This is a genomic window from Bradyrhizobium elkanii USDA 76, assembly GCF_023278185.1.
Lineage (GTDB): Bacteria > Pseudomonadota > Alphaproteobacteria > Rhizobiales > Xanthobacteraceae > Bradyrhizobium > Bradyrhizobium elkanii.
In genome coordinates this window covers 3896958-3953190 of sequence record NZ_CP066356.1, presented here as the reverse complement: position 1 = coordinate 3953190, position 56233 = coordinate 3896958, and the positions used below count along the sequence as shown (strand labels likewise).

The following is a 56233-nucleotide window of genomic DNA, read 5'->3' as shown; positions in this document are numbered from 1 at the left end:
ACCTTGCCCCACATGCCCTGGTGGCCGATGCCGCAGAATTCCTGGCACGGCATCACGTGATCGCCCGGCGCCTTGAAGCGCACCGGCAGGTCGGTGACGTAGCCCGGCACCAGCATCGTGTTGATGTTGGTGCCCTCGATCAGGAAACCGTGGACGACATCGGCGCTGGTGGCGCGGAAGGTGATCGGAGTCTCCGCGGGCACCACGATGCATTGCGGTGTGAAGGAATATTGCTGGCCAATCGCGCGCACGGTGACCGATCCGTCGGCCAGCATTTCGCTGCCGAGATTGCTCTCGACGAATTCGCCCGACAGATGCAGCGTCTTTGGATCGGCGGTTTCGACCCGGCCCTGCGGCATCGTCGCCTGATGGATGCCGATATAGGCCGCCATGCCGACCAGGACGCCGACAATGACGATCGACAGCGTCGCCCAGCGCCGCTCGATCCGTGCGGCAACGGCCTCGCCGAGGCTGTGATCGGTCTCGCTCGCCATCAGGGAACGCTCCGCGGCAGGAAGACCAGCAGGTAGAATGCAAACCACAATCCGACCACGACGGCCGTCGCAACGCCCGCGACCGCGATCGCGCCACCCGGACCGGCGCGGACGATGGTCTCGACATCATCGTCTTCCGAGCCCGATGCCGGCGGTTGCGGCGAAGACGAGTTGATCATGATCGCGCTCCCCCTAACGCGCGACGAGACGAGATTGACTAGTCATCGCGCTTTAGCTCCTTTGTTTGAGCATGATCCGGAAAACCGCTTCGCACTTTTCCGGATCATGCTTTAGTTCAGCGTTGCTGCCCGCAGTTCGTTGGCCTGCCGCGCCGACACCGGCTCGCCGCGATTGCCCCAGGCCGTTCGAATGTAGGTCACGACAGCCGCGACCTCGTCATCCGACAGCTTCTGCGCGAAGGGCGGCATGCCGTGGGGCATCGGATTGCCTGACGTGCCCGGCGGATAACCGCCATTGAGCACCATCCGGATCGGGTTTACCGCGGAGACCATCTGGATCGACTGATTGCCGGCAAGCGGCGGATAATCCGGCGGCATGCCCTGCCCGACCGCGCCATGACAGCTTGCGCAGTCGCGGTCATAGATCGACTTGCCAAAGGACAGCAGCAGACTGCTCTCGGCCGACGGCAGCGAAGTCGACGCCTTTTCCGGAGGACCGCCCTGCGCAAGGCCCTTCAGATAGACCGCCATCGCGCGCGCATCATCATCATTGAGATATTGCAGGCTGTTGTACACGACCTCGGCCATCGGCCCGTACACCGCGCCCTTGGCGGACACGCCCTTGCGCAGATAGTCGACGATCTCCTCGATGGTCCAGTCGCCGAGCCCCGTCTCCTTGTTGGAGGTCAGCGACGGCGCGTACCAGTTCTGCATCGGGATCAGGCCGCCCTCGAAGGCCTGCGACTGCTTGCTGCCGCCGAGCGCATTGATCGGGGTGTGACACATCCCGCAATGACCCAGTCCCTCGACCAGATAGTTACCTCTATTCCACTCCGCCGACTTCGTCGGATCCGGCTTGAACTCGCCTTCCCTGAAGAACAGCGTGCGCCATCCGAGGATCAGCGAGCGGTTGTTGAACGGGAATGTCAGGTCATGCGGCTTGTTGAGCTGCCTCACCGGCGGCACCGTGCGCAAATAGGCGTAGATCGCGTCGCTGTCCTCGCGCGTCACCTTGGTATAGGAGGCGAACGGCATCGCCGGATAGACCAGGCCGCCATCGGGAAAGCGGCCATTGTGCATCATCTGGTAGAACTGATCGGAGGTCCACGTGCCGATCCCGGTCTGCGGATCGGGCGTGATGTTCGACGTGTAGAGCGTGCCGAATGGCGTCTTCATCGGCAGGCCGCCGGCGAAGGTCTTGCCTTCGCGCGCGGTGTGGCAGGCGATGCAATCGCCGGCGCGTGCGAGATACTCGCCCTTGGCGAGGACGGCCGGATCGGCCGCCTTCTGCTGCGCCGATGCCCCAATCGGCGACAGTGCCAGCATCAGTCCGACAAGCAGTCCTGTTAAGGTTCGCGACATCGGCACGATCCCCTCAATGCGGTTCGCTGCCGCATTTGAGCGGCATCGGAAGGCTGCCCCGCGGCGCGAAGGATGGATCGGCTGGCGCCGGACGCGATGACAGGTAGGCTGCCACCGCCTTCACGTCGTCCTCCGTCAGCAGGCTCGCGACGATCTGCATGCAATCGGGAGCGAACGCAGTCCGCGTGCCGTAGCGCCAGCCGCCGAGCTGGCCGCTGATATAGGCCGCGCGCAGGCCAAGCAGGCCGGGAATGCCGGGCTCCATGCCGCCCAATGTGGAACCATGGCAGGCCGAACAGGGCGGAATGCCGTGCTGCGGATCGCCGTTCTTCACGATCTCCTCGCCGCGCGCCAGAATCTCCTTGCTGTCGACCGGCGGGACCGGCGGCGGAAATGCCGGCCTGAGCGAGGCGAAATATTCGGCAATCTTCTTCAGGTAATCGTCGGTCTGAAACTCCAGCAGATAGTTCATCGGCGGATATTTCCGCCGTCCATCCCGGAATGCGATGAGCTGGTTGTAGAGATAGCCCTCCGGCTTGCCGGCCAGCCGCGGGAAATAGGCGTCGCTGGTGCCCTCGCCTTCGGCGCCGTGACAAGGTGCACAGGCAAGGACGCGCGCGGCCATCGTGTCGGGTGCGCGCTCGGTTGTTTGCGATTGCGCTGCACCGATCGGCAATACAACCCAGGCAAGAAACCCAACAAGCGGTATCAGACGATGCGCCACAACTCACCCCCAGCGCGACGATGATGGGGAATTATAGGCACATCGCGAAAGGGGGGGCAACGAAGCGCGACGCTTCGACGCGTCGCATTTGATTCAGATGAAAACGCTATTTGCGATAGACCTGCGCCGGATCGAACAGCTGCTCGGCGTCGACAAAGGACAGGCTGACATGGCCATCCTCGTCCTTCACCGCCCGATAGAAGCAGGAGCGCCGTCCGGTGTGGCAGGCGGCGCCGATCTGCTCGACCTTGATCCACACCGCGTCCTGATCGCAATCCATCCGGATCTCGACCACGCGCTGGGTCTGGCCCGAGCTCTCGCCCTTGCGCCACAGCGCATTGCGCGAGCGGCTGAAGTACCAGCCTTCGCCGGTCGCGATCGTCTTGCGCAGGGCTTCGTCGTTCATGTGCGCGACCATCAGCACATCGCCGGTCGCGGCATCGGTCGCGACGCAGGTCACAAGACCTGCCGCGTCGAATTTGGGCTGGAAGGCCAGCCCCTCCTCGCGGTCGTGATCGTGGGTCGCTGCGGACACGGAAAACCTCGCTCAGGAAAATGCGAGGTTACCGGTTCGGTCCTCGCACCAGGGACAGGAAACGCTGCTGCTCCGCCGGATTGTCGCGGAACATCCCGGTGAAGCGGCTCGTGAAGGTCGATGCACCATGCTTGGCAACGCCGCGCACCGACATGCAGGTATGCTCCGCCTCGATCAGCACGGCAACGCCGCGGGGCTTCAGCACCTCGTCGATCGCAGCCGCGACCTGCGCGGTGAGATGCTCCTGGGTCTGCAGACGGCGGGCGAAGATGTCGGTCAGCCGCGCCAGCTTGGAGAGGCCGACGACGCGCTCCACCGGCGTATAGGCAATATGCGCCTTGCCGTAGAACGGCATCATGTGATGCTCGCACTGCGAGGTGAACTCGATGTCGCGGACGAGGACGAAATCGTCGTAGCCGGCGGTCTCGCCGAAGGTGCGGTTCAGCACCTCGGCCGGGCACTGGTGGTAGCCCTGATAAAGTTCGTCATAGGCCTCGACGACCCGGCGCGGCGTGTCGAGCAGGCCCTCGCGGCCCGTGTTCTCGCCGATATAGGCGAGCAGCGTCTTGACGGCGTCCTCCGCCTCCGCCCGCGACGGGCGCGGCTGATCGGCACGAACGGCCGCCGTCATGAATTCTGAGGGGTCGAGCTCGCCGGGCTTCGCGTCGGCCGGCTTGTTGGGGCGAATCGATTTGATCAAGGCGTCCATGTCTTCTCCGTTCGACCGGCCCTCGGATTTGACCTTGGTCCGGATGTGTCACCGGGCAGACGGGGCGGATGGTTCGACCGCCGGGCGCCTGAGTCCCATTATTGTAGCACCGCCGCGGCGGAGGTGGGCCGCGCTGGCTGCATGGCCGGGCTATGTTTCCGGCGTTGCCGCCCATATATAGGGCGGTGCAACCCAGCCGCCAAGAGCGCCCGGCACGGCCGGAACCAGGCATCTGTCCTCATGCTGAACGACATTTACAACAAGCGGATCATCGAGTTGGCCGGCAATATTCCGCGCCTCGGACGGCTTGCCGACCCGGACGCCAGCGCCACCGCCCACTCCAAATTGTGCGGTTCGACCGTCAAGGTCGACCTCAAGATGGACGGTCCCGTGGTGACGGACTTCGCCCATGATGTGAAGGCCTGTGCGCTCGGCCAGGCCTCCTCCTCGATCATGGCAAGCCAGGTGGTGGGCTCGACCGCGGACGAGTTGCGCGAATTGCGCGAGACGGTCCGCAAGATGCTGAAGGAAAACGGCCGGCCCCCGCAGGGCGGCAAATGGGCCGATATCGCGCTGCTTGAGCCGGTGCGCGACTACAAGGCCCGCCATGCCTCGACCTTGCTGACCTTCGATGCCGTGGTCGATGCGATCGGCCAGATCGAGGCCAAGGCGAAGCAGCCGGCGTAAGCCTTACTTCCGCCGGCTCACGTCCTACTGCGCGGGCTGGACCGGCGCCGGCGCCGGCGCTGCGTTGCCGCCGGTCGGCACCACGGCCTCGGCGGTCTTGGTCGCTCTCGCCGCCTGTGGCGCCTCGCCCTCCATCGTGCTGCTCACGAAGCGATCGTTGTTCTTCGGCTTCGCCTCGGCGACGGGAATTGCGTTGTCCTTGCTGTTGTCCTGCCGCGGCAGCACGTCGGCAACCGCATCGGTGGTGATGAGGTTGGTCAGCCGCAACTCGGCCGCCGACAATTCGTGCAGGTCTTCCCACGGCGGCACGCTGAGCGAGAGCGCCAGCAGATCACCCGCGCCGCCCATATCGAAGGTGTACTTGGCAAGACGGCCGATATCGCGCTCGACGATCATCAGGTCCTGCGCGGTGTAGCTCGCGGCCTTGGCGTCGTCGGCGCGATCGCCCATCCAGATCTGATGCACGCGGACATGGGCGGCCGGCGGAACGTAGCGCGTCTTGCCGGACAGCAGCAGGAACACGCACATCGACTCGCAATAGGCATCCGGCAGAACGCTCGCGCGGCCGCTCTGCGCGGCCTGATTGACGACGCTGGTGCCGACCGTGGTCAGCACGCCGAGACCGCGGAAGCGGCGGCCGAGCGCGATCGCGTCGTTGACCGAGCCGCCGCTGGAGTCGAGCACGATGGTGGCGCCGTTGAGCTGGCGGCCGCGCGCGAACTCGTCGAATTCCCTCGGACTATCGGCCGTGATGATGCCGACCGCGGACACCCAGCCGCGGCAATTCGGCTGGCAGGCGATCCAGCTGAACTTCATCGGCAGCTTGCGCTCTTCGAGGGTCGAATTGGCCTGCGCGGAACCGCCCGCCATGGCGGCGGTGCCGGAAGCTGCGAAGCAAAGAGCAACGGCGCCGGTAAGCGCCCAACTGCGCAACGAGAGCGACTTGACGAGCCTCAATTTGGTTCCTTCCCCCAAGCCCTTGGTGATGCGAGCGGTGGCAATGGCCCCATGGCAATGCGCCACGATTCTGTCAGCGGCGCGTTATGGGAACGGTAGCGTTGCTGACCCGGACCGTCCATAGAGCCCTTGCTGCAGCGCCATCGGTGCTGTGCAATAATAACGAACTGTGGCGTAAATATCTGCAACAAAACAGTTCCTTGGCTTGGAACCCCCGCAAGACTACGTACATACTTGCGTATGCCGCCGACAGACCATTCAACGACACACCATTCACGATGCATGGACTGTGCCAGCACCATGCGCCGCTTGCCGCGCAACTTCGGCCGCGCCCTGATCTGGATCTACCGGCACACGCTGTCGCCGCTGGTCGGCTACAACTGCCGGCATCTGCCGACCTGTTCGGTCTACGGCGACGAGGCGATCGAACGTTTCGGCCTGTGGGGCGGCGGCTGGATGACGCTGGCGCGGCTGCTGCGCTGCCAGCCCTGGGGAACATCCGGGATCGATAATGTCCCACTGACGAAGCCGCCCGGGGCACGCTGGTACTTGCCCTGGCGCTATGGCCGCTGGCGCGGCGTCAACGAGGGTTGACGCGGCGTCAACGACAATTGATCGGTTGCTGCGGCAGGTCCAAGCGCGGCGCGCAGTGCTGCCCGGCGGAACTGTGGCGATAGTTGGCGCATTGTTTCGTTGCCCCTTTGGGGAGGAAACAACAATGCGCTGGAAAATCAGCCACAACGGTCATGATCCCCGGCAGATCGACTTGCTGGCCGTGCTTGCCTTGCTCGTCGTGATCGTCGCCGCCTACGGCTACTTCACCCACAATCCGAACAAGCCGAGCACGACGGCGTTCATCGTGCCCAGCCAGAGCGTGAGGTGGTGACGCGCAGTCGAGCTCCAGGATGGTCCTCACGCGGATCGTTGATTGGGATGCTCTCGCGAACACAAGCGTGAAAGCCAGCCGTTCACTCGGCTGCGGCGGTGGCGGCCGTCCGTCGCGGCCGCGTGATGATTACGACCGCGAGCGCCGCCGCGACGAAGACCGTGGCCACGTAGCCTGCGCTGTGCAGCCATTCGCGGGCGAACAGCAAGCCACCGATCGCGGAGCCGATGGCCTGGCCGATATACAGCACCGAGGTATTGAGCGAGACCGACGCCGAAGCGAGCGCCGGCGCCGCACCGACCAGGCGTACCTGCTGCATCGAATTGGTCGATGCAAAGCCGAGGCCCCACACCGCGACGGAGGCGGCCATCAGGGCGTAGGCCCCGGCGCTCAGTGCCCAGCCGGCTACGCCTGCGAGCAGCAGCACGGTGAACAGGACCGAGGTTTTCCAGGCGCCCCACGAGTCCACCACGCGCGTTGCGATCACGATGCCGACGAACCCGAAGATGCCGTAGAGCGCGAACACGATCCCGACGGCGTCCGCATTGGCGCCGGTCAGTTTGGCGAGCAGCGGCCCCATGAAGGTGAACACCACGAACTGGCCGGACATCTGCAGCGTCGTGATCGACAGCAGCAGAATGACCATCGGATTGCGACCGAGATCGACCCAGGTTCTGAGGTCAACCGGCGCGCCGTGCAGTCCGCCTGGTAACCGCCACCACAGCAGCAGGGAACTCACAAGCCCTGTCAGCGCGATCGCGCCATAGGTCACGCGAAAGCCGTAGCGGCTTGCGATGAAGGTGATCAGCGGCAGCCCGATCGCGGCGGCAAGCGACCAGCCGAGGAAGATGTAGGCTATCGTGCTGCCGCGCTTCTCCACCGGCACGATCAGTGCCGCGGTGCCCGCCGCCTGCGGCGTGTAGAGCACGCCGACCGCGAGCATCACCAGCCGAATGATCAGGAGGCTGTCGTAGTTCGGCGCGAAGGCGGAGGCCGCATTGGTCAGCGTCAGCACCAGCAGCGTCGCCGTCAGCAGCGCCCGCCGCTCGATCCGGCTGGTCAGCCACGCCGTCACCGGCGAGCCCACGCACAGCACGATCGCGCCGAAGGTGATCAGGAGACCCGCGGTATGGATCGTGACGCCGAGTCCGTCGGACAACTCCGCCAGCATGCCGGCCGGCGCCAGCACCGAGCAGCCGGTGACGATATTGCCGAGCATCAATGCGGTGGGAGCGAAGCGTTTCACGCCGCGTTGTTAGCAGACTCCAAGATCAATGCAACTGCATCTAAATGCATGACACCTGATCGAACGGCGCCTCTTGCGCTCATGGCGACGGCGACGACGCCGGCACCGCACTGACGCTCGGCGACGCGGCAGCCGGCAACGGGCTCGCAGGCTTCGGACCGGCGGTCGCCGCCGGGCACGATGCCAGAAGCTGCGTCCACCCCTGCTCCAGCCCGGTGGTGTCGATATCGAATGTTGCCAAGCCGGATTTGCCGTCAGGCTTGGTATCGGACTTGCCGTCGGTTGCCGGCGCGCTTTCGCCGATCTGCAGATGCGGGGCCGCGAGCATCGCCTTGACGGTGTCGGAGGTCACCGCCTCGCTCCAGACCTCGTATTTGCCGAACCGCGCCGACCGGCCGAATGCGACGGTCCTGGTCGCGCCGGCCATCATCGCCACCGTGCTCTTGCCGGCTGCCCCCTCCTCGAACTCGCGCACGAACATCAGCCGCCCGCGATCCTTGCTCTCGCAGAACAGCCGCCACTCCATCATGCGGAACGAGCTGCCGTCGGCTCTTTTCTGCTGCACGATCTTGCGAACATAGGGCCGTGTCTCCTTCTCCACCGCCCACAGGGTTTCCGGCAGCGGCCGCGTATCGATGCCGAATCGATAGAGCTCCGGCCGCGTCAACACGTGCAGGTCCTCGAACTTCACGGACTTGATGAGGTCGCTGAGCTCATGGCTGATGCCCATCGCCGCGAGGAAGACATTGCGGTCGCGGTCGGCGCTCACCATCTCGCGTCGTCTGAAGTCGGCGACGACCTGCGCCGGCGGATGCCCGTGGACGACGAACATCAGCTTGGAGTTATGCACCGCGAGCACTGAGTCAGGCGCCACTTCGCGGCTGGTCGCGCCCAGGAACAGATAGGCGCAGGCCGACACGCACATCGCGTTGCGCGTGGTGAGCTCGGCCTCGACCTCGCCTTTGGCAGCCTTGATCTTCAGGCAGGCGGCGTCGACCTGCGTGCCTGTGGAACAGGCCGGCACGATGGTACGGCCGACCCGGGCGATGGCCTTGTGCGCGCGCAGGAACCGCGCGATCCCATAGGACTGCTCGACGTTTCCGCCCGGCGAATGAAGGTAGATCGGAAGCTGCCGGTCCTTGATCGGAAAGAGGAAGGTGCGAATCCGCTGCGCGGCTTCCCGATCGATCTCGCCTTCGATCGCGATCCAGCGATCGCAGCCGGCGCCGCAGGCATTCGCCGGTCCCTTGGCGAGATAGATGGTCAGCTTTTTCGCGAATCCGGCCTTCTGGACCGGTGTTTCTTCCGCCCGCAACACGCCCGGGATCAGAAGCAACGCCACGAAAAACAGGAGACGGGAAAACATGAACCTTGCGGATTGCGCGATGGCGGAAAAATGGACGCCGGACGTTAGACGATGATCGGCAGCGTCGCAACGCGTCAGCTGCAGGCAAGCGTCCCTCGATTCGGTGCGGCCGGCGGCCCATTTTCTTGATATTGCCGGATTGCAGGCGTCAAATCCCCTGCTATACCGCTGCTTTCCGCTTACCTGCGCTCGTTCGCAGGAGTGAGCTACAGGAGACACCATGGCCGATACGCCACCCAAATCCGAATCCGGATTCCAGTACAGCCTCTCTAACCTCAAACCCGCAGAACCCGTGAACAAGATCGCCCTCACCTTCCCTGATGGAGCGAGGCGCGATTTCCCGAGAGGGACCACCGGTCTCGACATCGCCAAAGGCATTTCGCCCTCGCTCGCCAAGCGCACCGTCGCGATGGCGCTCGACGGCACGCTTGCCGACCTCAACGATCCGATCGAGGCCGACGCCAAGATCGAGCTGATCGGCCGCGAAGACCCGCGCGCGCTGGAACTGATCCGGCACGATGCCGCGCATGTGCTGGCGGAGGCTGTGCAGTCGCTGTGGCCGGGCACCCAGGTCACGATCGGCCCGGTGATCGAGAACGGCTTCTACTACGACTTCTTCCGCAACGAGCCGTTCACTCCGGAAGATTTTGCCGCGATCGAGAAACGAATGCGCGAGATCGTCGCGCGCGACAAGCCGTTCACCAAGGAAGTCTGGGATCGCGAGAAGACCAAGCAGGTGTTCCGCGACAAAGGCGAGGCCTTCAAGGTCGAGCTGGTCGACGCGATTCCCGGCAACGAGCCGATCAAGATCTACTTCCAGGGCGACTGGTTCGATCTGTGCCGCGGCCCGCACATGACCTCGACCGGCAAGATCGGCAACGCCTTCAAGCTGATGAAGGTGGCGGGCGCGTATTGGCGCGGCGACTCCAACAATCCGATGCTGACCCGCATCTACGGCACGGCATTCGCCAAGCAGGAAGACCTCGACGCCTATCTCAAGCAGATCGAGGAAGCCGAGAAGCGCGACCACCGCAAGCTCGGCCGCGAGCTCGACCTGTTCCACTTCCAGGAGGAAGGCCCGGGCGTGGTGTTCTGGCACCCCAAGGGCTGGACCGTCTTCCAGCAGCTGATCGCCTATATGCGGCGCCGGCTGCTCGGCGACTACAACGAGGTCAACGCCCCGCAGATCCTCGACAAGGCGCTGTGGGAGACCTCGGGCCATTGGGACTGGTATCGCGAGAACATGTTCGCGGCGCAGTCCGCCGGCGACGAGGCCGAGGACAAGCGCTGGTTCGCGCTGAAGCCGATGAACTGCCCGGGCCATGTGCAGATCTTCAAGCACGGGCTGAAGAGCTACCGCGACCTGCCGTTGCGGCTCGCCGAATTCGGCGTCGTGCATCGCTACGAGCCGTCGGGCGCGATGCACGGCCTGATGCGGGTGCGCGGCTTCACCCAGGACGACGCCCATGTGTTCTGCACCGAGCAGCAGCTCGCCGATGAGTGCCTCAAGATCAACGATCTGATCCTGTCGACCTATGCCGATTTCGGCTTCGACGGCGAGCTCACGGTCAAGCTCTCGACGCGGCCGGAGAAGCGGGTCGGCACCGACGAGATGTGGGATCACGCCGAGCGCGTGATGGCGACGGTGCTGTCGGAGATCAAGGCCAAGGGCAGCAACCGCATCCGGACCGAGATCAATCCGGGCGAAGGCGCGTTCTACGGACCGAAGTTCGAGTATGTGCTGCGCGACGCCATCGGCCGCGACTGGCAGTGCGGCACGACCCAGGTCGACTTCAACCTGCCGGAGCGGTTCGGCGCGTTCTACATCGATCACGACGGCTCGAAGAAGGCACCCGTCATGGTGCACCGCGCGATCTGCGGTTCGATGGAGCGCTTCATCGGCATCCTGATCGAGCACTATGCCGGCAACTTCCCGCTCTGGCTGGCGCCGACCCAGCTCGTGGTCACGACCATCACTTCCGAAGGCGACGAATACGCCAAGGTGGTGGCGGCCGCTGCGCGCCGCGCCGGGCTGCGGGTCGAGATCGACCTGCGCAACGAGAAGATCAACTACAAGGTCCGCGAGCACTCGCTGGCCAAGATCCCGGCCCTGCTCGTCGTCGGCAAGAAGGAAGCCGAGACCCACTCGGTCTCGGTCCGCCGCCTCGGCAGCGAGCGGCAGACCGTGATGCCGACCGATGAGGCGATCGCCGCGCTGGTGGATGAGGCGACGCCGCCCGACGTGAAGCGGGCGCGATCCGTCGCCTGATCTTCACAATCGGTCTAAACTGGCTTTCATTGGTTTGGTCGTGCCCCCATCTTGGGGGCACGACTCCCCTTGAAGGACATTTCCGTGCCCGATGCCATTGAACTCCTGAAGACGCGCCGCTCGATGAAACCGCGCGAGATGACCGGCCCGGGCCCGTCCGCGGCCGAGCTCGAGACCATTTTGACGATCGGCGCGCGCGTGCCCGACCACGGCAAGCTCGCGCCCTGGCGCTTCATCGTGTTCGAGGGCGATGCCCGCGCGCGGGCCGGCGACGTGATCGCAAAGGTCTTCGCCCGGAAGAATCCCGGGGCGCCGGCCTCCGACATCGAGGTCGAGAAGAAACGCCTGACCGACGCGCCGCTGGTGATCGGCGTGGTCTCCTTCACCAAGCCGCACCCGAAGGTACCGCCGTGGGAGCAGGAATTGTCGGCGGGCGCCAGCGCGATGAACATCGTCACCGCGGCGACCGCGCTCGGCTACGGCGCCTGCTGGCTGACCGGCTGGTTCGCCTTCGACCGCGACGTGCTCGACGGCCTCGGCCTCAAGCCGGACGAGAAGCTCGCCGGGTTCATTCACATCGGCACCCCGACCAAGCCGAGCGAGGACCGCCCGCGCCCGGCCCTGTCGGATATCGTGACGCGGTTCTAGACGGGGCGCCCCCCTGTGGCGACCTTGTAGCCCGCATGAGCGCAGCGATATGCGGGACTTTGGCCCCGGGTGTCGCTCCGCTCACCCGGGCTACGAGGGCAGCCATTGCCGGACTTGGCGCGTGGACGCGAGACTCACGCCGCCTTCGACGCACGCTCCGCAAAACCGTTCAGCAGCGCCGCGATCTCGCCTGCCGGCCTCGCCGCGCTGAACAGAAATCCCTGCACCTCGTTGCAGCCTTCGGCGCGCAGCCAGTCGAGTTGGTCTGTCGTCTCGACCCCTTCCGCCGTCGTGGTGATCTTGAGGCTGCGGCCGAGCCCCGAGATCGCGCGCACGATCGCGAGGCAATCGGAGCGCCGCGCCAGATCCTTCACGAAGGAGCGGTCGATCTTAATCTTGTCGAACGGGAAGCTGCGCAGATAGCTCAGCGAGGAATACCCGGTGCCGAAATCGTCCATCGAGATGCTGACGCCGAGCTCACGCAGCTGATGCAGGATCGCGAGGTTGGCCTCGGTCTCCGCCAGAAACACCGACTCGGTGATCTCGAGCTCCAGCCGCCGCGCCGGCAGGCCGGAATGCGCCAGCGCCGAGATCACCGCCTGGACCAGATTGCGGCTGCGGAACTGCACCGGCGACAGATTGACGGCCACCTTGACGTCGGCGGGCCACTTGATCGCCTCGGAGCAGGCTTCGCGCAGCACCCATTCGCCGAGCGCGACGATCAGGCCGATGTCTTCGGCAACCGGGATGAACTCCGCAGGCGAGACCATGCCCTTCTGCGGGTGCCGCCAGCGCAGCAGCGACTCGAAGCCAGAGATGCGGTCGGCCGCGATATCGACCAGCGGCTGGTAGTACAGCTCGAACTCGCCGTTGCTGAAGGCCGCGCGCAGATCGCGCTCCATGTCGCGGCGCTTCTGCGCCTGCTGATCCATCTCCGGTTCGAAGAAGTGATGCACGCCGCCGCCCTCCGACTTGGCGCGGTACAGCGCCATGTCGGCATTGCGCATCAGCTCTTCCGACGTCGTACCGTCGCCCGGTGACAGCGCGATGCCGACGCTTGCGCCGACCACGACCTCGAGCCCGTCGATGTTGTAGGGCGCGCTCAGCGCATCGATCAGCCGTTCGGCGAAAGCGCTGGCCTCGTTCGGCGAAACGTCGGCCGCAAGCACGATCGCGAACTCGTCGCCGCCGAGGCGGGCCGCCACGTTGTCGTCGCGGACCACCTCGCGCAGCCGCTCCGCCACCAGCTTGAGCAGCCGGTCGCCCATCGGATGCCCGAAGGAGTCGTTGACGTTCTTGAACAGGTCGAGGTCGATGCACATCACCGCGACACGCTTGTTGCCGCTCCGGCCACGCTCCAGCGCCTCGCGCAGGCGCTCCTGGTAGTAGTCGCGGTTCGGCAAATTGGTGAGACCGTCATGGTGCGCCATATGCGCGATCCGCGCTTCGGCGGCGCGGCGCTCGGTGATGTCGACCACCGCGACCAGATAGCCGTCGCGGCCCTCGAACGCCACCTTGCGTCCGAAGGTCAGCACATGGATCTCGCTGCCGTCGGCCCTGATGTGCCGCCAGTCGCGGCTCGATTGATAGACGTCGCCGATCTCGCGCAAGGCGGCGCTGTGCACGCTCCATTCGTCCACCGGCCAGATCTGGCGCAGCGTCATGCCGAGAAACTTTTCCCGGCTGTATCCATAATGCTGAACGGCGGCGTCGTTGACGCTGAGGAATTCCATCGTGCCGGCGTCGAACACCCACATCGGCATCGGGTTGTTCTCGAACAGCAGGCGGAACGACAGCTCGCGCTGCTTCAGCGCGGTGACGTCGGAGACGGTCAGCGACAGCATGTCGCCGAACGCCGTGACGCCGAGCCTGAGGCAGCGATCGCCGCTGTCGATCTCGAACTGCCCTCCCGGGCCGCCGCCGACAAATCCACGCAGACGGTTCATCACCGCCGGCGCCGCAAGCGGATTGCCGCCGGCGCTGAGCCGGCGCCACAGCAATTCGGTCGCAGGCTGCATCAGCAGCCTTGCGGCGCCCTGGTTGAGATGCACGATCTGGAAGTCGGCCGGCTCGCCGCGCGCATCGCGGATCGCTGCGAGCGACAGCACGCCCTCGTCGGCGGCTGAGAAAATCGTATCGAGCAGATTGTACTGCGCATTGCGCTCGTTGACGTAAACGCCGACCAGGATACCGCCCCAGCGCGACCGCGTCGGCAGCGCCAGCACGTCGAAGGTCCGCACCAACCCGTCGCGGACGCAATGCGCTGACGCCAGATAGGGCCGGCAGTTCTCACGCGCGTTTGCGGCAGCTTCGGTCAACGCGGTGGCGCAGTCCGGCGGCAGCGCGCTGAGCGGAATGTCCCGGCGCTCGTCGTTCAGCCATGTCTGGACATAGCGGCCGGCGTGCGAGACGCTGAGCATGCCATCGACGCTCCGCAGCAGCACGATGTGATCCGCGAGCCGGCCGAGACTGCCGAGCATCACATCTTCATAGTGCGGCAGCCTTTCGCCGGGACGGACCGCGGCCTGCCACTTGCGTTGCAGAACCGGTACGTCGGCGAACATCTCGGAATTGAATTTGGCCGATGTCTTTGCTGATTTCTTGTTGGCCATGACCATGGCACGCCCCACGCAAACACTAGTCCCCACGGCATCCAAGTCATGCCGCGGCTTAACGTCGTGCAAAAATAGGCAGGCCCGGTATCGCCGCGAGCGATTATGACGGCTCAAATTCGCGCGATGGTTAGTTCACATTAGAGACTATGACAGCTGCATGAAATGCAGGCCGGTCGGACGTCAGCGCGCCACGACCTCGACTTCGCCATCGACGCCGTTGACGACGTTGAAGGGACGCTCGAACACCTTGCCTTCGTTCTTGGCGATCGCGCGATACTCGCCTTCGGAGAGCACGACGCGCGGGAACGCGCCGATCGATTCCTTGATCACGTCGCCGCCCGGCGTGATCACCGACCAGGCGGTGTTGGCCAGCGCCTCGCCGCCCCGCTCGCTGACCAGCTTGAGGGTGATGACGGCGGCGCGATGGGTAACGGTGACGTCGGTCAGCTTGCCCGCCGCGACGCGAATGTCGGAGCGCACCACCGAGTTGGCGTCGCCATAGTTGGAGACGATGTAGTAGGTGCCCTCGGGCAGCAGCACGACGTCGCCGGCGGCAACGTTCGGCACCATTGGTCCGCGGTCCGAGCCGTCGAACTGGCTGCCCTTGTAGATCGCAAACGAGATCTGGTTGGCGGGGATCTTGCTGCTGCCGACCCGGCCCTCGATCCGCAGGCCCCCGGCAGGCAGCACGAAGGACTCGCGGTCGGTCTCCGACTTCAGGCTGACGGCGCGCACCGCGCTGACGAGGCCGAGCGCGACATGGACGACATAGTTGCCGGGCGGCAGCACCACGTTGGGCGTCGCCCCGCGCTCTTCGCGGATCAGCTTGTAGGTACCGTTGTCGTCAGGCTTGTCGGCGAACACCCGCCACACCAGCCCGGCATTGATGACCGGCAGGTCCTTGCCGTACCGCGCCGTCAGCGACAGCACCGCCTGCCCCGCGGCCGGCGACCCGGCCGGCGGCGCTGCCACCACCGGCGGCACCGTTGCAATCGAGGGCTGGACGATGGTCTGCTGGTTCAGCGGACCGGGCAGAACGGGCCCAGAACCGCCGCCCGATGGCGGCGCCAGGTTGAGCGCCGGACCGGACGGCACCTCCGGGACCGAGGCGGGCGGAATTGGCGGCGGCCGGTCGCTGAAGAACTGCGCGGATACGGAACCGGGGATCAGGGCCAGCAAAAATGCCGCAAGCGTCAACAGCGGAAGGAGCCGCACGCCCCGCCCGCATCCGCCGATGCCGTTGCCCCTCGAAGTCATCACCATGCTTTTCAACGAAAACGCGGCAAATTCAAGCCTTCGTCCAAGGGGATCCAGGCGGCGTCCAAGGCTTTGTCACAGTCCGGGCGGGCGGCGTCCGCCATTTGGAACCGCGCGATCAAGCCGATGTTAGCCCTGTCGTCGCGGTCCAGTCACATTCCCTGCCTACCGCGGACCACCCGGGCATGAATCATGCCTGTGGGAATAACCATGAAGACGGACGACGCTGGCGCAGCCATGCTGCGCGGCCTAGTCTCGCGCTGGCAGGAGATTTGTCGTGTTGGATAGCTGGATGGGCCGAGGCCACAAGAGCTCCGACGGTCCCGACAAGGTAGGACTGGGTACGGTTCGCCGGCCGGTCATCGGGCTTGCGCTCGGCGGCGGCGCCGCGCGCGGCTTCGCCCATATCGGCATCATCAAGACCCTGCTGGCCCACGGCATCGTCCCCAATGTCGTGGTCGGCACCTCGATCGGCTCCGTGGTCGGCGGCGCCTACGCGGCCGGCCATATCGAGACGCTGGAGCAGTGGGCGCGCGGCCTGCAGCCGCGCAGCGTGCTCGGCTACCTCGACATCCGCCTCAACGGCTCAGGTCTGATCCGCGGCGCCAAGCTGGCCGCCGAGATCGAGGCGGCGCTGGGTCAGGTCATGATCGAGGACCTCACGGTCAAGTTCGCCAGTGTCGCCACCGAAGTGCGCACCGGGCACGAGATCTGGCTGACCCAGGGCCGCGTGGTCGACGCCATGCGCGCCTCCTACGCCCTGCCCGGCATCTTCGCGCCGGTCCTGATCGGCGACCGCTGGCTGGTCGACGGCGCGCTGGTCAATCCGGTGCCGGTCTCGGCCGCGCGCGCGCTCGGCGCCGAGATCGTCATTGCGGCGAACCTCTCCAGCGACGTGTTCGCGCACTCGACCACGATCTACAATCACGGCCCGTCGGCCGCGCCCGAGGTGACGGTTGCGGTGACGGCCGACGCCGAGCTCGAGCCGGAGCCGCCGAAGCGCCGGTTCGGCCGCTTCTTCTCCGCCGAACGCACCGTGAAGCGGGAGTTTTTCGGCAGCGCGAGCCGGCCCGGCATCTCGAGCGTCATGGTCGACGCCTTCAACATCATGCAGGACCGCATCACCCGCGCACGCCTTGCCGGCGATCCGCCGGACATGCTGATCTCGCCGCGGGTCGGTCAGATCGGCTGGTTCGACTTCCACCGCGCCGACGACCTGATCGCGCACGGCATCCGCGCCGCCGAACGCTCCATCAGCGCGATCGAGGAAGCGATCGACATCCTGGTGCCGCCGTCGAGCGGCGCGGGCGGCACCGGGAAGTAGCAGTCAGGCGGTCTTGATGTAGTCGCGCAGCGCCTCCTGCTCGCGCTCATATTCCTCCACGCGCCGCTTGACGATGTCGCCGATCGAGATCAGCCCGACCACCTTGCCGTCCTCGACGACAGGAAGATGGCGGAATTTTCCCGTGGTCATCATCTCCATGATGCCGCTGACGGTATCGGACTCGCGGCAGCTCACGACTTTCCTGGTCATGACAGCGCTAACCGGTTCGTCCAGCGCGCCCGCGCCGCGCTCGCTGAGCACGCGCACGATGTCGCGCTCCGACAGCACGCCCTCCATGCGGCCCTGCTCCATCACCAGCACCGCGCCGATCTTGCGCTCGCCGAGCAGCTTGACCGCGGCCGAGAGCTTCGCGCCGGGCGCGACGCTCATGACCTGATGGCCTTTTGCATCGAGAATGGAACGTACCGTCATTGTCGGCCTCCCTGAATCCGCTCGTGCCCCGCCTTGGGCGGGGTCGAGCCTGTTCGCCAGAGTCTTCAATCAACAGTTCCGCGCCGATTTCGGTTCCGGGGCGCGGTGAGTAGCAGGGCTCGATTTGTCGGCCCGCTTTGTTTCTGCTTCGCAAAGATGATGGAGGAATTCGATCCACGCCGCAAGCGGCGATCAGACGCGCCCCGACTGATCCACCGACGACGCATCTGCAGCATCGTCCCGCGTGCGCGGCACCGGATCGAACAACGAGAACAGCAGCAGTCCGGCGAGGAAGCCGCCGATATGCGCCTGCCAGGCGACGCTCGCGCCCTCGCCGCCGAGCGACAGCGAGGTGGCGCCGAACAGGATGTTGACGCCGAACCAGATCGCCAGGAAGGCGAGCACCCGTCCGTTGCGCAGTGCCCGCCACAGCGACAGCGCAGGCACCCTGGCCGCCGCCTCGGCATCGCCACGGCTGAACGACAGGAAGCTGCCCTTCACGAAGGCAAAGCGGATCGCCGCCGCCATCGTCCCCGACACCGAAGCCGACGCTCCGATCATCGGTGCAATCGCGTGCTCATGGGTCAACAGATGCGCGAGCGCGCCGGCGGCCGCCGTCACCGCCATGAAGACGAAGAAACGCAGCGCACCGAAGCGCCGCGCCAGCGCGCTGCCGAACGGCAGCAGCCACAGCACGTTGAAGCCGATATGGGTGAGGTTGGCGTGCAGCAGCGAATAGGTGACGAAGGTCCAGACCTTGGCGCCCTCGCCGCCCGGAAAGGTGATGTCGAGCAGCGTCGAATCGTAGCGCTTCGGGATGAAGCCGAAGACGTCGATGGTCCAGTTCTCCAGCTCCGGCGGCAGCAGCACCCGCAGATGGATCGCCGCGATCAGGAGGATGTAGGCGGTGAGCGCCGGCGGCAAGGTCAGGATCGGCTCGCGCGGCGCCTCCGGCGGCGGCGCAAGCGGGGATTCGGGATGGGAGTCCAAGGGGTCGGCGACCTCGATGCGGCGGTGGATCAGAGATAGGCGGCTTTCGCACCCCTGTGCAAGTGCACAATCCCGAAATCGGACACCGGGTGTCGCGCAGCGCGGAATCGGGACAAAAGAAAAGGGAGGGCGCTGAGAACGCCCTCCCTGATCGGCTGGTCTTCTCGTGCCCCGGAGGGATCGGGAGAACATCCCCACCCCTCCCCGCACGGTGACCAAACTGTTTGACGCCACCTGTGTACCAACGGCGCCGGCGCTTGGGGCAGTCGGCGCGAACGGGAACGCACGGACCCTACCCACAGGTTCCGCGGGCGCCAAGGACATAGTTAAATTTACGTTAACGACACAAACCTGCCGATAAGCCGCCCAAAGCGCGGCCACGGCATGGACGCTGCACAGCCTTCCCTGCACAACAGAGAAGGGAAGGCGCCTGAGCAAAACCGGGACAGATGTGTCCCGCTGAGACAGGCGCCGGGCAAGGTTTAGATGAAACACAGCTCGAGCCGCGCGTTCTTCGCCTATTGGAATGCGAAGCGCGGCAACGCACGTGCACCTGAGAGGAGTGAGTTCGAGCCGTCCGCGGTCCGCGACCTCCTGTCCGACATCTTCGTGCTGTCCTATGACGGCGAGACCCGCTTTCCGTTCCGCGTCGCCGGCACCCGTACCTCCGCCCTGCTCGGCTGCGATCTCAAGAACCGGAGCTTTTCCGCCCTGTTCGCCGGCGAGAGCCGCGGCGAGATCGAAGACATCATCACCTGCGTCGTCGAAGAGACCCTGCCGGCCATCGCCGGCATCACCGCCACCACCGAGGCCGGCGCCAAGGCGCATCTCGAATTGCTGCTGCTGCCCTTCACCGCCCGCGTCCATATGCCGGCGAGCCTCACCGGCCTGCTCGCCCCGTTCGAGGACGACGTCAGCCGGCTGCACGACCTGGTGCTGACCTCATGGCGTTACCTGCATCCCCAGGAGCGGTTCGTGCCGCGGACCCTGCGCAAGCTCGCCATCGCGCGCGGCCTGATGGTCTACGAAGGCCTGCGCTAGCCGCCGGCGCCGCCTTGGGACGGGATGGCAGGCGCCGGTCGCTTGCACCGCGCCCCGCGGAACTCTATTAGCTGTCTGGCCGCCACGGCGGGGTGGACCCGCTCATTGCAGCTGCGGCCGGGCTGGGCATGTTTCGAAATTCGATCAGGCAGAAGATCGTCGGCATTGCCGCGGGACTCATCATCCTCGCGGTGATCACCTCGCTGCTGTCGATGGTGATGGCGGGCCAGGTCGGCCATCTCCTCGACGAGCTCACCAACCGCTACATCCCTGCCTATGGCCATCTCGCCCGCGTCAACATCCGCGCGCTGGAGCGGTCGCTCGCCATGCGCCGGATGATGATGGCGAAGATGCAGGCACCGGGCGAGGATTCCGGGTACGAAAGCGCGCGCAAGGCCTTCGAGGAGATCGAGCCCCTGATCAAGCGCGAGGCCGACGCCGCGCGCACGTTGATCGATGCGATCATCGCCGATCCCTCGACGCCATCCGACAACGCCGCGCTCGGACGCCTCGACGACCGCATCGACAATGCCGTCAACGACCTCCTGATGCGGCTGAACGCGGAGAACAAGACGCTGCTCGAGCAGATCGACGCCAAGGACTTTGCGGCGGCGAAAGCGACCACGCTCCGCGCCGACGGCCTGCGCGACGACTTCAACACCAGGATCGAGGGCATCCGTTCCGACATGCTGGCGCAGGTCGCTTCGGCCGCAGCGAAGGTGATGAGTGCCCAGCAGCGGGCGATCATCATCTCCGGCGTCGTGACCGCGATTGCCGCGATCCTCGGCTTCGTGTTCGCGATGCTGGTCGGCAGCGGCATCACGCGTCCGGTGATGCGCCTGCTCGAAAGCACCCGCGAGGTCGAGGCCGGCCGCCTCGACGGCGCCATCACCATCACGACCCAGGACGAGATCGGCCAGCTGTCGGCCGCCTTCAACCGCATGATCGAGACGCTGCGCCACAACCAGCGCATTCGCGAGACGTTCGGCCGCTACATCAATCCGCGGATCGCCGAGGGCCTGCTCGAACAGCCGGCGATCGCCGCGACCGAAGGACAGCGCCGCGTCATGACGGTGATGTTCTGCGACATGAAGGGCTTCACCAGCCTGAGCGAGGGCGTGACGCCGAGCGGCCTCGTCAAGATCATGAACCTCTATCTGTCGACGATGTCGGCGCCGGTCCATGCGCATCGCGGCATCATCGACAAATATATCGGCGACGCCATCATGGCCTATTGGGGCGCGCCCTTCGTCGAGGAAGCCGAGCAGACCCATCTGGCCGCGCTTGCCGCCATCGACATGATCGGCCAGGTCAACCAGCTGCGCAAGGATCTGCCGGAACTGCTCGGCGTGCGCGTGATCCCGGCCGATTGCGACATCCGGATCGGGATCGCCACCGGCGAGGCCCTGGTCGGCAGCATCGGCTCCGAGTTCATGATGAGCTACACGGTGCTCGGCGACACCGTGAACCTCGCCTCGCGGCTGGAAGGCGCCAACAAGTTTTACGGCAGCCGCAGCCTGATCTCGGAAGCCACTGCGGCCGCTTGCGCGGCGACGATCGAGCTGCGCGAGATCGATCGTCTCGTCGTGATGGGGCAGACCCAGCCGGTCGCGGTGTTCGAGATCCTCGGCAAGAAGGACGAACTGACGCCGGCGCAGACCGAATTGCGGCAGCGTTACGCGGACGGTCTCGCCGCCTATCGCGACCGCCGCTGGGATGACGCCGAGCAAGCCTTCGCCGCGGCGCTGGCGGCGGCGCCCGGCGACGGCCCGTCGATCGCCATGAAGGCGCGCGTCGCAGCCTTCAGGCAAGATCCGCCGGCGGCCGATTGGGACGGCGCCTGGCATCTGGAGCGGAAGTAGCGGCGTCACGCTGATCCAGGCGCCGCCGCTACAGCTGGGCCTCGATCGCAGCCTTGTCGATCACCGACCAGACCTGCACGATCTTCCCGTCGCGGAATTCGTAGAACACGTTCTCGGCGAACGAGACGCGTCTGCCGTCGATAGCGAGGCCCAGAAATCGTCCCTTCGGCGAACAATCGAACGCCAGCCGGCTCGCGACATGGGACGCATCCGACACCAGCAGTTCGATGTTGAAGCGAAGGTCCGGGATGTCGCGAAAGTCCCCTTCCAGCATCTCGCGATAGCCGGATAATCCGAGCCGTCGGCCGTTGTGGCACACATCCTCGTCAACGAACCGACCGAGTTGCGGCCAGTCCTGGCGATTCAAACAGGCGATGTAGCTTCGGTAGATCTCGGAGAGCTCCGTCTTCATCATCGATCGTCCTTCTTGCCGGGGGTGCAAATGGACATTGAGCATTTGAGTGCGATTCTAACACCGATGTTAGTTTCGACTCCGATGTCCGGTGGCGCGAACAAAACACTCAGCCAGCGTGCGCGAGAGAGCGCAACGTCCCGAAGAGACAGTGCGATTGCCGCTTCGGCAAACAATTTCTCGGAACGCGCGGAATGTCTCTCGCGATCGGGAGTTAGTGCTTCAGGCCAATGACTGTCCTTGTCAAATCGGGAGGTGTCCATGATCAAGTCACCGATGATGCTTGCGGCATTTCTGACAGCGCCGATCATTCTGTTCCCACTGCAGACCGCCATCGCGGCTGGCGGAGGTGGCGGCGGAGGCGGCGGTGGCGACCCATACGGATCGAGCTACAGCACTCCCGCGCCGTCCTATCCCCAGCAGAAGGACAGAAAGACCACGCACAAGATCAAGAAACCCGTCAAGCAGTCCGGCTTCGAAGACCCGGCACTCCGCGACGGCTATCGCGCGGCCTATGCGACAATCTACGAACGCAACGACTACGACGCCGCGATCGATCAGTTGCACGCGCTCGGCCGCGACGATCATCCTGATGTCGCGAACCTGATCGGCTATTCCTATCGCAAGCTCGGCGACTACAAGCAATCGCAAGTCTGGTACGAACGTGCGCTCAAGGCCGATCCGAACCACGTCCTGACGTGGAACTACTACGGCCTGTGGCAGATCGAACAGGGAAACCGCGACCAGGCGCAGTATCATCTGCAGCGGATCGCCGAGATCTGTGGCACCGACTGCGATGAGTATCGGACGCTGGCGGCGGCACTGGAAAAGCCGACGGGTACGAACCTCGTCTACTGAGCGCGTCGCATAGCAGCCCGCGTGAGCGGAGCGGCATGCGGGGAAGGACCGGCCCCGGATGTCGCTGTCGCCCGTCCGGGCTACGCGTTTGAGCCGCGTTGTTGGCGTGTCCGTTTTTGCGGGAATTTCGCCGTTTTGGTCGACGTGACCGGCGAGTAGCTTGCGTGCCGGGCGACGCACGCGGATACGTTGAGATCGATCATCATGACCTGGCGGCTTCTCGCGTGGTGCGGCATCGCCGTCGCCGCGCTGGTTCCAATCATCGGCGGCATCTGGCTCTTCACCCTGCCCGCCGCATCGGCGTTCCGCGTTCCGCCGCCGATCGCGACGCAAGAGCACGACGCGATGCTCGCGGCGCTGAAGCCGCCGAAGCGGGCGCGACCGCTGATCGCGATCCTCGGCATCAACGACATGACCGAGACCACCGACTATCTGATGCCCTACGGCATCCTCAAGCGCGCCGATGTTGCCGATGTCGTCACGCTGGCGACGGGACCCGGTCCGGTCGCGCTGTTCCCGGTGCTGAAGGTCGAGCCTGATGCGACCATCGCCGCATTCGATGCCGCACATCCCGACGGCGCCGACTACGTCATCGTGCCGGCGATGAGCCGCGACGACGATCCCACAGTCATGCAATGGATCCGGCAGCAGGCGGAGAAAGGCGCTGTGATCGTCGCCGTCTGCGCCGGCGCCAAGGTGCTCGCCTCGACCGGCCTGCTCGACGGCAGGCGCGCCACCACGCACTGGTTCTACCTGAAGAACTGGCGCAGCAAACATCCCGCCATCCAATACGTTGCCGACCGCCGCATCGTGGTCGATCGCGGCCTCGCGACGACGACTGGGATTTCGGCGTCGATGCCGATGTCGCTGACGCTGATCGAGGCGATCGCCGGCCGCGCCAAGGCCGAGGCCGTCGCGCGCGAGATCGGCCTGCCCGGCTGGGACGCGCGGCATGACAGCAACGCCTTCAAGTTCACACGTCCTTTCGCGCTGACCGCGATCCAGAACACGCTGGCGTTCTGGAACCGGGAACAGCTAGGGCTCGCGCTTGCTCCCGGCGTCGACGAGGTCTCGCTTGCGCTGGTCGCCGACAGCTGGTCGCGCACCTATCGCTCGCATGCCGTGACCTTCGCTGCGACCGGCGACGTCGTGACGACCCGCAACGGCCTGCGCATCTATCCGCAGGTCGTGGCGTCGGCCTGGTCCGCAGATGGTCTGCTGCCCGCGGTCGGCACCGCGCCGCCCGCGCAGGCACTCGACCGGGCGCTTGCCAGGATCGAGACACGCTATGGCCGCGGCACGGCGGACTTCGTCGCCATGCAGCTCGAATATCCACGGGCTGACGCCGTGCAGTGAGGGATTGCGTCCCCACAATCTATTCGATCCTCGATCCACCCCCTTGTCATCTGCCTGTCATGAATTGTGCCGACACGTCAGCGCCGGACCAGTTCGGGGACACGCATGGACTATTTCAAACGCTTCAACTTCCTGTTCGCAGCACCGGTGTTCGAGGCCGACGACCTCGAGGGCATCCGCTTCAACCAGATCATCGCCGAGATCGAGCGCTCCGGCTTCGAGGTGGTTCGCGCCCGCAAGCTGGAGGATGCCGAGATCGCGGTGCAGACCGATGCCGCGATCGGCTGCATGGTGGTCGATTGGGGCAAGAAGGGGCTTGAGGGCAAGACCGCGGCACTGATCAACCTGATGCGCCGGCGCGGCCTCGACTTCCCAATCATCCTCCTGATCCGCCGCAAGCGGTTCGAGGACCTGCCGGTCGAGGTGCTCGACTTCATCGACGGCTACGTGTTCCTGTCCGAGGAAACTCCGCCCTTCATCGCCAAGAACCTGATCTCCAGGCTGAAGCAATATGCCGAGAATTTGAAGACGCCGTTCTTCGGCGCGCTGGTCGACTATGCCGAGGAAGGCAACCAGCTCTGGACATGCCCGGGCCATAACGGCGGCGTGTTCTACAGCCGCAGCCCGATCGGACGGGTGTTCGTCGAACATCTCGGCGAAGCGGTGTTTCGCGACGACCTCGACAATTCCGTGCTCGACCTCGGCGACCTCCTCACCCATGAGGGCCCGGCGCTGCGGGCGCAGAAGGAGGCGGCGAGGATCTTCGGCGCCGAGAAGACCTATTTCGTGCTCAACGGCACCTCGACCTCCAACAAGGTCGCGCTCGGCTCGCTGGTTACCGACGGCGACCTCGTGCTGTTCGACCGCAACAACCACAAGGCCGCGCATCACGGCGCGCTGCTGATCGGCGGCGGCATCCCGGTCTATGTGCCGACGGTGCGCAACGCCTGGGGCCTGATCGGCCCGATGCGCTGGGACCTGCTCGACGAGGGCACGCTGCGCGATCACATCCGCAAGCATCCGCTGGTGAGGGACGAGAACGCCTGGAAGAAGGAGCGTCCGTTCCGCGTCGCGGTGGTCGAGCAGTGCACCTATGACGGCACCATCCACTCGGCCGAGATGATCCTCAAGCGGATCGGCCATCTCTGCGACTATATCCTGTTCGACGAGGCCTGGGCCGGCTTCATGAAATTCCACCCGATCTATGCCGGCCGCTTCGCCATGGGACTGTCCGATCTCGGCCCCGAGGCGCCCGGCATCATCGCGACCCAATCGACCCACAAGCAGCTCGCGAGCTTCTCGCAGGCCTCGCAGATCCACATCCGCGACCGCCACATCAAGGGCCAGAAGCGCCGGGTCGAGCACCGCCGCTTCAACGAAAGCTTCATGCAGCACGCCTCGACCTCGCCGTTCTATCCGATCTTCGCCTCGCTCGATGTCGGCGCTCAGATGATGAAGGGCCGTTCCGGCGAAGTCTTGTGGGACGACACGATCCGGCTCGGCATCGAATTGCGCAAGAAGATCCGCGCCGTGAAGCGCGAGTTCGAGGAGAAGGAGACGCGGGCCGAGCGGCGCTGGTTCTTCGAGCCGTTCGTGCCGGATCGCGTCATGATCCCCGACGTCGCGCGCGAGAACGGCGTGCACAATGTCGCCTGGGAGACGATCTCGACCGACCAGCTCGCGACCAATCCGTCCTACTGGCAGCTCAGTCCCGGCGAAACCTGGCACGGCTTCCCCGAGCTGACCGCGGGCTTCGCCATGACCGACCCGAACAAGCTCACATTGCTGACGCCGGGCTTCGATCACGCCACCGGCGCCTATGCCGATCACGGCATCCCCGCGCCGGTGGTGGCGCAATATCTCCGCGAGAACCAGATCGTCGCCGAGAAGAACGACCTCAACTCCCTGCTGTTCCTGCTGACGCCCGGCGTCGAGGCCAGCAAGGCCGGCACGCTGGTGTCGGGGCTGGTCGCCTTCAAGAAGCTGCACGACGACAACGCGCTGATCGAGGACGTCATCCCCGAATTCTTCCGCCGCCGCCCGCAACGCTATAGCGGGGTGCGGCTGCGCGACCTCTGCGGCGACATGCACCGCTTCTTCCGCGACGGCGGCGTCAGCACGCTGCAGGCCAGGCAATTCCTGCCCGAGCACCTGCCCGAGATCGCGATGTCGCCGCGCCAGGCCGCACAATATCTCATCCGCAACGATGTCGACTATCTGCCGATCGACCAGATCTTCGGCCGCGTCGCCGCGACGCCGTTTGTGGTCTACCCACCCGGCATTGCCACCATCGTGCCCGGCGAGCGGCTGTCGGAACGCAGCAAGCCGATGATCGATTATCTGAAGATGTTCGAGGCGAGCTTCAATGCGTTCCCGGGCTTCGAGGTCGAAGTCCAGGGCATCTACAAGGAGATCGACGACTCCGGCCGCGTCCGCTTCTACACCTATGTCGTGTCCGAATAGGCGAACGGACGCAACACAATGGAGAATGATCACAAGATCACCGTCCGCCCGTCCCGCGACGGCGACGTCGACGCCATGCTGTCGATCTACCGCCACCACATCCGCCGCGGCGTCGAGGAGAGCGTCGACGACAGCGGCACGCCGGAGCCCGACGATCTGCGCGACCGCCGCAAGAATCTGCGCAACACCCGCCTGCCCCATCTCGTCGCGATCTGTGACGGCGAGGTGGTCGGCTACGCCTATGTCGTGCTGTTCCGCAAGCGTCCGGCCTACCGCTACACGGTGAAGCATTCGATCTATGTGCATCACCGCTTCACCGGCCAGCGCGTCGGCGGCCGGCTGCTGCAGGAGTTGATCGACACCTGCGCCGCCGCCGGCTTCCGCCAGATGATCGGCTACATCGACAGCGACAACGCCGCCTCGCTCGCGCTGCACGACCGCTTCGGCTTCGCCCGCGTCGGGCATTTGCCCGGTGTCGCCTATCGCTACGGCCGCTGGTCCGACACCGTGATGGTGCAGCGCTCCCTCGCCGCCGGCGCCACCGCCCCGCCGCCGCCCGCGCCGCTGTCGCGACGGTGACGGGGACGACACTTTCCATTCGTCGTCCTGGCGAAAGCCAGGACCCATAACCACAGGATTTGGTTGGTGAGAAAGGCTGTGGTCCCAGCGCGCGTACCAACGACCTTCGGTGGTTATGGGTCCCGGCCTACGCCGGGACGACGATGAGGATGCGTCGCAATTCAGGACGTCAAACAGCGCGGTGTCATCACCCGCGAAAGCGGGTGATCCAGTATTCCAGGGACGGCCGTGCTTGAACCGAGAGGCCCCGGCGTACTGGATCGCCCGGTCAAGCCGGGCGATGACAGCATAGTGGGGCGCAGGTTCGCGTTCGAATTGCGCACCGGTGAATGACGAACTAAGGCCGCCCTACTCCAGCGTAAAGCCGACCCGCAGCGCCACCTGGTAGTGCCGGATCTTGCCGTCCTCGATATGGCCCCGCGTCTGCACCACCTCGAACCACTTCATTTCCCGGATCGTCTTTGACGCGCGGCTGACGGCGTTCTCGATCGCCGCCTCGATGCTCTTGTCCGATGATCCGACCAGTTCCAGGATTTTGTAAACGTGATCCTTGTCGTGCGTGGCGGGCATGTCGACCTCCTCTGTGGCTGCGCGATCCGAACCGCTTGCGCTGCGGTCCGGACAGTCCATCGTCCGATGCGGGCCGGCCGTCGTCAAACCGGCGAATGCTGCGCGGCAACATGCCGGACGAATTGAATCAAACGTGTCGCGACGCCTTTGGTGCCAGCATGCATTTCGTGCCAGCTGCGCACCCGCCCTTGTCCGTGCCTTGACCTATGGTAGCATGGTTTCATCAAGTATTCGGGAGCGATACGATGTCCACTGCGTCCAGCTCACCCGCCACACCTCCTCACAGCCTCGGATCCGGGCTTTCCAACCTCCGCGCCAAGTGGGGCTGGATCGTCGCCCTCGGCGTGATCTACCTGATCGCCGGCGTGCTCGCCTTCGGCAGCGTCTTCTTCGCCACCGTCGTCAGCGTGCTGTTCGTCGGCGCCATGATGATCGTCGCCGGCGTCGCCGAGATCATCAACGCGTTTCAGTTCAAGACCTGGGGCAAGTTCCTGTTCTGGCTGCTGCTCGGCGCGCTCTATGTCGTCGCCGGCTTCGTCACCTTCGAGAACCCGCTGCTCGCGGCGGCGACGCTAACGCTGTTCCTCGGCGTAGCGCTCGTGGTCTCCGGCATCGTCCGCATCTTCCTCGCCTTCGGCATGAACTCGGAAGCGCCGTGGGGAATGGTTGCGATCTCCGGCCTGATCACGCTCGTGCTCGGCGCCATGATCCTGGCGCGCTGGCCGGTGTCGAGCCTCTACGTGCTCGGCATTTTCCTCAGCGTCGATCTGATCTGCGCCGGCGTGAGCTGGATCAGCATGGGCATGGCGCTGAAGCGCAGGGCGTGAGGCGCGATCGTCGCTTCAGGCAGGATCGCATGGCGGGTTAGCCAACGGGTCCGCGCGCAGGGCGGCCCGATGGCAGGCTCCGCGTAACCCGCCGCATGTATGCGTGCGGAGAGACGGCGGGTTGCGCTTGCGGTAACCCGCCCCACGTTCAATCCGCCTGCAAGCGCTCAGGGCTGCGCGAGGTGCCAGGCGCCGTTGAGGAAGCCGTCGCCGGTGATGTCGCCGGCCTTCTGGTCCTTGGCGAAGGTATAGAGCGGCTTGCCCTTGTAGGCCCACTGCTTGGAGCCGTCGTCACGCGAGATGATGGTGTAGCCGCCTTCAGCCTTGTCGCTGGCGTCCGCCTTCAAGACCGGCCAGTTCGTCGCACACGGGCCGTTGCAGGCCGACTTACCTTCTGAATCCTTGTCGAAGGTGTAGAGCGTCATGCCCTTGGCGTCGGTGAGGACGGAGCCCTTCGCGGTGGTTCCGGTCTTGGTCGGCGGCGCGGCAAAGGCGGTCGAGGCGAGCGCAAGCGACGCGGCGGCGGCGAGCGCGAGCGAGATCGATGTCTTCATGATGTCTCCTGTTCGAATGCAAATGGCTTGCATGCGTTAGGACGCCGGAGGGCGCGCACTATTCCGCTGATCGCGCGTGAAGAATTTTCGGGACGGCGACCAATGCGAGGGGAATAAAGCCGCAGGCGCGTGCCGATACCGTCGCGTAGCCCGCATGAGCGGAGCGACATGCGGGAGCCGCCCCGGATATCGCGGAGCCTGTCATCGGGCGCGCGTTCGCGCGACCCGTTGGCTCATCCGGGCTACAGCACCGAATGTGCTACCGCCTGATTTCCTCGACCGCGCGCACCAGCGGGCGGTCGGAGAGCTGGATCGGGCCGGAGAACGGCGTGCTCATTTCGAGGATCAGATAGATCGCGGCCGAGATCAGCGCCGCGGCGGCGACGGTGGTCGAGATCACCACTGCGTTGCGCGGCGCGCGAAAGCCCAGCGTTGCGAACATCAGCGTCAGCCACCCGACCAGGATGCAGATCAGCGGCGACGGAAACGAGCCGTCGGACTGCTCGACGAAGGTCCAGCGCTGCTGCACCGCCTGCCGGTAGACCGACCGGGCGTCGTTCCACAGCGCGACCTTCTGCTCGTCGTCGAACCGCAGCTCGCGCAGGCTGGTGCCGACCTCGTCGAGCAGACGCTCGGACACCGCGCTTGCCCTGGAGATCGGAACATCCTTGAGCACCTGCTCGACATAGGCGAGCAGCCGCTTGCGCGGCTCGTCGGCGCTTGGGCCGAGCGGCCGCAGGCTGCGGTCGAGCAGGATGAGATCGGTGGCGAAGACATGCAGATTGCGATCGACCGCCACATAGGTGTTGGCGGCACTATTCATCATCAGGCCAAGCAGCAGCGACGGCATGGTGACGAACAGCGTCGCGACCAGGCGTACCGAGGTGTTTGTCTCGTCGCTGCGGTGATGATCGGCGAGCCGGGCATGGATCGCCATGGTCGCAAGCGCGGCGCCGCCGAGCAGGATGAAGATCAGGACGGCGACGATGAATGCAACCACGGCTTGCGAAAACCTGCGAGAGAATCAGGTCCGCAGGATAGCAAGGGACGCCCAATGGTGCATGTCCGGTTGACTAGCCGTCCCCACGCGCTATCCAGTCCGGACAGGTTTCGGGAACGTCCGGCGAGAGCGCGAGGGGCGCTCCAGGGGAGATAGCACGTGCATATCGTCGACGACAGCGAGGTCAACCGCGTCCTGAGCTTTCCGGTCCTGATCGAGGCGATCGAGGTCGCGCACCGGCGGCCGAAGATCGCGGTGCACGACAGCTATCTCGGCGACGACAAGGGCCAGCAGCTGGTGACGCGCAGCGCGGTCGATGCCGGCCGCTTCATGATGACCAAGCTCTACACCAGTTTTCCGGGCAACCTCGCCCACGGCAAGCTGCCGGCGGTGCAGGCGGTCTGCGTGCTGTTCGACGGCAATGACGGGCGTCCGCTCGCGGTGATGGACGCCGCCGAGATCACCCATTGGAAGACCGCCGCGGACTCCGCGCTCGGCGCAAAACACCTGGCGCGGCCGGATGCCGAGACGCTGCTGGTGGTCGGCGCCGGCGAGATGGCGCGCTGGCTGGTGCGCGGCCACCGCACCGTGCGGCCGCAGCTGAAGCGGGTGCGGGTCTGGAACCGGACGGTGGAGCGCGCGCAGGAGCTTGCGACGCTGCTGGAAGGCGACGGCATCGCCACAGAAGCCGTCACCGATCTCGACGCCGCGACCCGCGAGGCCGATATTATCACCACATGCACCCGCTCGCGCGAGCCGCTGGTCAAGGGCGCCAATTTAAGGCCCGGCACCCATCTCGATCTGGTCGGCGGCTTCACCCCGGAGACCCGCGAGTCCGACGACGAGGCGGCGCGGCGTTCGCGCATCTTTGTCGACCGCCGCGAATCCGCCTTCGACGGCGTCGGCGACATTTTGCAACCGATTGCGGGCGGCGCGATCAAGGAGACCGATGTGCTCGGCGATCACTACGACCTCGCGAGCGGCACCGTCGCCGGCCGGCTGTCGGATAGCGACATCACCTTCTTCAAGAACGCCGGCGGCGGGCATCTGGATCTGATGACCTGCGAGACGGTGTTTGCGCAGCTGGGGAAGGAGCTAAGGTGAGCGGAACTATTCAGTAGCCCGCATGAGCCAACGGGTCGCACGAACGTGCGCCCGATGACGGGCCGCGACATACGGGAACACCCTCCCCGGATATCGCTTCGCTCATCCGGGCTACGCGGCAACCGCTGTAGAACCGCAGGGCGGCTTGCGAACCGCAACCCGCCCACCACTCCCTACTCCGCGGCCTGCTGCGTCGGTGCGTCCAGCACCTCCGACACTTTCGGCGGCGACATCGGCAGGCTGTAGAAGCGTTTGCCGAGCGCGTTGTGGACGGCGTTGGCGACGGCGGCCATGACCGGCACCAGCGGCACTTCGCCGACGCCCTTGACGCCCTGCGGATGCTTCGGGTTCGGCACCTCGACCAGCGCGCAGTCGAGCATCGGCAGGTCGGAACAGACCGGCATCCGATAATCGAGGAAGCCCGGATTATCGACCTTGCCGTCCTTGTTGTAGATGTACTCCTCGTTCAGCGCCCAGCCGATGCCCTGTGCGACGCCGCCTTGCAGCTGGCCCTCGACATAGCTCGGATGGATGGCGCGGCCGACATCCTGCACCGCGGTGTAGCGGATCACCCTGACGATGCCGAGATCGACATCGACCTCGACGTCGCAGATATGGGTGCCGAAGCCGCCCTCCGCTCCTTGCGTGTTGAGCTGCACGCTGGCGCCGATCGGGCCGCCCTGCGACGGCGCCTTCTCGGCGAGGTCGGCGAGCGTCAACGGCTCGAACTGGCCGGCATTCGGACTGACCGGATGCGCGGCGCCGTTTTCCCACTTCACGGCTTCAGGGTCGATCTCCCAGATCTTCGCCGCGCGCTCGCGCAAGGTCGCGATCACCTTGTCGGCCGCCTGCGTCACCACCATCGAGGAGGCGAACAGCACGCGGCTGCCGCCGGTGAGGTTGGAGAAGCCGACCGTCTGGGTGTCGCCGATGATGACGGAGACGCGCTTGTAGTCGATGCCGAGCAGCTCGGCGCAGATGTTGGCGATGCCGGCGCGCGAACCGCCGATGTCGGGGTGCCCTGTCGTGACGACGACGTTGCCGTCCTCGGTGATGTTGACCTGCGCGGAGGATTCACCGCCGGCGTTGAACCAGAAGCCGGAGGCGACGCCCCTGCCCTGCAGTTTGCCGAGCGGCGCGGCATAGTGTGGATGGTTCTTCGCGGCTTCCAGCGTCTCGATATAGCCGATGCGCGGGAACACCGGGCCGTGGGCGGCCTTGGTGCCTTCCTTCGCCGCGTTCTTCAGCCGCAGCGCCAGCGGATCCATCTTGAGGCTTTCTGCGAGCTCGTCGAGCACGCATTCGACGGCATAGGCGCCGATCGGCGCGCCGGGCGCGCGATAGGCCGCGACCTTGGAGCGATTGGAGCAGACGTCGAAGCCTTCCGACAGCACGTGCGGAATGTCGTAGGGCGCGAAGCTGCACCCGACCGCACCGCGGATCGGCGAACCCGGGAAGGCGCCGGCCTGCAGATAGAAGCTGCCGTGGGCGGCGACGATGGTGCCGTCCTTCTTGGCGCCGATCTTCACCGTGCTCTTCGAGCCCGAGGTCGGTCCCGTGGCGCGCATCACCTCCTCGCGGGTCATCACCATCTTGACCGGGCGGCCGGATTTTTTGGCGAGCAGGGTTGCGAGCGGCTCGAGATAGACGATGGTCTTGCCGCCAAAACCGCCGCCGATCTCGGCGGGGATGGCGCGGATGTCGCTCTGCGGGATGCCTGTGAGCATCGAGGTCATCGCGCGCACCATGAACTGGCCCTGGCTCGACGACCAGATCGTGGTCTTGCCGTCGGCGGCGACCGAGATCAGGCAGGCATGCGGCTCGATATAGCCCTGGTGCACCGGGCGCGTGGTGAAGGAACGCTCGATGACGACTTCGGCGTCCTTGAAGCCCTGCGCGATGTCGCCCTTCCTGGATTCGAGCCGGCCCATGATGTTCGAGGGCTTGCCGTCGAATTTGTTGAACTCGTGCAGGATCGGCGCATCAGGCATTAGCGCGTCATCGATCTCGATCGCCCACGGCAGCACCTCGTAGTCGACCTCGATCAGCTTGCAGGCTTCCGCCGCGATCGCCTCCGTGGTCGCGGCCACGGCGGCGACGGGATGGCCGGGGAACAGCGCCTTGTCGCGCGCCATCACGTTGCGGCACATCCAGCGCATGTCCTGGATGCCGAGCATGACGGCACCCTTCTCGATCGTGAAATCGACGATGTCGCGCGCGGTGACCACCGCCTTGACGCCGGGCAACGCCTCGGCCTTGGCGGTGTTGATCGACTTGATGCGGGCGTGCGGATGCGGGCTGCGCAGCACCTTGCCCCAGATCATGCCGGGCATGGTGGTGTCGGCGGCAAACGCCGCGCGGCCCGTCACCTTGTCGACGCCATCCGGCCGGATGGTGCGTTGGCCGATCCATTTGTTGTTGACGACGTTCATGGGCGCATCTCCCGCATTTCGGCAGCGGTCTCCATCACCGCGCGGACGATCTTGTCGTAACCGGTGCACCGGCAGAGATTGCCGGCCAGCCAGAAGCGGACTTCCTCTTCGGTCGGATTGGAATTTTTGGCGAGCAGCGCCTCGGAGGCGACCAGCATGCCCGAGGTGCAGATGCCGCACTGAAGCGCGGCATGCTCGAGGAACTTCTGCTGCAGCGGATGCAGCTTCTCGCCCCTGGCCATGCCCTCGATGGTCCTGATCTCGTGGCCCTCGGCTTCGGCCGCGAGCATCAGGCAGGAGCAGACCAGGCGGCCGTCGAGCGTGATCGAGCAGGCGCCGCAATCGCCCGACGCGCAGCCCTCCTTGGAGCCGGTGAGCCCCAATTGCCCGCGCAGCGCGTCGAGCATGGTCTCGTACGGCTCGCACAGGAATTCGACCGGCTCGCCATTGACTGAGGTGGTGACGTGCAGTTTCGCCATGGTGCTAGTGTCCTCCGGCGCGCTGGGCGGCGATCGCGGCGGTGCGCTTGAGCAGCACGCCGGCGGTTTTGGTCCGGTAAGCGATGGTGCCGCGCTTGTCGTCGATCGGACGACAGGCGGCGCGGCACGCGGCGGCCGCGGCTTCGAGCGCGGCATCGTCGAGCTTCGAGCCGATCAGCGCCTTCGCCGCCGGCGCAACCAGCAGCGCGGTCGGCGCCACCGCGCCGAGGCCGACGCGGGCCGCGGTACAGACACCATCCTTCAGGGTCAGGCTGACGCCGATGCCGACCACCGCAATGTCCATCTCGGTGCGCGGGATCATCCGCAGGTAAGCGTCACCCGAGCCTTTCGGCCGCGGCGGTAAGGTGAAGCTGACCAGGATCTCGCCCGGCTTGAGGTTGGTGCGGCCAGGTCCGGCCGGCACATCCTCAACCTTCATGTCCCGCCGGCCGTTCGGACCCTGCACGGTGACGACGGCGCCCGCCGCAATCATCGCCGGCACGCTGTCGCCGGCCGGTGAGCCGTTGCAGAGATTGCCGCCGGCGGAGGCGCGGCCCTGCACCTGCTTTGAGCCGATCAGGTTCACGGCCTCGAGCACGCCGGGCCACACCTTGCCGAAGCGCGCGTGCTCGGCGAGCTCCATGCCGGAGACGGCGGCGCCCACGCGGAAACCGCCATCGGCGGTTTCGCTGATTTCGGTCATCTCGCCGATTTTCTTGATGTCGACGATCAGTCCCGGCCGCACCAGGCCGGAGCGCATTTGCACCAATAAGTCGGTGCCCCCTGCCATAATGCGGGCGGCACTCCCGGCGGCAGCAAATGCGCCAATCGCTTCGTCAAGCGTGCGCGGTGCTACGTATCGGATATCGGTCATGACGGTTCTTTCGGTCTCCCTCGACTGCTTGTTCCCTTAAGATTTGCGGGATGTAGCCTTATTGCTGGCCGGCAGAGCGCGAGCCTACACGGCGGATCGGGGTCCGAACAGCCTGCGAGGTGCGGCAGGAAACGCAGGCTCCTATGCAGGATGCGGACTTGTGCGGTGCCGGCGGCGGCGCCGCCGAAGGTCATCGGACGTTCCACGTCACCTGTCCGCGCGAACCTGCGCCGAGATTCAGAGATCAGCGGCATGGCCCTTGCTTGCTTTGCGTCACGGATTGGTGAAGCATGCGGCTCGCTGCGGCATGCATGCCGGCGCAACGACAAATCGGGGGACGGCGAATGGTCGATGTTTCGCGCAGAACGCTCCTCAAGCTTGCGGCCGGCGTGCCGCCGGCGATCGCGGCGCCGGCCATCCTGTCATCGCGCGCCCTTGCCGCCGGCAAGGGCAAGACCATCACCGCAGTGATGCATTCGGACCTGCGCATCATCGATCCCGGTTTCACCACCGCCTACATCACCCGCGACCATGGCTACATGGTCTACGACACGCTGCTCGGCATCGATTCAAGCTTCAAGGTCCGCCCGCAAATGGCGGACTGGGCGATCTCCGACGACAGGCTCACCTACACCTTCACGCTGCGCGACGGCTTGAAATGGCACGACGGCGCGCCCGTCACCGCGGAGGACTGCATCGCCTCGCTGAAGCGCTGGACCGCCGTCGACGGCATGGCGCAGAAGCTGGCCGAATTCACCGCTTCCCTCGAGGCGAGCGGGCCGAAGACGATCATGCTCAAGCTCAGGGAGCCGTACGGCCTCGTGCTGGAGTCGCTGGCAAAGCCCTCCTCCTACGTTGCCTTCATGATGCCGAAGCGGCTCGCGGAGACGCCGCCGGGCAAGCAGATCGCCGAGCAGATCGGTTGCGGGCCGTTCAAATTCGTCAGCGCGGAATTCCAGCCGGGCGTCAAAGCCGTCTATGAGCGCAACGCCGACTACGTGCCGCGCAAGGACAAGCCGGATTGGCTGTCGGGCGGCAAGGTCGCGAAGGTCGATCGCGTCGAATGGGTCACGATGCCCGACGCGCAGACCGCGATCAACGCGCTGCAATCCGGCGAGATCGACTTCCTGGAGCAGCCGTCGGTCGACCTGCTGCCGGTGCTCGAGGCCAACTCCGATCTCACCGTGGCCGTGCTGAACAGGTTCGGCTTCCAGATCGAGGGCCGGATGAATTTCCTGCACCCGCCGTTCGACAACCCCAAAATCCGCCGCGCGGCCTTCCTGGCGATGAACCAGAAGGACGTGCTCGACGCCACCGTCGGCAACGCCAAATACTACGAGATCTGCGGCTCCTATTTCGCCTGTGACACGCCGCTCGCCAGCGACGCCGGCGCGGAGACGCTGATCAAGGGCAACGGCATGGCCGAGGCGAAGAAGGCGCTCGCCGCCTCGGGCTATGACGGCACGCCCGTCGTGATCATGATCCCCGGCGACGTGCAGACGCTGAAGGGGCCGCCGACCGTCGCGGCGCAGCTGTTGCGCGCGGCCGGCTTCAACGTCGACGCGCAGGTGACGGACTGGCAGACCGTGGTGAGCCGCCGCGCCAGCCAGAAGCCGCCCAAGGAAGGCGGCTGGAACCTGTTCTTCACCTTCACCGGCGCGACCGAGGTGATGAACCCGATCGTCAACAACCAGATCGCCGCCAACGGCAAGCGAGCCTGGTTCGGCTGGCCCGAAGACGCCAAGCTCGAGCAGATGCGCGACACCTATGCGCGCGCCACCTCGCCCGAGGAGCAGAAGAAGGTCGCGGTCGAGATTCAAAAGCAAGCCTACGAGCAGGTGATCTATATCCCGCTCGGCCAGTTCCGCTTGCCGAGCGCCTGGCGCAAATCGCTCACCGGCGTGCTGGAAGGCCCGGCGCCGCCTGTGTTCTGGAACGTCGACAAGACCGAATAGCTGCAGCTGCGCGCGGCCAAAATATCGAAAACAACCCCATGCAAAGGAGCTGGCGGCGGCCGGCGTTCGACAAAGCAGCTTGACACGTCGGGCAACTCAGTGACATATTTCCAATATTCCGAAATCGTGTTAACGGCCGGTGGGGCCGCGAGCGTTGAAGGAATGACCGCCCCCCTGAGAAAAAGGGAGGCCGCCAGCAAGGCGACCTCCCGGATCTGCTTAGTATGAAGCGATCCTCGTTGCGGTCGGTGGACAAATAGGCTGGCCAGCTCGGCAACGTAGACTAAGCATAGCTCACTTGCTGTCAGATCTCGTTGATCGACGTCAAAGCCTTGCCGGTTCACCCGTCGCATGATGAGCACAGGGCGACTTGGCTTTTCGGCGGAGTGATGAAAATGCCTCGATATATCGTGCGCTTTATGAAAACGGTTTCGGGTGACAATGGACGGGAAGCCGAGATTTGCCAACGTTTTATTGAAGTAGACGCACCAAACCAATGCAGCGCAGCCGAACTGGCGAAGACAAAGTTCTGCGAAGCGGAGCGCCTGAAAGATTGGTCGATCCACGCAGATCGGTTCTGCGTTTTGGATGCAGAGTTTCCCTCCTAGATATTGACGCATGTCAACGTCGTGTTGGGATGCCTCATCCATACTTTAAATTATGCATATGGAGACTTGATCATGGACAATCGCCAATTGCAGCAGATGGTTCTCGATGAACTCGATTTCGAGCCCAGCATCGATTCAGCGAACATTGGTGTTGTAGCGGACGATGGTGTTGTGACCTTGACGGGCCATGTTCCGAGCTATGCGCAGAAGGTTGCGGCCGAGCAGGCAGCGCGCCGCGTTAAGGGCGTCCACGGCGTCGCGCAGGAAATTGAAGTGCGCTACGCGAGCGACAAAAGGACCTCCGACGACGAAATCGCGAAACGGGCGTTGAGTATCATTCGTTGGGACACGACCATCCCGGACGATGCGGTTCAGGTCACTGTCCAAAAAGGGCTGGTGACTCTTACAGGAAAGGTCGCCTGGCAATTCCAGAAGAATGCTGCCGAGAAGGCGGTCCGGAGATTGTCCGGCGTCGTGGGCGTGCTCAACGATATCGAGCTCATTCCCCGGCCGATTGCTTCGGATATTAAAAAGAAAATCGAGCAAGCACTGACTCGCCGCGCTCACATTGAAGCGGACGCTATTCGTGCGAACGTGACGGATGGGAACAACGTCAAGCTCGAAGGCAAGGTGGACTGCTGGGATGAAAGACAGGCGGTCGAGCGAGCGGCCTGGTCGGTGGATGGCGTTCAATTCGTTCAAGACCGGCTGACAATCGGCCGATGATGTAGCGTGCATGAGGCGGCGCGGTCGTGTCGAGCCGCCTCATGAGCCGCCTTCCATCGATCTGCTGGAGGTTGACTCCGTGCGACGAGGCTTCACCCTTCCCGATCTGGAGCAAAAACTCGCCTCGCTTTCAGAGGGCTCGTTGCTCCAGATTGCACATCGCGATTACGAACGATTGTTCGGCACAAACGACGCAGCTCTAACTCGTGTTCGGAATTTCGCGCGAAGTCATCTGTGCGTCGCAGTTTTCGCGGACCACGCCGTCCTGTTTCGAAAAGGCTTCGAAGCGTCAGTCAACCAAATGAAATCTGGCTCGCAAACCTAGGTCTGTTCACTTCCCAGGGGCAGCGCTTTGCATTGAAGATGCCGGCACATTTTGCATGTTCCGTCCGATTAGCTTATTGGCCCAATCGGCGGAGCGGCGCCGTGGACCACATGGACCAGTTTGTAGCGCGTGCCAACATTGAGCACTATCTCGAGGTTTGACGCGATCAAAGCCGGCCGCAAGGCGATGGTTCGGTCATTCTGCTTGGCCATATTGGCAGATGAGCATCTGCTCGAGGCTGTGCAGCAGCGCCTTGATGCAAACCCACAAGCTATTCGCCCTTAACGATTGGTCGAACCGGACATCTCGGAAATCAACATGAAATCCCTCGAATTGAAATTCCGTATACGCGACAGGGCTGCTGATCGAGCCTTAGACATTCACAAAATTAGAAATTTCGCTGAAGACCTCAGCCTGCATTTGAAGGACCTTGGCAGACTGCCGATGGATGAGGCTGATCGGGCCACCGATACGGTCGTAGTGCATGACGTTCACTCCCGACAACTCCGTCGCTGCCGAGTTCACGTAGATAGATTTCTGGAAAAACACTTCCTCTCGGACGATTGTGACATCATTGAGCATCATTGAACCGGCGGTCTGCTTTTCCGGTACTGGCCCATAGCTGACGATCTGCATGGACGATCGGGAACGTCCGCTCTTCTCGGTGAAGCGGAAGTCCCCGGCTCGGTCGCTATGGGCGGCTTTTGACCCGTGGCAGACATTCGTCGCCAGCCATCTGCTGCGCTACACGGTCAGCAGCTTTTCCAGAAACGCCAGCGCGGAGTGCTTGAGATGGTCGAGGTCATCAAAATCGTAGACTTCGAAGCGCTTATCTAGCGAAGGGCCTAGGACATTTGCCCCGTCCTCATAAATCCAAAGTTCGTAGCGTCCGAACGTAACTCTCACGTCGTTGGAAGGAGTTGTACTTTCCGTCAGTACTCCCTTGCCGTTAAGCAGATGGACCGCTTCCTCGTGAAGTTCGGCCTGAAAGCTCATGCGATGTCTCCCCTGGAATGGGGTTTCTATTGGTGGCCACCCTCGTACCTGGTCAAGCCTACGATGTCTCATATCGGCCCATAACTGACGGTCTGCATGACGATCGCGAACGTCGGCTCTTCGAGGTGAACCGGAAGTCACCCGGCTCGGTCGGCTTTGACCCAAAATGGGAATCAAAGCTCGATCGCTGGCAAAAATCACCGAACACAGCAGCACGCGCCGTACCGGGTTGCTCGCGGCCGTGCGTTGCGGTCGGGCAACACTTTCTGGAAAAGCGTAGCGCCGACGGCTTCCGCCCATTGCGCGTTTCCATTTTGATCCGAATGATCGATGCCGTCGCGTGCTGGGCGGTGCAACAGGGCTCGGATCGAGCCTTTGGAGGCTACGGGGTGATGAACCCGCGGCGAATTGCGACTCCGGAAATGTGCGGGACCGTCGTTCTCGCAGGTTGGCTCGTTGCCTGGCTTGCCGGCTCTGCCGGCATCGGGAACACCGGCGCAGTGTCCATCGAGGACCTCGCACCATCTCTCGCCGCCAACGCCGAACCGGCTGATACGCGACAGGCCATTGCAGTCGACAACGTCACCAAAGTGAATGCTGAAGCAGCGATGGCTGCAGAACCCGTAACGGGGCCGGCGTCCGACAGGATGGCCTCGCCGCAGGCAGCCGTCATGGGTAACGCTGTCGCTAACGCCGATGCGGCGATGGCGGTTGAATCGGTGCCGGCGACGCCCCCTGATGCGACGGCGACCTCGAGCGAGCCGAAGTCAATCGTCGTGGCTGCGTTGCCGGATTCATCGCAGACGCTGCCGGCCGAAACATCGCCGGTGCAGGCGGCGACGGCGAGCCTGCCTCCAGTGTCTGGTGACACCGAGGAGGTCGCGAGACCCCTGGATATTTTCGAGGAGTGCCTCGTCGTCGATGTCTGCATCGACCGATACCTGTGGGCGCTCTACGAACGGACGCCGAAGCAAGACACGATCAGCGTACAAGAGCAGCGGAAAGTGACCGTCAAGAAGAAGCGCAAGACGGTGACTGTCACCAGGACGTTCACCAGGCGCGTCGACAACGATTTCACGTGGAAGGATCCGAAGGCGGCGGAGCGAATGGGCATGCCGATGATCGACTACGTGATTGGAGGGGTGGATCGGAGCTTCAAGCTCAAGCTGTTTCACGCGCTTTACGCGGCCGAGCAGGCCGGGTTGGCGCCCGGCATCACCAGCGCGTTCCGTGATGACTACCGTCAATCGATCGCGAGCGGCCTGAAGGCGGCGTCCGACAAGTCATACCATGGAGGGAGCTTCCGTGGCGGCTATGGCCACGGGCTTGCCGTCGATGTCGTGAGCGTCAAAGGCGCGACGCGGGCGGAGCGTTGGGTCACCACCGAGGCCCTTTGGAAATGGATCGACGCGCGTGGACCGGATTTTGGAATCGGGCGACCGTATCTCGATCGAGATCCACCGCATGTCGCGCCGATAGACGGCAAGGAATACGCCGCTCACCGCGGCGGGACGAAAGCTCAGCACGCGGAAGCGGATCGCAAGAAGCGCGACCGGGGCGCTGTACGGGTCGTAGCGAAACGATCAAAGACCGCAAAAGCGTCGAAGGGGAGAACGATCTGATCGGGTTCAGCTGCGCGTTCCAACACGACGCGGGCAATAATGCCTAGCAATCCCATCATCGTGCAAAAATACGGCGGCGTCTGTCTCGAAACACCGGCAAGAATCCGCGCGGCCGCGAGCAGTGTCGCCGATTTGCATGGCCGTGGTCATCGTGTCGTGGCGATCGTTTCAGCGATGGGCAAGACCACCGATGAACTCGTCAGGATGGCCTATCAGGTCAGCCCGCATCCCAATCGCCGCGAACTCGATATGCTATTGACCACCGGCGAGCGCATCAGCATGTCCTTGATGAGCATGGCGCTGTCCGATCTCGGCGTGCCGGCGATCAGCTTTACCGGCAGTCAGGCCGGTGTCATGACCGACGGGTCCCATTCCTCCGCACGCATTCTGGATGTGCGGCCCATTCGCGTGCGCGAAGAGCTCGATCGTGGACGCATCGTGGTTTTGGCGGGCTTTCAGGGCGTGAACCCGCTGACCAAGGAAATCACGACGCTTGGCCGGGGTGGCAGCGATACCACCGCGGTCGCCATGGCTGCTGCGCTCAAGGCGGAGTGCTGCGAGATTATCAAGGAGGTCGACGGAGTTTGCTCGGCTGACCCGCGCATCGTCGCGGACGCAAAACCCTTGCGTCAGCTGGATTTCGCATCCCTGTCCGAAATGTGCTTCTGGGGCGCCAAAGTCCTGCACTTTCGCAGCGTGGAGCTGGCCCACAGCCAAAACGTGCCTTTGGTCCTGAGAAAGTGGGGCGGCGCGCGACACAGCACGCAAGTGATGAAGGAGGTCGCAGACATGGAGAACGGAAAAGTCCTGGCCGTCAACTCGATGGCTCGCATTGAGCATGTGGAGATCGATTCGGCGGACCTCAATCAAGGCTTCGAGAAGTTCGCGCGGCATCTCCAGCAAAATGGCTTGCCTTGGCCGCAACTCCTCGCCTCGGCTTTCACCGCCGAAAAAACCCGCATCATGATGACTTGCGATTCTGAGACACTCGACGCGTTGCTGCGTACACTGGAACGGAGCAAAGACCTGCGCAAACAGCGCGAGACGCTGAGTTCGGTGAGCCTCACTTGCTTCGGCGGCATTTCCTCGGACCTGCCATACAAGGCGGTTCAGATTCTGCAACGTCACGGAATCATCGCCGACAAGTATGTCTTGTCATCGCATTCGGTAAGCTTCTTTGTTCCGGTGGAGAGCCGTGAGGCCGCGGTCATGGCTTTGCATTCGCTGATCTAGTTGAAATTTGGCAAGGGACGACGTCGCCCGTTGGCATCGGCAAGGTGCAGGCCGCCTACTTCCGGATGATCAACGAGCGGGGCGGCATCAACGGCCGCCGGATCAATCTGATCTCCCACGACGATGCCGCGACGCCGGAGAAGACGGTCGAGCAGGTCCGCAAGCCCCTTCCCTGAGGAAATCCGAACCTTTTATCAATGCCCGAGCCGTGCCTCCGTGCCGGCCAGCAACCGCTGAATGTTGGCACGATGGCGCACGATCACGTAGATGCCGCCTGCGATCACCAGCAAGCGATAGGGCAACGGCTGCTCGAGGCTGCAGACGAGGACGATCGCCGTCAATGCCGCCAGCATCGAGCCGAGGGAAACAATCCGAAAGACAGCCACCACAGCGCCAAAGACCGCCGCAGCACCGAGGCCGACCGGCCAGGACATCGCCAGCAACACGCCGAGCCCGGTCGCGGCGGATTTGCCGCCGGTGAAATTCAGCCAGATCGAACGGCCGTGCCCTAGCAACGCGGCAAGTCCGGTCAGGCAAACAGCCCACGACACGCACGTTTGCGGATCAAGCGCTGCCGGCGGCGTGACGGATGGCAAGGTGTACAACCAGGGATAAAACCAGCGGGCGAACAGGATTGCCGCCATGCCTTTCAGCACGTCAACCACGAGCACCGCCAATGCGGGCCACTTCCCGAGGGTTCGCAATACGTTCGTTGCCCCGGTGGATTTGGAGCCATGCTGGCGGATATCGATGCCCCTGAGCAGCTTCCCCGCCAGATACCCCGTCGGCGTCGAACCCAGCAGATAGGCGATCGCCAGTCCAGCCACACCCGCGATCCAGAAGATCATGTCAGTCACCTCGACGCCCTCGGCGGCGCGTCCATCAATCCTAACGCGGATGCCACCAGCGTCCGCCGATCACGACGCCTTCGGATGCGACCTTGCGATCGCCGGTCAGGTGCTCGCCGACCACATCGACATAGTCGAACGTCCCCTGCCGGACCGAGAGCAGCGTGGCGTCGCCGACGCTGCCCGGCTTGAGGCTGCCGAGCTCCGGCCGCCGCAACGCCATCGCGGCATTGACGGTGGACGCCGCGATCACGTCCGGCAGCGGCATCCCCATGCAGAGGAATTTCGACATCGTCGTCACCTGGTCGAAGGCCGGTCCGTCGATGCAGAGCTGATGGATGTCGGAGGAGATGGTGTCGGGATAGAAGCCGTTGGCGAGCATCGCGCGCGCGGTCTTGAAGGCGAACGAGCCCTTGCCGTGGCCGATGTCGAACAGCACGCCGCGCTCGCGCGCCTCCAGCACGACCTTCTTCACCGTGCCCTGCGCGGTCGCGGGCGTGTTGGGGAACGGACGGAACGCATGGGTCAGCACGTCGCCCGGACGCAGGCGCGCGAGCACCTCCTCATAGCTCGGCGGCGGATGGTCGATATGCGCCATCAGGGGCATGCCGACCTGCTCGGCAACCTCGAGCGCGATCTCGAGCGGCACCAGCCCCGAGGTGCCCGAGGCGAACAGGCCGACCCGCACCTTGATGCCGACGATCAGGTCGCGGTTCTCGTCGGCGACCCGCGCCGCGTCGATGGGATTCATCAGCCGCAGCTCCTCGCTCTCGCCGACCATCACGCGATCCGAGAAGCCGAAGATGCCGGCATGCGAGACGTGCAGATAGGCGAGGATGCGGACCTGGCTCGGCTCGATCACATGCTTGCGGAAGCCGGCAAAATTGCCGGGGCCGGCGCTGCCGGTATCGACCGAGGTGGTGACGCCGGAGTTGCGGCAAAACTCCTCCGCATCGATGCCGAGCGAGGTGCCGCCCCAATAGACATGGGTGTGCAGGTCGATGATCCCCGGTGAGACGATCAGCCCCGAGACGTCGCGGACCTCGGTGGCGGGATCGGCTTGCAACTCGCGGCCGAGCGCAGCGACCTTGCCCGCGGCAAAGCCGACATCGGTCACGGCATCGAGTTTTTGCGACGGGTCGACCACCCGTCCGCCGCGCAGGATCAAATCGAAAGGCATCGTGTTCTCCGGATTCGGTCCGGCACGATGGTCGAGTTCGCCGGCGCCTGCAAGCCAGTCAACCGACACGGGCCTGTTGGGAAACCGGCGCGGTCGCTGTCGCGCGATCCGCGCCCCTGTCAGCAACCATCTCCGTTGCCCTGTCCGCTCCGTTGGCCGACGCGACGATGGCCGCAATGGCCGGATGATGCGCCGCCTCCGAGGCAGCAATGGTCTCGCGGGCCCAGCGGTACGAGGACTCGAAGATTTCCTGATGGCGGTCGAAATCGGTGACGTCGATGCCGTCGGGCGTCGGCGGACGCATCACCATGTCGAGCGGCGTGGTCGGCAACGTATCATAGCGCTGATGCGCAACGAGGCTTCGCCACAGCACGTTGACGGCGCTCGGCGCGGCCGGGAGCAATTTCTTGCGGAACGGCGTCAGCAGCGACGCAAGCAGCTCAAGCCGGCCCGGCAGCGCGGCATAGTCGACGTCGAACATCTCGGTTGCCGGGTCGCCGAAATGGACCACCAGATTCGGTCCGCTCTTCATCTGGTGCATCTGCGCCAGCGGAACGTTGTCGACGAGGCATCCGTCAACCAGCATCGAGCCGTCCCTTGTATAGAACGGCGGCAGCAGACCGGGGATGGCGCTCGACGCCCGCACCGCCTGCCACAGCAGACCGGTGCGGATCAATTCGAGATTGTGCGTCGACAGATTGGTCGCGACCGCCGCGAACGGCCGCCAGCAGTCCTCGATCCGGCAATTGTGGCCGTACTGATCGGCGAGCGCGGCATCGAACGCCTTGTGGTCCAGCAGCGCGTAGCGCGGCCAGGTCGGGCGGCGAAAGCTGCGGCTGGAGACGAAGATCTCATGCGTGCCGCGCTCGAGATGCTCGGCGTCGTAGTTCTTGGCAAAGCCCGCCGCCATCGCCGAGCCGACGCTGGTGCCGACAAAGATATCGAACATCGCGCCGCGCTCGCGAAACGCCTTGTAGACGCCGACATGCGCCGTGCCGAGGCTGCCGCCGCCGCCGGCGACAAATCCGACGGCGCGACCGCACAGAAAGCGAACAAGGCTGTCGATGTCGAGCTGGTCCTCGAGCGCGACATGATGGTGCATGAAGCAGGGCAGCCGCGCCAGCCACGCCGCGGTGCCGCTGACCTCGTGGCGCCTGACATCATGAACCCGGACGAGGCGCCGCGTCGACGCCGGATGCACTCCGCAGGCGAAGCGCTCGATCTCCGTCAGATCGGGCGTGGGCGCATGGCCACGGCAGGCGAACACGACAAGGTCGGCCTGGCGGATGGTTTTCCGCGCCCAATCCGACGCGTCAGGACCACCGAAATAGGCCACCAGCGGCGCGTCGTACTCGATCCTGTTGAGCCAGTCGGCGACTTCGGATGCGTCCAGCGCGCGGCCGGGAAACATCGCCTGGACCCGCGCGAGGTCGACGATCTCGGCACCCGCAGCGGCAAGGCCTTCGCGCAACCTGTGCTCAAAGGCGGCAGGCACCGGTTCGCGTCCACCCGAGATCAGCGCGACGGTGCGCGCCTTCGGTGACGCCCGGAGCGGCAACAGACGCGCGGTCTCGGTGGCAAACCGCCGCGCGAGCGCAGCCAGCAGCGCCTCGACGATCTCGGGCGTTTCCCGCGCCAGCGTCGTATAGGCGGCGCGCGTCAACACCAGCACGCTGGTATCGCGGATCGCAATCACATTGGCCGTGCGCGGGATATTGGCAAAGAAGCCGATCTCGCCGACCAGCTCGCCGGCGCGAAGCTCCGCGATCGGTTCGGGATGACTGGTCCGGTACACCGCGAGCGCGCCGTGCAGCACCAGAAACAGCGCGTCGGAGGCGCCGCCCTGCTCGACCAGCAGCTCGCCGCGCACGAGGTCGCGCCGGGTCATTGCGCCAAAGGCAATCCGCCGCTGCTCCGCGCTGAGGGTTCTGAACAGCGCGAAGTCCTCGGACACGTTTCCCCACGCAAACGTCGCGCTCGGCGGCACACGGTTCGAATGCATGCTCCGATGTTAGCGCCGGGCCGTCGTCCCGGCGAGCGATATCAGGGCCCAATCGCCGCACCCTGGTCACAAATCCTTGGGAGCACTGCAGCAGGACTTGCAGCATCCGCCATCTGCTTCACCCGACCAGTTCCGGCCACGGCACGATGGTCGACTTCACCGTCTTCATCGCCATTGCGTCGGCAACCGCGCGGACGATGCCGTCTTCGGTGAACGGATAGATCGTCTGCATGTCGAGCCAGGGATATTTGTTGCGCGTGCGGTAGAGCATGTCGACGCCGAGCGGCAGGTCGTTGCCGGTAAAGCCCCAGGAGCCGAGCACGTTGAGATCCTTGGTGCAGATGCGGTGCCATGACGTGTTGATCGAGCCGGCATCGGTGAACTGCCCCATCTCGACATAGGTGCCGCCGTCGCGCAGCATCTCGATGCCCTCGGGGCCGGCGGTCGGATGGCCCGAGCAGTCCATGACGAGGTCGGCGCCGAAACCGCCGACGATGTCGCGCACCGCCTTGATGCGCTGCTCCGGCGTCTCGAGCTGCTCGATATCGACGGTCGCCTCGGCGCCGAACTTGCGCGCCAGCGCAAGGCGCGGCGTCTCCGGCGCGCCGACGCAGATCACGCGCCCTGCGCCCATTTCCTGCGCGGCGGCGACCGCGAGGATGCCGATCGGCCCCGAGCCCTGGATCACCACCGTGTCGCCCCATCTGACGCCGCCGGCGCGCGTGGCGCGGTTGAAGGCGCGGATGCAAGAGGTCAGAGGCTCGGAGAGCGCGCCGAGCCGCAGCGACATGTCGTCAGGCAATTTGTAGATCTTGGTGCCGGGCAGCATGTCGAGATCGACATAGACATATTCGGCCCAGCCGCCCCACATGTGCGGCGCCTTGACGAAGCCGAGATAGCGGCCGTAATAGACCGGCGTCAGGCACTTGTTGGCGCTATCGGGATAATGGATGCAGTAGTAGCAGCGGCCGCAGGGCATCAAGGGCGGGATCATCACCTTCGATCCCACCTGCAGCGGCTTGCTCATGAAATCCTCGGTGAACTCCGCGCCGCATTCCACGATCACGCCGCCGAGCTCATGGCCGAGCGTGAACGGCCACGGCAACGGCTTCGGCCAATGTCCCTTCAGGATGTGCAGATCGGTTCCGCAAACGCCACAGGCGCCCACCTTGATCAAGGCCGCCTTTTTGCCGATTTCCGGCCATGGCACTGTCCGGATTACCGGCTTGGCTCCAGGTCCATCATGCGTGCAGACGCGGATCTGCTCCATCGGTTCGCTCTCCCTGTCCTTGTCGTTGGGCCGGGTTCGGCCGAGCCGACTTTAGGTCAGGACGATTGGGATGTCATGAAGGCCTGTCATGAAGGTCTTCATGACAGACCTTGGCGGAACGAGGCGCTTCTAGTCCTGGCGGAGTATTTTCCGCAAGGAGGCATCGATTGTGAAAGCAGCCGAGGGCGAATTGGCTTGTAGCATTGCGAGGAACGACACCATGAATCCTGGTATCGAAGGTATCGTCGGCATGTACGTCAAGTTGGGCGAACTGGACACGCTGCAACGCATGAAGGAGCATCGACAGGGCTTGCTCGACCAATGCGTCGATACCGCGAATTTCAGCTTCGATGTGACGAGGTCGATCTACAAGAGCGACCTCGAGGTGATCGAGGCCGGCATCGAGAGTCTGTATGGCGAGATCGCCGGTCATGTCGACGTCGTCAACGAGAAAAGGATTGCCGGCTGGGCCCTTTACAATCAACACCCCGACAAGAGGGTTGCGATCGATATCTACTTCAACGGCGACCTCGTCGGCGAAGTCGTTGCCGACGAATTCCGCAACGATCTTCTCAAGCTCAACAAGGGCGATGGACACCATGCCTTCGTCTTCGTGCCGCCAAGCGGGTCCTATCAGCCGCCGCTGCAGATTGAGGTCCGCGCGGCGAAACGAAAGGTGCTGAAAGCCGTGGCTGTTGAACCACCGGCGGCGGCAGTCGAACCGGAAACCGCTGTCGAACCGGAAATGGACGCCGAGACCAAATAACCTCTCCGCGTCGCTTCCGCACGCCCCGGATCCGCTGGGCGCCGCCAACCCGGCTGAAGCCGCCGGCCGCAACCGCGCATCTTCACTCACACTTCTCTTGCACCGTGTGCGGGTTCCCCGCCTCAACCGTAACGCCCCGTTAACCCTATCGGCCTTAGGGTCGTCGGGGCTCCGAATGGACGGTGGCCGGGTTTGTCGTGATGTCGTTTGCACAGAAGAAAACTACCGTCGTCCCCGTAGCCGAGGAGCGGCGGCGCTTCCAGCGCGTCAAGGTGCACCTGCTCGGCCGCTACATGCTGCCCGACCGGCGCGAGTTTCCCTGCCAGATTATCAACATGTCGCCGGGCGGCCTCGCTTTGCTGGCGCCGGGCATCGGCAATGTCGGCGACCGTGTGATCGCCTATCCCGTCTTATTCGCGAGAGGGCGCCTGAGAGGCTGGCGAGCGTGGTGTAAAGCGCTGATGCGGCGTAGGATTCGGTTGTGAAGCCAACCCCATCACCTCAACCGCGAACGCCACGCCCGCCATGACCGATGATACGATTTCAGACCACTATCGAGAAGCAAGAATTCAACACAAATAAAACCTCTGCCTCGCGCTCGATCTCTTCATGCTTGATAGTCTCGTTTCGGAGGCTGATCACCTACCGCGTCTAATAGGCCGCTCGCGCCGGTTTCTTTGGACGCGGCACGACCGCGACTCCACGTTTCGGCACAGAAATGATCGGGAGTCACTCAATCTTTCTTCAACTTAACCCGTCTTATTCGTAAGAGTGCGTCTGAGGGGTAAAGCGCTGATGCGGCGTAGGATTCGGTTGCGAAGCCAACCCCATCACCTCCAACCGCGAACGCCACGCCCGCCATGACCGACGATACGATTCCGCCCTTCTCGTTTCCAGCCGTTCACGCCAAGAAAGTCACAGCTGCCTTCGATGGTGGGCGCCTAACCTCGAACGGGGGCGTGATGCTTCTGGCGATGGCCGAGCGGCGTCTCGGTTTGGCCAACAATCTGGCCCGGGTGTTCCCGGATCGGCGCGATCCGACGCGGGTCGTGCACAGCCTTGTCGATATGTTCCGCGCGCGCATGTTCGCGATCTGCTGCGGCTACGAGGACGCCGACGACCTCGATCATCTGCGGTCCGATCCCGCATTCAAGCTGGCCTGCGGACGGCTGCCGGACACGGGCCGCGATCTGTGTTCCCAACCGACGCTGTCGCGGCTGGAGAATGCTCCGCGCCTGCGCGACGTGATCCGACTGACCTACATTTTGGTCGACGCATGGATGGATAGCTACCCGCGCGAGCCGGCATCCGTCACGCTCGACATCGATGATACCTGCGATGTCGTCCACGGCCATCAGCAGCTCTCGCTGTTCAACGCTCATTATGACGAACGCTGCTTCCTGCCGATCCACGTCTACGACACGGAGAAGAGCCGGCCCGTGGCCGTCGTGCTGCGGCCCGGCAAGACGCCGGGCGGCGTCGAGGTGCGTGCCCATCTGCGCCGCCTGGTACGGCATATCCGGACGCGATGGCACAACACGCAAATTACGTTCCGTGGCGACGGGCACTATGCCCGGCCGGAGGCAATGGCGTGGTGCGAGACCAACGGCATCGACTACATCTTCGGTCTGTCCGGCACCAAGCCTCTCGCCAGAAAAGTCGACGAGGTCGCCGACGACATCCGCACCCGACGCGCCATCGAGAACCTGCCGGTTCTGCGTGGCTATACCGAGACGCGCCACAAGGCAAAGTCCTGGGATCGCGAACGGCGCACCGTCGCCCGTATTGAGGCGACGATGCTCGGCCTCGACATCCGCTTCGTCGTCACCAGCCTCGATGTCGGCTCGGCCGAGTGGATCTACGACAGCCTGTATTGCGCGCGCGGCCAAGCCGAGAATCTGATCAAGCTGCATAAGACGCAGCTCGCCTCCGACCGCACCAGCTGCCGTTCGGCGCTCGCCAACCAGGTCCGTCTCGTGCTCCATACGGCCGCTTATTGGCTGATGCTGACCGTGCGCGACGCCATTCCCAAAGTCCGGGAATTGGCCGCTGCCGAGTTCGCGACGCTGCGTCTTCGGCTCTTGAAAATCGCCGCCCGTGTCGTCGAGACCACGAGCCGCATTCGCCTTGCGTTTGCCGCGGCATGTCCCGAAGCCGACCTGATCTGCGGCTTGCCCGGCGCGCTGCTGCCGCTCGGTCCTTGACCGGCGGGGCGTCCGCCCCCGTTCGCCCAACCCATCCCTCAAGCGCGTTGCAAAGTACCGGTCGTCAGGCGGCGAAAAGCCGAAGGCAATCCTGTGCGCCTCGTCAGAGCAGATGTGCGGCCACATCAATCGGACTAGAAAAACGCACTCTCACGAATAGGACGGGCTATCTCGACCATATCGGCCGGGTCGAAGGACGCATCACCCGCATCATCGACAACGGCTTTGCGATGACGATCGGCGCCACCGCGCGCAAGCGCGACAAGCTCGCCGCGCAGCTGACCTGGCTCGCCAACCGCGACATCCTCAATCTGCCCGAGGATCGCCGCCACGACCGTATCGTACCGCGCAACCCGATCGCCCTGCTGACCCAGGAAGACGGCACGCGGATGACCTGCCGCATCATCGATCTTTCCCTGTCCGGTGCTGCGATTGCCGCCGAGAACCGCCCGCCGCTGAAATCGCTCGTGATGCTCGGGCGGGTGCAGGCCCGCGTGGTGCGAAATCTCGAGGAAGGCTTCGCGCTCGAGTTCGTTCACGAGCAATCGGCGGAAACGCTCGAAGAGAGCGTTACCGCGAGGTAAAGCGAAAAACCGCTCAAGACCCCTGTTTTGGCCCGCGAAGGCGGCCACCGGTGCACCGGTGGCCGCCTTCGGCGCGCTTGGCCCGGTGAAAATCGGCGGTTAACGGCCGCAGCGCTTGACGCAACAAACCGCTCTGGCGCAGCGCTTGTCGGGTTAATGCATAAAATTTGAATCAATTGCAGTTGTTTCAAATTTTACGCGAATTCGATTCAAGTACAGTTCGAATTCGCCGCAGCTTTTACCAGTATTCGCGTCAAATCTACTTTGCGTACTTAGCGGCGGCGCAAAAGCTTTGTGCGAAACGTGGTCCCAACAAGAAGAACGGGGGCCGCGATGTTTGGGTTCAGGGGACAGGGGAAAGGTTTGGCGGTTGCCGCCATTCTGTTTGCGACGTGCGTGTCGGCCAAGGCCGGCGACGTGGTCTACGCCAGCCTGGGTGACGTTGCGCGTTCGCCGATCGGCTGGGTCGAATTCTGTGCCGACAATCCGGGCGAATGCCGCGGCGGCGCGACGCAACCACGCGACATCGTGTTGTCGCAGACCGCTTGGCGGGACCTCGTACGGGTCAACAAGTGGGTCAACGAGTCCATCAAGCCGATGACCGACATGGATCATTGGGGCGTGATCGAGAAATGGTCGTTGCCATCCGACGGTTATGGCGACTGCGAGGACTACGTGCTCCTGAAGCGCAAGATGCTGATGGACGCCGGCTGGCCCCGCGAGGCGCTGCTGATCACGGTGGTCCGCGACAAGAAGGGCGAAGGCCACGCGGTGCTGACGGTGAAGACCGACAAGGGCGAGTTCGTGCTCGATAACCAGAACGAGAGCATCGTCGCCTGGACCGACACTGGCTACCGCTTCGTCAAGCGGCAGTCGCAGGGCGATCCCAATGTGTGGGTCTCGCTCGGCGACAACCGCCCCGCAGTTGCAACGGCAAGCTCGCGCTGAGCGGACCTGAGGATTTTCGAGTTCGCGACCCGGTCACATCCCCACCCCTCCCCGTCCCAGACCGGTTCGCGCGCGGCCAGCCTTCCCCCAAAGGCTGGCCGCAACCTTTTTGAGCGGCGTCGATCGACGCCTGGAAGAACCGCTCGAGAAACGCCGCGGTCTCGTCTGAGATGCCGACGATCTTGTTGGTGGCCTGGCGATAAGCTCCCAGCTTGACATCCTGGCATTGTCATTATTGAATTGAATTCAATTCAGCCAATGAGCCCACGATGGACGCGAACCTGGGGACACGGGAACGGCTGCTCTCGGCAGCGCAGGCCGAACTCATCGAGGGCCACGGACATCTCGAGATGCAGGCCGTCGCGAGACGGGCGCAGGTCTCGGTCGGGCTCGCCTACCATCACTTCGGATCGAAGGCCGGCCTGATCGCCGCCGTGGTCGAAGGCTTCTATGAACAGCTTGATGCGGCGGCATTCGGCGGTGCCAAGCTGTCCGCCACCGACTGGGCGGACCGGGAGAAGGCGCGGATCGGCGCCTATGTCGCCTTTCACTACGATCACCCGTTTGCGCCCCTCGTGATCGGACCGCTCAGCCGCGCGCCCGAGGTGCTCGATGTCGAGACCGCCTTCACCGGCCGGCAGCTTGCAGCCGGCGCCCGCATGCTCGAGGCGGCCCAGCGCGACGGGATCGTGCCCGGTGGCATCGACCCTCACCTCGCCATCGCGCTGATGATCGGCGGCATCCGCCAGGCGCTGATCGGGGCGCTCATGAGCGAAAGACGTCCTGATCCGGCAAGGCTGACCGGCGACATCTGGGTCTTCATGGCCGCCGCGTTGGGCTTGCCTGCCAAACCCCTGTCCGCGCGGCCAAGAGCCACGCGGCGCAGCCGCAGCTAAGCTTCAGCCAGAACCCGAACATCGGTGACCATCTTGTTCAACCCGCACGATTTTCACGCTCCGCAATCGTCCTACAGCAAGCCGGATCTGCTGCGCTCGAGCGAAGGCGGCTATTTCGGCCCGGGCAACGCGCAACTGCCGGCACCGCCGATGCTGATGATGGACCGCATCACCGAGATCAGCCTGGACGGCGGCGCCTTCGGCAAGGGCCATGTCGCCGGCGAGCTCGAGATTGCTCCGGACCACTGGTTCTTCGCCTGTCACTTCGCCGACGACCCCGTGATGCCCGGCTGCCTCGGCGTCGACGCCATGTGGCAGATCGTCGGCTTCTGGCTCGGCTGGTCGGGCTCGCCGGGCAAGGGCCGCGCGCTCGGGGTCGGCGAGGTCAAGTTCAGGGGGCACATCACGCCGGACGTCAGGGTGGTGCGCTATGAGGTCGACATACGCCAGGCCCGGCGCGGTCGGCTGGTGCTGGGCATCGCCGACGGCCGGGTGCTCGCCGACGGCGCCTGCGTCTATCTGGCAAAGGACATGAGGGTCGGCCTGATCGCGCCCAGAGGCTGAATTCGGGAGCTTGGATTCGCGTCGGCCAGTGGCCGATCGGCGCCTCGAGCAGGCCGAGCAGCGCGGCCGAAGATTAACATGTGATACAAATTTCCCTGCTGCCGCAGTGGTCTACACACCCCCCGGTTTTGCCCGCGCCGAGGTTTGTGCTATTTCGAACCTTTCAATTGATATCCGGTTGTTGGTCGCATGGTCGAACTTGCCCCCCGGAATTCACAAGCCAGCAGCCTGATTGGCGTGCAGCCGATCGCGATCGGCGCCGTGGCACTGGTGCTCGTGCTGTTCGGGATCGGCTCGATTGCGCTGTGGCGCGCCTTTACCGGCAACGTGCCGGAGACCGACCGGATGGTCGCCGCGCGTCAGTTGCAGGCGCGGACCGCCCAGGTCTCCGAGGCCCTGGTGGAAAAGACCAAGGGGATGGAGGTGACCCAGCAGGAATCCATCGACCAGTTGCAGGAGGTGCAGGACCAGCTGCAGACCATGCGCAAGCAGTCCGCCTTGCAGGCGGCCGATGCGAAGAGGCTCTCCGACCAGGTCGCCGCGCTGACTGAACAGGTCGAAGGTCTGCGCCAGTCGCTGGCGAGCGCGCAGGCCAACGAGCCGGCCGCCGAGCCCGCGCCGCGCAAGCGCTCAAAGGCGACCCGCAGCGCCAACCGGAAGCGCCACAGGTCGCGCGGTTGACGCCCCCGAAAGGCCGGCGCCCGGCGAGGTGGCCAGCCATAAAAACGCGCCAAATCCCGAGCAAGATCATCATCTAACGGGGAACGTTCGGGCTCACGGGCCGCTGCAGCGGCCGATCAGGAGTGCCCGCTACCGTGAATTAATCCGGACTTTGTGAACTGGTTCACATATCGGCTTTCGAATCCGAGTCATCTTCGAACGACCGGATGGCGTGAGCCGATTTCAATATCCGGGGCTGGCAAGGTCGTTGACGGTATACTACGTCGACGGCCTTGTTTTTTTGGGCCCTTGAATCCCACTCGGGACCGCCCACCAAGAACGCGGCCCTCGCCGCGCGAAAGATGCAGACCGGCTGAAGGAATACGGCGTGCTCAGCCGATGGCTCTGCCTGCGCAGCACCACCGCGGCAAAAGCCGCGGCGACCGGCACAGCGGCCTATTTGGTGCGACCACCTCGCAGTCGCAGCCGTGCAAGCTTCGGCTCGAGCTCGCGGAGCATGAAGATCAGCGCAACGGCAAGACTCGCAACAACCACCATGAGCAGCAAGGTCAGGTCAGGAATGGTCAGCATCTCTGATGTCCTCTGGGCCCGGCTTCAATCGCAGCCGGACCATTGGTTTTCGCGGCGCGCTCACGCACGGACTGCTGCAAGGCGCTGCAAGCTGCATACCAGTGCGCGACCCAGCGCGGCGGCCGGGCATCGAAACGCCGGCCGCGCCGATCATTGCAAGACCATCAGCATGGCGACCGAATGGACCGGCCATGCGTGAGCGAATGGCTCAATTGCAAACCTGCACCGGCCGAACGCGCCAGCCATACGGTGTCATCACGCCGCGGCGCACGATGTAACAGCCGCCGTAACCATAGCCGTAGCCATCGTCATAGCCGTAGCCCGCGTAGTATGGATTGCCGTAGTAGCCGTCATAGTAATCGTAGGCGCCATAGCCCAGCCCGAAGCCGACCGCTGCCGCCGCGAGCGGATAGCCCCAGCCGCCCCAGCCGCGCCGATAGTAGCCGCCATTCCAGCCGCCACCACGCCAGCCTCCGCCGTGCCAGCCGCGGCCGGCCCAACCGCCGCCGATCGCAGCCGACCGGAAGCCACCGCCACCGCCCATGGCCCGGAATGCGGCGCCGCCGCCGTGGAAGCCGCCAAATCCGCCACCGCCGCGGAAGCCGCCACCACCATGAAAGCCGCCGCCACCGAAGCCACCGCGTGCCGACGCAGCATCGACGGTGAACAGACCGACCGAGGCCGTCGCCAGCAAGGCAATCATCGTTTTACGCAACATCACCCGTTACTCCTTTTTTCAAAGGCTTTGCTTTCAAGCCTCCTCCGCCGCGTTCTGCGCATGCTAACCCAATCTAGGACCGCGGCTTCTACCGCGCGCCTATGTCGCGCTCACATCTGCGCGACCCGCGTTCATCGAAGCGCGGCCGTCAGAAGTTAGCAGCCGCGGCAGATGCCTTTCGTACGGCGCTCGACCGCCTTGTTCTCGTCGGCGATGGCCTTGTCGACGCTCTCGGTCGTCGTTGCCGAGCCGGTGGTAACGCCTCTACCGGTATTGGAGCCGCCGGAGGATTGCGCGGTCCCGGCGCTGTTGGTCCCGGGCGGTGACATCCCTTGCGGCGATGTCGGGCTGGCTGACGAAGGGCCGCCGCTCCCGGTACCTTGGGCGACGGTAACCGCGGGCGCCAGCACAATCGCGATTGTCGCGAGCGCGGTGGTGACAGATAG

The 56233-nt window shown here is 64.6% G+C and carries 55 protein-coding genes and 2 pseudogenes (2 of these 57 only partly in view); 28 read left to right on the top strand and 29 right to left on the bottom strand.

What is annotated here, in order from left to right; translation table 11 throughout:
- From JEY66_RS19065 to folE, 6 genes are all read right to left on the bottom strand, one after another.
- Positions 1-494, bottom strand: the 5' portion of a protein-coding gene (locus JEY66_RS19065) for a cupredoxin domain-containing protein (protein ID WP_016843913.1). Its footprint begins 70 nt before the window's first position; the window shows 494 of its 564 coding nt (coding positions 1-494); it begins with the start codon at positions 492-494; its stop codon lies beyond the left edge, outside the window.
- Entirely contained in the window at positions 494-673 is a 180-nt protein-coding gene (locus JEY66_RS19060) for a hypothetical protein (protein ID WP_018272282.1), read from the bottom strand. The genes JEY66_RS19065 and JEY66_RS19060 overlap by 1 nt, the downstream gene beginning before the upstream one ends.
- A gap of 111 nt (positions 674-784) precedes the next feature.
- Entirely contained in the window at positions 785-2035 is a 1251-nt protein-coding gene (locus JEY66_RS19055; RefSeq protein ID WP_026192938.1) for a c-type cytochrome, read from the bottom strand.
- Between the two features lie 13 nt (positions 2036-2048).
- On the bottom strand, positions 2049-2660 hold the full coding sequence (locus JEY66_RS19050; RefSeq protein WP_016843916.1) for a c-type cytochrome: 612 nt from the start codon (positions 2658-2660) through the stop codon (positions 2049-2051).
- 205 nt (positions 2661-2865) lie between these two features.
- On the bottom strand, positions 2866-3294 hold the full coding sequence (hisI, locus tag JEY66_RS19045) for a phosphoribosyl-AMP cyclohydrolase (RefSeq protein WP_018272284.1): 429 nt from the start codon (positions 3292-3294) through the stop codon (positions 2866-2868).
- Positions 3295-3322: 28 nt separating this feature from the next.
- Positions 3323-4003: a GTP cyclohydrolase I FolE gene (gene folE / locus JEY66_RS19040; RefSeq protein ID WP_016843918.1), complete on the bottom strand. Its 681-nt coding sequence runs from the start codon at positions 4001-4003 to the stop codon at positions 3323-3325.
- Between the two features lie 240 nt (positions 4004-4243).
- Here folE and JEY66_RS19035 point away from each other — a divergent pair, with 240 nt between their 5' ends.
- Positions 4244-4690, top strand: a complete 447-nt coding sequence (locus JEY66_RS19035; RefSeq protein ID WP_016843919.1) for an iron-sulfur cluster assembly scaffold protein — start codon at positions 4244-4246, stop codon at positions 4688-4690.
- Positions 4691-4714: 24 nt separating this feature from the next.
- Here JEY66_RS19035 and JEY66_RS19030 read toward each other — a convergent pair whose 3' ends face one another.
- Entirely contained in the window at positions 4715-5647 is a 933-nt protein-coding gene (locus JEY66_RS19030) for a COG3904 family protein (RefSeq protein WP_026192940.1), read from the bottom strand.
- A 300-nt stretch (positions 5648-5947) separates the two neighbouring features.
- On the opposite strand from JEY66_RS19030, the gene yidD reads away from it, so the two are divergent.
- Positions 5948-6241, top strand: a complete 294-nt coding sequence (gene yidD, locus JEY66_RS19025; RefSeq protein WP_370168221.1) for a membrane protein insertion efficiency factor YidD — start codon at positions 5948-5950, stop codon at positions 6239-6241.
- Positions 6242-6365: 124 nt separating this feature from the next.
- On the top strand, positions 6366-6533 hold the full coding sequence (locus JEY66_RS19020; protein WP_016843922.1) for a hypothetical protein: 168 nt from the start codon (positions 6366-6368) through the stop codon (positions 6531-6533).
- An 82-nt stretch (positions 6534-6615) separates the two neighbouring features.
- Here the strand turns inward: JEY66_RS19020 and JEY66_RS19015 are convergent, their stop codons facing one another.
- Together JEY66_RS19015 and JEY66_RS19010 are read right to left on the bottom strand one after the other, a co-directional pair.
- Complete coding sequence (locus tag JEY66_RS19015; RefSeq protein ID WP_051110191.1) at positions 6616-7752, bottom strand: MFS transporter; 1137 nt, start codon at positions 7750-7752, stop codon at positions 6616-6618.
- Between the two features lie 106 nt (positions 7753-7858).
- Positions 7859-9145: a COG3904 family protein gene (locus JEY66_RS19010; RefSeq protein WP_018272288.1), complete on the bottom strand. Its 1287-nt coding sequence runs from the start codon at positions 9143-9145 to the stop codon at positions 7859-7861.
- A gap of 220 nt (positions 9146-9365) precedes the next feature.
- Here JEY66_RS19010 and thrS point away from each other — a divergent pair, with 220 nt between their 5' ends.
- The gene (thrS, locus tag JEY66_RS19005) at positions 9366-11414 is read left to right on the top strand and encodes a threonine--tRNA ligase (protein ID WP_026192942.1); all 2049 of its coding nucleotides are present in this window, start codon (positions 9366-9368) and stop codon (positions 11412-11414) included.
- 84 nt (positions 11415-11498) lie between these two features.
- On the top strand, positions 11499-12062 hold the full coding sequence (locus tag JEY66_RS19000; RefSeq protein ID WP_026192943.1) for a nitroreductase family protein: 564 nt from the start codon (positions 11499-11501) through the stop codon (positions 12060-12062).
- Positions 12063-12196: 134 nt separating this feature from the next.
- On the opposite strand, the gene JEY66_RS18995 is transcribed toward JEY66_RS19000, so the two are convergent.
- Positions 12197-14680 (bottom strand): putative bifunctional diguanylate cyclase/phosphodiesterase, encoded by a 2484-nt coding sequence (locus tag JEY66_RS18995; RefSeq protein WP_018272291.1) that lies wholly within the window; start codon positions 14678-14680, stop codon positions 12197-12199.
- Positions 14681-14857: 177 nt separating this feature from the next.
- A complete protein-coding gene (locus JEY66_RS18990) occupies positions 14858-15934 on the bottom strand; it encodes a hypothetical protein (protein WP_026192944.1) in 1077 nt (358 codons plus the stop codon).
- A 277-nt stretch (positions 15935-16211) separates the two neighbouring features.
- On the opposite strand from JEY66_RS18990, the gene JEY66_RS18985 reads away from it, so the two are divergent.
- Positions 16212-17258 (top strand): patatin-like phospholipase family protein, encoded by a 1047-nt coding sequence (locus tag JEY66_RS18985; RefSeq protein WP_026192945.1) that lies wholly within the window; start codon positions 16212-16214, stop codon positions 17256-17258.
- 3 nt (positions 17259-17261) lie between these two features.
- Here JEY66_RS18985 and JEY66_RS18980 read toward each other — a convergent pair whose 3' ends face one another.
- Together JEY66_RS18980 and JEY66_RS18975 are read right to left on the bottom strand one after the other, a co-directional pair.
- On the bottom strand, positions 17262-17690 hold the full coding sequence (locus JEY66_RS18980; RefSeq protein ID WP_016844424.1) for a CBS domain-containing protein: 429 nt from the start codon (positions 17688-17690) through the stop codon (positions 17262-17264).
- Between the two features lie 192 nt (positions 17691-17882).
- Positions 17883-18680, bottom strand: a complete 798-nt coding sequence (locus tag JEY66_RS18975; RefSeq protein ID WP_018272294.1) for a rhomboid family intramembrane serine protease — start codon at positions 18678-18680, stop codon at positions 17883-17885.
- 486 nt (positions 18681-19166) lie between these two features.
- Between JEY66_RS18975 and JEY66_RS18970 the strand changes: the two genes are divergently transcribed.
- Together JEY66_RS18970 and JEY66_RS18965 are read left to right on the top strand one after the other, a co-directional pair.
- Positions 19167-19721: a PAS domain-containing protein gene (locus JEY66_RS18970; protein ID WP_016844421.1), complete on the top strand. Its 555-nt coding sequence runs from the start codon at positions 19167-19169 to the stop codon at positions 19719-19721.
- A gap of 128 nt (positions 19722-19849) precedes the next feature.
- Positions 19850-21583, top strand: coding sequence for an adenylate/guanylate cyclase domain-containing protein (locus JEY66_RS18965; protein WP_018272295.1), 1734 nt, complete (start codon positions 19850-19852; stop codon positions 21581-21583).
- Positions 21584-21611: 28 nt separating this feature from the next.
- Here JEY66_RS18965 and JEY66_RS18960 read toward each other — a convergent pair whose 3' ends face one another.
- Positions 21612-21998, bottom strand: a complete 387-nt coding sequence (locus tag JEY66_RS18960; protein WP_018272296.1) for an ester cyclase — start codon at positions 21996-21998, stop codon at positions 21612-21614.
- A gap of 258 nt (positions 21999-22256) precedes the next feature.
- On the opposite strand from JEY66_RS18960, the gene JEY66_RS18955 reads away from it, so the two are divergent.
- From JEY66_RS18955 to JEY66_RS18940, 4 genes are all read left to right on the top strand, one after another.
- A complete protein-coding gene (locus JEY66_RS18955) occupies positions 22257-22853 on the top strand; it encodes a tetratricopeptide repeat protein (RefSeq protein WP_018272297.1) in 597 nt (198 codons plus the stop codon).
- Positions 22854-23057: 204 nt separating this feature from the next.
- Positions 23058-24209 (top strand): DJ-1/PfpI family protein, encoded by a 1152-nt coding sequence (locus tag JEY66_RS18950; RefSeq protein ID WP_018272298.1) that lies wholly within the window; start codon positions 23058-23060, stop codon positions 24207-24209.
- A gap of 105 nt (positions 24210-24314) precedes the next feature.
- Complete coding sequence (locus JEY66_RS18945; protein ID WP_018272299.1) at positions 24315-26672, top strand: Orn/Lys/Arg family decarboxylase; 2358 nt, start codon at positions 24315-24317, stop codon at positions 26670-26672.
- Positions 26673-26690: 18 nt separating this feature from the next.
- Positions 26691-27251, top strand: coding sequence for a GNAT family N-acetyltransferase (locus JEY66_RS18940; protein WP_018272300.1), 561 nt, complete (start codon positions 26691-26693; stop codon positions 27249-27251).
- A 348-nt stretch (positions 27252-27599) separates the two neighbouring features.
- Here the strand turns inward: JEY66_RS18940 and JEY66_RS18935 are convergent, their stop codons facing one another.
- Complete coding sequence (locus JEY66_RS18935) at positions 27600-27821, bottom strand: dodecin (RefSeq protein ID WP_026192947.1); 222 nt, start codon at positions 27819-27821, stop codon at positions 27600-27602.
- A 245-nt stretch (positions 27822-28066) separates the two neighbouring features.
- Here JEY66_RS18935 and JEY66_RS18930 point away from each other — a divergent pair, with 245 nt between their 5' ends.
- A complete protein-coding gene (locus JEY66_RS18930) occupies positions 28067-28648 on the top strand; it encodes an HdeD family acid-resistance protein (protein WP_026192948.1) in 582 nt (193 codons plus the stop codon).
- Positions 28649-28815: 167 nt separating this feature from the next.
- On the opposite strand, the gene JEY66_RS18925 is transcribed toward JEY66_RS18930, so the two are convergent.
- Together JEY66_RS18925 and JEY66_RS18920 are read right to left on the bottom strand one after the other, a co-directional pair.
- Positions 28816-29202 carry a COG4315 family predicted lipoprotein gene (locus tag JEY66_RS18925; RefSeq protein ID WP_018272301.1) on the bottom strand — a complete coding sequence of 129 codons (387 nt, stop codon included), beginning with the start codon at positions 29200-29202 and terminating at the stop codon, positions 28816-28818.
- Positions 29203-29461: 259 nt separating this feature from the next.
- Positions 29462-30202 (bottom strand): bestrophin-like domain, encoded by a 741-nt coding sequence (locus JEY66_RS18920; protein ID WP_018272302.1) that lies wholly within the window; start codon positions 30200-30202, stop codon positions 29462-29464.
- Between the two features lie 159 nt (positions 30203-30361).
- On the opposite strand from JEY66_RS18920, the gene JEY66_RS18915 reads away from it, so the two are divergent.
- On the top strand, positions 30362-31306 hold the full coding sequence (locus tag JEY66_RS18915; protein ID WP_018272303.1) for an ornithine cyclodeaminase family protein: 945 nt from the start codon (positions 30362-30364) through the stop codon (positions 31304-31306).
- 173 nt (positions 31307-31479) lie between these two features.
- On the opposite strand, the gene JEY66_RS18910 is transcribed toward JEY66_RS18915, so the two are convergent.
- The 3 genes from JEY66_RS18910 to JEY66_RS18900 are packed head-to-tail and all read right to left on the bottom strand — an operon-like array spanning position 31480 to position 35082.
- Positions 31480-33738: a xanthine dehydrogenase family protein molybdopterin-binding subunit gene (locus JEY66_RS18910; protein WP_018272304.1), complete on the bottom strand. Its 2259-nt coding sequence runs from the start codon at positions 33736-33738 to the stop codon at positions 31480-31482.
- Complete coding sequence (locus tag JEY66_RS18905; protein WP_018272305.1) at positions 33735-34217, bottom strand: (2Fe-2S)-binding protein; 483 nt, start codon at positions 34215-34217, stop codon at positions 33735-33737. Before JEY66_RS18905 ends, JEY66_RS18910 begins: the two co-directional genes overlap by 4 nt.
- A 4-nt stretch (positions 34218-34221) precedes the next feature.
- The gene (locus JEY66_RS18900; protein ID WP_026192949.1) at positions 34222-35082 is read right to left on the bottom strand and encodes an FAD binding domain-containing protein; all 861 of its coding nucleotides are present in this window, start codon (positions 35080-35082) and stop codon (positions 34222-34224) included.
- A 353-nt stretch (positions 35083-35435) separates the two neighbouring features.
- On the opposite strand from JEY66_RS18900, the gene JEY66_RS18895 reads away from it, so the two are divergent.
- The 3 genes from JEY66_RS18895 to JEY66_RS18885 all read left to right on the top strand — a co-directional run bounded on the left by JEY66_RS18895 (position 35436) and on the right by JEY66_RS18885 (position 38380).
- Positions 35436-37046 carry an ABC transporter substrate-binding protein gene (locus tag JEY66_RS18895; RefSeq protein WP_018272307.1) on the top strand — a complete coding sequence of 537 codons (1611 nt, stop codon included), beginning with the start codon at positions 35436-35438 and terminating at the stop codon, positions 37044-37046.
- A 314-nt stretch (positions 37047-37360) separates the two neighbouring features.
- The gene (locus tag JEY66_RS18890) at positions 37361-37654 is read left to right on the top strand and encodes a hypothetical protein (protein WP_370143214.1); all 294 of its coding nucleotides are present in this window, start codon (positions 37361-37363) and stop codon (positions 37652-37654) included.
- A gap of 72 nt (positions 37655-37726) precedes the next feature.
- Positions 37727-38380 carry a BON domain-containing protein gene (locus JEY66_RS18885; protein WP_026192950.1) on the top strand — a complete coding sequence of 218 codons (654 nt, stop codon included), beginning with the start codon at positions 37727-37729 and terminating at the stop codon, positions 38378-38380.
- Positions 38381-39077: 697 nt separating this feature from the next.
- Here the strand turns inward: JEY66_RS18885 and JEY66_RS18880 are convergent.
- The gene (locus tag JEY66_RS18880; protein ID WP_018272310.1) at positions 39078-39341 is read right to left on the bottom strand and encodes a hypothetical protein; all 264 of its coding nucleotides are present in this window, start codon (positions 39339-39341) and stop codon (positions 39078-39080) included.
- 108 nt (positions 39342-39449) lie between these two features.
- Positions 39450-39701, bottom strand: coding sequence for a hypothetical protein (locus tag JEY66_RS18875; RefSeq protein WP_018272311.1), 252 nt, complete (start codon positions 39699-39701; stop codon positions 39450-39452).
- Positions 39702-39718: 17 nt separating this feature from the next.
- Here JEY66_RS18875 and JEY66_RS18870 point away from each other — a divergent pair, with 17 nt between their 5' ends.
- The 3 genes and pseudogenes from JEY66_RS18870 to JEY66_RS18860 all read left to right on the top strand — a co-directional run.
- Positions 39719-41323 (top strand): peptidase M15, encoded by a 1605-nt coding sequence (locus tag JEY66_RS18870; RefSeq protein WP_244620815.1) that lies wholly within the window; start codon positions 39719-39721, stop codon positions 41321-41323.
- A gap of 39 nt (positions 41324-41362) precedes the next feature.
- Complete coding sequence (locus JEY66_RS18865; RefSeq protein WP_026192952.1) at positions 41363-42556, top strand: aspartate kinase; 1194 nt, start codon at positions 41363-41365, stop codon at positions 42554-42556.
- Positions 42556-42720: pseudogene (locus tag JEY66_RS18860) on the top strand (ABC transporter substrate-binding protein); the annotation flags it as partial. The gene JEY66_RS18865 and the pseudogene JEY66_RS18860, both read left to right, overlap by 1 nt.
- A gap of 30 nt (positions 42721-42750) precedes the next feature.
- On the opposite strand, the gene plsY reads toward JEY66_RS18860, so the two are convergent.
- The 4 genes from plsY to JEY66_RS18840 all read right to left on the bottom strand — a co-directional run bounded on the left by plsY (position 42751) and on the right by JEY66_RS18840 (position 47856).
- Positions 42751-43404, bottom strand: coding sequence for a glycerol-3-phosphate 1-O-acyltransferase PlsY (gene plsY, locus JEY66_RS18855; protein ID WP_018272315.1), 654 nt, complete (start codon positions 43402-43404; stop codon positions 42751-42753).
- 40 nt (positions 43405-43444) lie between these two features.
- Complete coding sequence (locus tag JEY66_RS18850) at positions 43445-44584, bottom strand: amidohydrolase/deacetylase family metallohydrolase (RefSeq protein WP_026192953.1); 1140 nt, start codon at positions 44582-44584, stop codon at positions 43445-43447.
- 58 nt (positions 44585-44642) lie between these two features.
- Positions 44643-46586, bottom strand: a complete 1944-nt coding sequence (locus JEY66_RS18845) for a patatin-like phospholipase family protein (protein WP_018272317.1) — start codon at positions 46584-46586, stop codon at positions 44643-44645.
- A 118-nt stretch (positions 46587-46704) separates the two neighbouring features.
- Entirely contained in the window at positions 46705-47856 is a 1152-nt protein-coding gene (locus JEY66_RS18840; RefSeq protein ID WP_026192954.1) for a zinc-binding dehydrogenase, read from the bottom strand.
- Positions 47857-48076: 220 nt separating this feature from the next.
- Between JEY66_RS18840 and JEY66_RS18835 the strand changes: the two genes are divergently transcribed.
- From JEY66_RS18835 to JEY66_RS18800, 8 genes and pseudogenes are all read left to right on the top strand, one after another.
- Complete coding sequence (locus tag JEY66_RS18835; RefSeq protein ID WP_018272319.1) at positions 48077-48622, top strand: hypothetical protein; 546 nt, start codon at positions 48077-48079, stop codon at positions 48620-48622.
- Positions 48623-48822: 200 nt separating this feature from the next.
- Positions 48823-49059 (top strand): annotated as a pseudogene (locus JEY66_RS18830) (PilZ domain-containing protein); the annotation flags it as partial.
- Positions 49060-49482: 423 nt separating this feature from the next.
- Entirely contained in the window at positions 49483-50826 is a 1344-nt protein-coding gene (locus JEY66_RS18825) for an IS1380-like element ISBdi2 family transposase (protein ID WP_018272321.1), read from the top strand.
- The gene (locus JEY66_RS18820; RefSeq protein ID WP_080650377.1) at positions 50823-51410 is read left to right on the top strand and encodes a PilZ domain-containing protein; all 588 of its coding nucleotides are present in this window, start codon (positions 50823-50825) and stop codon (positions 51408-51410) included. Before JEY66_RS18825 ends, JEY66_RS18820 begins: the two co-directional genes overlap by 4 nt.
- Positions 51411-51743: 333 nt before the next feature.
- Positions 51744-52358: a transglutaminase-like cysteine peptidase gene (locus tag JEY66_RS18815; protein ID WP_026192955.1), complete on the top strand. Its 615-nt coding sequence runs from the start codon at positions 51744-51746 to the stop codon at positions 52356-52358.
- Positions 52359-52627: 269 nt separating this feature from the next.
- Complete coding sequence (locus JEY66_RS18810) at positions 52628-53254, top strand: TetR/AcrR family transcriptional regulator (protein ID WP_018272324.1); 627 nt, start codon at positions 52628-52630, stop codon at positions 53252-53254.
- Positions 53255-53287: 33 nt separating this feature from the next.
- Positions 53288-53818, top strand: coding sequence for a bifunctional 3-hydroxydecanoyl-ACP dehydratase/trans-2-decenoyl-ACP isomerase (gene fabA / locus JEY66_RS18805; protein ID WP_026192956.1), 531 nt, complete (start codon positions 53288-53290; stop codon positions 53816-53818).
- Positions 53819-54007: 189 nt separating this feature from the next.
- Positions 54008-54499, top strand: a complete 492-nt coding sequence (locus JEY66_RS18800; RefSeq protein ID WP_018272326.1) for a hypothetical protein — start codon at positions 54008-54010, stop codon at positions 54497-54499.
- Positions 54500-54934: 435 nt separating this feature from the next.
- On the opposite strand, the gene JEY66_RS45150 is transcribed toward JEY66_RS18800, so the two are convergent.
- The 3 genes from JEY66_RS45150 to JEY66_RS18790 form a co-directional block, all read right to left on the bottom strand.
- Positions 54935-55069: a hypothetical protein gene (locus JEY66_RS45150; RefSeq protein ID WP_018272327.1), complete on the bottom strand. Its 135-nt coding sequence runs from the start codon at positions 55067-55069 to the stop codon at positions 54935-54937.
- A gap of 208 nt (positions 55070-55277) precedes the next feature.
- Positions 55278-55787 carry a hypothetical protein gene (locus JEY66_RS18795; RefSeq protein WP_026192957.1) on the bottom strand — a complete coding sequence of 170 codons (510 nt, stop codon included), beginning with the start codon at positions 55785-55787 and terminating at the stop codon, positions 55278-55280.
- A 155-nt stretch (positions 55788-55942) separates the two neighbouring features.
- On the bottom strand, positions 55943-56233 hold the 3' portion of the coding sequence (locus tag JEY66_RS18790) for a hypothetical protein (RefSeq protein ID WP_026192958.1). 9 nt of this gene lie beyond the right edge of the window; 291 of the gene's 300 nt are visible here — the last part of the coding sequence; its start codon lies off the right edge, out of view — the gene reads right to left on this strand; its stop codon occupies positions 55943-55945.

Excerpts from the sequence above, each read along its gene's own strand:
- JEY66_RS19060 (WP_018272282.1), bottom strand. The coding sequence starts at position 673 with ATGATCAACTCGTCTTCGCCGCAACCGCCGGCATCGGGCTCGGAAGAC.
- JEY66_RS19055 (WP_026192938.1), bottom strand. The coding sequence starts at position 2,035 with ATGTCGCGAACCTTAACAGGACTGCTTGTCGGACTGATGCTGGCACTG.
- JEY66_RS19050 (WP_016843916.1), bottom strand. The coding sequence starts at position 2,660 with ATGGCCGCGCGCGTCCTTGCCTGTGCACCTTGTCACGGCGCCGAAGGC.
- folE (WP_016843918.1), bottom strand. The coding sequence starts at position 4,003 with ATGGACGCCTTGATCAAATCGATTCGCCCCAACAAGCCGGCCGACGCG.
- JEY66_RS19035 (WP_016843919.1), top strand. The coding sequence starts at position 4,244 with ATGCTGAACGACATTTACAACAAGCGGATCATCGAGTTGGCCGGCAAT.
- yidD (WP_370168221.1), top strand. The coding sequence starts at position 5,948 with ATGCGCCGCTTGCCGCGCAACTTCGGCCGCGCCCTGATCTGGATCTAC.
- JEY66_RS19020 (WP_016843922.1), top strand. The coding sequence starts at position 6,366 with ATGCGCTGGAAAATCAGCCACAACGGTCATGATCCCCGGCAGATCGAC.
- JEY66_RS19015 (WP_051110191.1), bottom strand. The coding sequence starts at position 7,752 with ATGCTCGGCAATATCGTCACCGGCTGCTCGGTGCTGGCGCCGGCCGGC.
- JEY66_RS19010 (WP_018272288.1), bottom strand. The coding sequence starts at position 9,145 with ATGTTTTCCCGTCTCCTGTTTTTCGTGGCGTTGCTTCTGATCCCGGGC.
- thrS (WP_026192942.1), top strand. The coding sequence starts at position 9,366 with ATGGCCGATACGCCACCCAAATCCGAATCCGGATTCCAGTACAGCCTC.
- JEY66_RS18995 (WP_018272291.1), bottom strand. The coding sequence starts at position 14,680 with ATGGTCATGGCCAACAAGAAATCAGCAAAGACATCGGCCAAATTCAAT.
- JEY66_RS18990 (WP_026192944.1), bottom strand. The coding sequence starts at position 15,934 with ATGACTTCGAGGGGCAACGGCATCGGCGGATGCGGGCGGGGCGTGCGG.
- JEY66_RS18980 (WP_016844424.1), bottom strand. The coding sequence starts at position 17,690 with ATGACGGTACGTTCCATTCTCGATGCAAAAGGCCATCAGGTCATGAGC.
- JEY66_RS18970 (WP_016844421.1), top strand. The coding sequence starts at position 19,167 with ATGAAACACAGCTCGAGCCGCGCGTTCTTCGCCTATTGGAATGCGAAG.
- JEY66_RS18965 (WP_018272295.1), top strand. The coding sequence starts at position 19,850 with ATGTTTCGAAATTCGATCAGGCAGAAGATCGTCGGCATTGCCGCGGGA.
- JEY66_RS18960 (WP_018272296.1), bottom strand. The coding sequence starts at position 21,998 with ATGATGAAGACGGAGCTCTCCGAGATCTACCGAAGCTACATCGCCTGT.
- JEY66_RS18955 (WP_018272297.1), top strand. The coding sequence starts at position 22,257 with ATGATCAAGTCACCGATGATGCTTGCGGCATTTCTGACAGCGCCGATC.
- JEY66_RS18950 (WP_018272298.1), top strand. The coding sequence starts at position 23,058 with ATGACCTGGCGGCTTCTCGCGTGGTGCGGCATCGCCGTCGCCGCGCTG.
- JEY66_RS18945 (WP_018272299.1), top strand. The coding sequence starts at position 24,315 with ATGGACTATTTCAAACGCTTCAACTTCCTGTTCGCAGCACCGGTGTTC.
- JEY66_RS18940 (WP_018272300.1), top strand. The coding sequence starts at position 26,691 with ATGGAGAATGATCACAAGATCACCGTCCGCCCGTCCCGCGACGGCGAC.
- JEY66_RS18935 (WP_026192947.1), bottom strand. The coding sequence starts at position 27,821 with ATGCCCGCCACGCACGACAAGGATCACGTTTACAAAATCCTGGAACTG.
- JEY66_RS18930 (WP_026192948.1), top strand. The coding sequence starts at position 28,067 with ATGTCCACTGCGTCCAGCTCACCCGCCACACCTCCTCACAGCCTCGGA.
- JEY66_RS18925 (WP_018272301.1), bottom strand. The coding sequence starts at position 29,202 with ATGAAGACATCGATCTCGCTCGCGCTCGCCGCCGCCGCGTCGCTTGCG.
- JEY66_RS18910 (WP_018272304.1), bottom strand. The coding sequence starts at position 33,738 with ATGAACGTCGTCAACAACAAATGGATCGGCCAACGCACCATCCGGCCG.
- JEY66_RS18905 (WP_018272305.1), bottom strand. The coding sequence starts at position 34,217 with ATGGCGAAACTGCACGTCACCACCTCAGTCAATGGCGAGCCGGTCGAA.
- JEY66_RS18895 (WP_018272307.1), top strand. The coding sequence starts at position 35,436 with ATGGTCGATGTTTCGCGCAGAACGCTCCTCAAGCTTGCGGCCGGCGTG.
- JEY66_RS18885 (WP_026192950.1), top strand. The coding sequence starts at position 37,727 with ATGGACAATCGCCAATTGCAGCAGATGGTTCTCGATGAACTCGATTTC.
- JEY66_RS18880 (WP_018272310.1), bottom strand. The coding sequence starts at position 39,341 with ATGCAGATCGTCAGCTATGGGCCAGTACCGGAAAAGCAGACCGCCGGT.
- JEY66_RS18875 (WP_018272311.1), bottom strand. The coding sequence starts at position 39,701 with ATGAGCTTTCAGGCCGAACTTCACGAGGAAGCGGTCCATCTGCTTAAC.
- JEY66_RS18870 (WP_244620815.1), top strand. The coding sequence starts at position 39,719 with ATGGGGTTTCTATTGGTGGCCACCCTCGTACCTGGTCAAGCCTACGAT.
- JEY66_RS18865 (WP_026192952.1), top strand. The coding sequence starts at position 41,363 with ATGCCTAGCAATCCCATCATCGTGCAAAAATACGGCGGCGTCTGTCTC.
- plsY (WP_018272315.1), bottom strand. The coding sequence starts at position 43,404 with ATGATCTTCTGGATCGCGGGTGTGGCTGGACTGGCGATCGCCTATCTG.
- JEY66_RS18850 (WP_026192953.1), bottom strand. The coding sequence starts at position 44,584 with ATGCCTTTCGATTTGATCCTGCGCGGCGGACGGGTGGTCGACCCGTCG.
- JEY66_RS18845 (WP_018272317.1), bottom strand. The coding sequence starts at position 46,586 with ATGCATTCGAACCGTGTGCCGCCGAGCGCGACGTTTGCGTGGGGAAAC.
- JEY66_RS18840 (WP_026192954.1), bottom strand. The coding sequence starts at position 47,856 with ATGGAGCAGATCCGCGTCTGCACGCATGATGGACCTGGAGCCAAGCCG.
- JEY66_RS18835 (WP_018272319.1), top strand. The coding sequence starts at position 48,077 with ATGAATCCTGGTATCGAAGGTATCGTCGGCATGTACGTCAAGTTGGGC.
- JEY66_RS18825 (WP_018272321.1), top strand. The coding sequence starts at position 49,483 with ATGACCGACGATACGATTCCGCCCTTCTCGTTTCCAGCCGTTCACGCC.
- JEY66_RS18815 (WP_026192955.1), top strand. The coding sequence starts at position 51,744 with ATGTTTGGGTTCAGGGGACAGGGGAAAGGTTTGGCGGTTGCCGCCATT.
- JEY66_RS18810 (WP_018272324.1), top strand. The coding sequence starts at position 52,628 with ATGGACGCGAACCTGGGGACACGGGAACGGCTGCTCTCGGCAGCGCAG.
- JEY66_RS18800 (WP_018272326.1), top strand. The coding sequence starts at position 54,008 with ATGGTCGAACTTGCCCCCCGGAATTCACAAGCCAGCAGCCTGATTGGC.
- JEY66_RS45150 (WP_018272327.1), bottom strand. The coding sequence starts at position 55,069 with ATGCTGACCATTCCTGACCTGACCTTGCTGCTCATGGTGGTTGTTGCG.
- JEY66_RS18795 (WP_026192957.1), bottom strand. The coding sequence starts at position 55,787 with ATGTTGCGTAAAACGATGATTGCCTTGCTGGCGACGGCCTCGGTCGGT.